The following is a 56642-nucleotide window of genomic DNA, read 5'->3' as shown; positions in this document are numbered from 1 at the left end:
GACGGTCAGTATGAACTGACCTTCGAAGGCGCGTGGCCGGAGGTGATGCTGTGGGAGATCCCGGCGCTCGCCGTGCTGATGGAACTGCGCTCCCGCGCGGTGCTGGAGACGATGGGCCGCTTCGAACTTCAGGTGCTCTACGCCCGCGCGATGACCAAGATCTGGGAAAAGATCGAGCGGCTTCGCGGTGTGCCAAGCCTTCGCATCGCGGATTTCGGCACACGGCGGCGGCATTCCTTCCTCTGGCAGGACTGGTGCGTGCAGGCGATGAGGGAGGGCCTTGGCCAGACCTTCACCGGCACCTCCAACTGCCTGATCGCGATGCGGCGCGAGGTGGAGGCGATCGGGACGAACGCCCATGAACTTCCCATGGTCTATGCCGCGCTGGCCCGCGATGACGCCGAACTGGCGCAAGCGCCCTACAAGGTGCTGGCGGACTGGCATGAGGAGCATGACGGTAATCTGCGCATCATCCTGCCCGATACTTTCGGCACGAGGGGCTTTCTCGACCATGCGCCGGACTGGCTGGCAAGCTGGACCGGCATCCGCATCGATTCGGGCGATCCCGCGGAGGGGGCTGAAACCGCCATCGCCTGGTGGAAGTCGAGGGGCGAAGACCCGCGCCAGAAGCTGGTGATCTTCTCTGACGGGCTGGATGTGGACAAGATTCTGGAGCTTCATGCCCAGTTCGCGGGCCGGGTGAAGGTTAGCTTCGGCTGGGGCACTCTGCTCACCAATGATTTCCGTGGTCTGGTGCCCGGCGATGCGCTTGCGCCCTTCAGCCTCGTTTGCAAGGCTGTCTCCGCCAATGGCTATCCGACGGTAAAATTGTCGGACAACCCGAACAAGGCCATGGGGCCCGAAGACGAGATCGCGCGCTACAAGCGGGTGTTCGGCGTTGGCGCACAGACCCCGCTGGAAGTGATCGTGTGAACGTCAGACAAGGCTCGCGAGCCGCGTGAGAGCATAAATAAGCCCCGCAAAGGCGGCGCAGAGCGGGACGGTAACGATCCAGGCCGCGAGGATCGTCAGCACGTGAGACCGGCGGACCAGCCGCCGCCTCCGGGCGACCTCCGGCGGCGCTGCGGCCGCATCGCGCGGCGGACCGGCCCGGCGCGCCTGCCATTCCCGGTAAAATCCGACGCCGAAGACACCGCCCACGGCGATATGGGTGGAACTGACCGGAAGCCCCGCGGCGGAGGCCATGAGCACCGTCATCGCCGTGGAAAGCGCCACGCACCACGACCTGACGGGATTGAGACGGGTGATCTCGCTTCCCACAATGCGGATGAGACGGGCACCGAAGAGCACGAGCCCCACGGACAGCCCCGCCGCGCCGAGCAGGATCGTCCAGGCCGGACCACCCGCATGCGCCCGCCCCTGCCCCAACGCCTCCACGATCGCCACCAGCGGACCGATGGCGTTCGACACATCGTTGGAGCCATGTGCAAAACACAGCAGGAGCGATGCCATGACGAGCGAGGGGCCAAACAACCGTCGCAGCGACCGGCGCCGGTTCTCCAGCCCGATGGCCGCTCTCCTGACCACAGGCCGGGCGATGAGCCAGGCGAGGCCCCCCAGGACAAGGGAGATCCCCGGCAAAAACACCGCTGGCACGGAGAGCGCAGGCAGCGCACGAACGAAGACGTAAACACCGAACACGGCGACCATCACGCCGATCAGCACCGGCAGCCAGCGTTGCGCTGCGGCGATCTTGTCCTCCCGGTCGGCGATGAGCGCATTCACCAGCGCGAGAAACCCGGCAGAAAGCCCCCCGCCCAGCAGCGGTGACAGCACCCAGCCTCCGGCGATCACGCCGATCTGCGGCCAGTTGACGGCCCCCGGTCCCACCGCGCTGACCCCGGCACCCGCAACGGCACCGACGATGGCATGGGTAGTGGAGACCGGGGCGCGAAGCCATCCCGCGAGGTTGATCCAGAGAGAGGCCGCCGCCAATGCCGCGATCATCACGGGGATGATCTGCCGGGGATCGGACAGCCCTTCCAACGGGATGAGCCTGCCGGAGATCGTCGCCACCACTTCACGACCAGAGATCAGTGCGCCCGCGGCCTCTGCAACGGCCGCGGCGAACAGCGCAGCGCCAAGGCCGATCGCCCGCGCACCGACCGCCGGCCCCATGGTATTGCCGATATCGTTGGCCCCGATGTTGAGCGCCATGTAACCGGCCAGCACCGCCGCGACGGCCAGAACGGCGATGTCCGACCGCCCTCCCACAGCGACGGCGGCCCCCCCGGCCAGCAGCACGAAAACCAGAGCGATCGCGCCTGCGACCAGGGGACGGGAAACATAGGCGGAGGCCACCTCCAGACGACCGAGGCGCTTCAGATCACGGTCGAGCGTGCGCCAGCGATTCGGCGGCTCCGGCGGGCCGTAAGGTCCGGTCATGCATCCTCCCCCGAGACGCCCGTCAGACCGTCGCGATCAGCCTTTTGAGATCGGGCTCCCCCAACAGGGACATTGCCTCCTCCCGCGTGGCCCAGCGACGGTCACGCCTGCGCTTTTCCGGGTAGCTGTCGGCAAGTTCCGTCACTTCGATCGGGAAGACCCGCACTTCGCAGCGCACAGGCAGGCCCGTGCCGGTCAGCTTGTCATAGACATAGCTGCCGATCGGCTGCTCGCTCAAGGCCCCGCGGACGCCGGCCTCCTCCCACGCCTCGATGGAAGCGGCCTCCGCCAGAGAGCGGCCCTTCATCGGCCAGCCCTTCGGCACGATCCAGCGCCGGGTGTTGAGGGTATTGACCAGAAGAAATTCCCGCCTCCCCGCCTGCTCACGCCAGCAAAGCGCGCCCACCTGCAATTCGGCGGGACGGGAAAGACCGGGGCCGATGGCCCCCTTCAACGCATCGATTAGACCGAAGGGACGCATGGGTTTCTTCTTTTTCTGCTCGATCCCGATACTGAAAGCTCGGCGCGGTTAGGGAAAGCTCCACTTTCTCAAGTAAGGCGAAACAAAGATAACAACAGGCATTCGCCCATAATATGGGCTGTTGTGCGCAGGGATGCCAGATGCTCAATCTTCGGCATCGGGGCTGTTGCGGAGCGACTTCACGGTGCTGCGGTGCGCCTTGCCCTCCAGACGCCGCCGCTGACTGCCGAGTGTCGGGCGCGTGGCGATCCGGCGCTTGCGGGGCACCAGGGCCGCGCGAATCAGTTCCGCCAGACGCTCCCGCGCGATTTCCCGGTTGCGCGCCTGGCTCCGCGTCTCCTCCGCCCGGATGAGCACGGCGCCATCCGCCGTCCAGCGCCGCCCCGCAAGCCTGCGGAGCCGCGCCTTCACCTCCGGCGAAAGATGCGGACTGCGCTCCGCCTCGAAGCGGAGATCGACGGCGGTGGAGACCTTGTTGACATTCTGCCCGCCCGGGCCGGAGGCACGGGAGAAGGTCTCGGTCATCTCCCAGTCGGCGAGGACGATATGATCGGTGATGCGAAGCATTTTTCGATAAACTGACAGGGGCCACCCGAAAAGGGCGGCCCCAGCGAGATCTACGGAGATGGGCCAGTTAGGACCGAACCCAATCAGGGATTACAACCTGAAGGGTTGCCTTCAGATCACGGCCCCCCTGACTGTCCCGACACCTCTCTCCAATATCACTCTAGACACTGGACCACCTCCTTTCGCTGTTGCCGTTGAAGATCAACGTGGCACAGCCGGAAAATTTGTCCACAGAAATCATGCAGTCCCTGCAGCGTAGCGGCGGACGATTGCCCGAAAAGGCATCAGTACGATCAAAGAAAGGGCAATTTTTACAAGCCAATCGGCGAAACCGAGCGAAACCCACAACGGAACCATCGGGCCAACCCCCAGAAGCGGCAGGATTTCGCTGGCCCAGCTCACGTCGTTGGAGGGTTCGATCGCGACGAACCAACCCGAAAAGGCGATGGAGAAGAACAGCAGCGTGTCCAGCGAAGAGGCGAGCAGGGAGGAGACGAACGGTGGCCGCCACCATGCCTGATGCCGCATCCGGTCAAAGATCTTTGCATCCAGAAGTTGTCCGCACAGAAAGGCCACCGCAGAACCGATGGCCACGCGGAGCGTGACGAGCGGGCCGAACTCCCCGGGGATTTGCGTGCCGATGAAGGAACAGAGAATGCCCGTCACCAGCCCCCAGAACACGACCTTGCGGGCGGCGGTCAGCCCCTGAAGCCGGTTGACCACTTCGTTGACGAAAAACGCCAGCGGATAGGTGAAGGCGCCCCAGGTCAGCCACTGGCCGAACAGGAACTGAACGAGGATATTGGAGGCCACGACGACGGTGGCCATGGCAATGATGCCAGGAAGCAGCGAGGAGCGCATGTCGGGTTTCCGTTTTGGCAAGGTAGCGGAGACTTGGCCCGCAACCTTGCGGACGCCTGCCCTTACTCCCTTGAGGCGTGGCGATCAAGCGCCTCGCGCGAGCGGTATTCCACGATGTCCGTATGCAGCAGCAACGGCAGGAAGTTGTCGTCGGAAATCATCGTGAAGACGAGATAGCCCTCTCCGTCCTCCCAGACCGACAGCCCCTCCAGATTGCCGTATTGGCGGAACGGCGTCTGCAACAGCACCTGTTCGTCCCCGGCGGAGATGTCGGTGATGGCGAAGGACCGGATGCGGGAGCGGAAACCGGAAAGCCGCCCGAAGCCGCGCTCCAGCAGGTAGAGCCGCCCGTCCGGGCCGAAATCGGCCCCGACGGCCAGCCATTCCGGGTCGTGGCGGAGCGTGTAAGGGATGGTCCACTTGCCGTCCTTGAAGCGATAGACGGGGAGTTCGCTGTCACTCTGCGGATTTTCCGGGAAGGTGTAGAGCGCGCCCTTCCCGTCCATCGCCAGCCCCTCGAAGCTCTGGTTGCGGATGAGCTTCTCGCTCCCCGGAACCGGCGGCAACGGCACAAGCTCCTGCCCCGGCGTGGGGGAGCCATAGACCCGGTGGCGGGTTTCCTCCGATATCCACAAAGCACCATCCGGGCTAAGCGCCAGCCCCTCCGCATCCAGCTCCGCGGGCTTGCCGCCCTTCAGGGTGAGCGGCTTCGCCGGGCCGGAGGCGATGGCGGTGATCCGCCCCCTCTCGTCCCGCACGAACCGCCCCTCCACGAGCGAGGACCGGTCGGAGAGCGCGTAAAACCCCAGTCCGTCGTCCTTCACCTCGATGGCGGAGAAGCCGCCGAAAGCCGGATCCTCCACCCGCCAGCGGAAGCTGCCGACAAAATCCAACCGGCTGGTGACCGATTCAGCCAGCACGGAAGGAGCGATGAGAAGCGCTGCGATCAGCGCGATGCCAGAACGTTTGAGCATTGGGCGGGGAGGTCTGCCATTGTGAAATCACGGGGACCGCGCGGACGCGAGGCGGGCTTTTCGCCCGGTTTGGGCTTTGGCGGGTTCAGGTAGTCCGTCACCCACCATGCCAACGTCTCGTCGCAGCCGCTCCCCCCCTTGGACAGCTCGTCGACCGTTGGCGTCTGCGTCACGCAGGCGCGCGACCCACGCGGGCATTTCAGCCGCACGTGGAAATGCGTGTTGTGTCCGGCGATGGGCCGGATCTTCTGGAGCCATGCCGCATCCGACCGTTTCGCGGTGCGGCACATCTCGATCTTCACCGCCGCCGCGACAAAGACCCGGTCCACCCGCGGGTCGGACGCCGCCGCGCGCAGCAGCGCCGCATGGGCGGGCGTGAAATTCCCGTTCACCCGCTTCTGATCCTCCGTGCGGACGGAAATCGAACTGATCTTCTCCCGCTCCGTCTGGCTCAGCGTCAGGCGGGAGGGCGGCAGCATCCAGATGTCGGCATCCAGACCGATCTGATGCGAGGCGTGACCAGAGGTCATAGGCCCGCCCCTTGGCTGGCTGATGTCGCCGATATAGAGGCCGGCCCAGCCCACCTGCGTCGCCGCGGCAGACAACTCCTGCAAGAAGCGGATCATCTCCGGCTGGCCCCAGTAGCGGTTCCGGGAAAGCCGCATCGCCTGCCATGTCGGCCCGGTTTCCGGCAGCGGCACCAGCCCCGCCGCACAACCCTTGGCATAGCTGCCGATCGGCGTCGGCACCTGCGCGGAAGGGCGCGCCGCAGCCCCGAAAAACTGGTAAGCTTTCTGTTCCGCAACGGCAGGCGAAGCCGCAAGGGCCGCCAGCACGCAAAACACCAAGGCTCTGATCGTGGATTTCAAACCGTCTGCTCACCTTCGGGATCGACCCAGAGTAGCAGCAGAAATCCCATCAGGAAAAGCACGATAACGGGAAGGATGCCGATCTGCTGGCTTCCGCTCATCGCCGTGACGATTCCGATGGCAAGCGGCGCAATAAACGCCGTTGCCTTGCCGGTGAGCGCGTAAAGCCCGAAGGCTTCGGTCATCCGCCCCGTCTCCGCCTGCCGGACCATCATGGTGCGACTGGCCGATTGCAGCGCGCCGCCCGCCGCACCGATGATGCAGCCGACAAGGAAGAAGGCCATGTCCGGCACGGAAGACCCCGGCCCCACGCTCAGGCCCAGCACGCTTTTCCGCGAAATGCTCATCACCGCCATCCCGACCACGATCAGCAGGAGGAGAGCAACCACGATCACAGGCTTTGGCCCGTAACGGCTGTCCGCAAGCCCACCGGCCCATGCAAAGACCGCACCGAAGATCGCGGCGAGGATGCCGAAAATCCCCACGAACTGCACCGGCCAGCCCAGCACGCCCACCGCATAGACCCCGCCGAAGACGTAAAAGCCGTTCAGCGCGTCGCGGTAGAACATGGAGGACAGCAGGAAGGCCAGCATGCCCCGGCGCTCCGGCAAGCGGCGAAGCGTGCGGCGCAGATCGCCCACCGCCTCTGTCAACGTCCCGCTGAAACCCGGGCCCGGAGCGCGCGTCGGCTCCCGCACCCAGAGGAAGAACGGCACCATGAAGATCACATACCACAGCGCCGTGAAGGGGCCGACGAAGCGCGTCCCCTCCCGCATCACGGGATCCAGCCCAAGGGCGGGCGGAAGGCCGATGAGGGTTCTGCCCTCCTCACCCTCCGCGAAGAAGGCGAGCATCAGGATCAGCGCGAAAACCCCGCCGACATAGCCGAATGCCCAGCCCGAGCCGGAGAGCCGCCCGATCTGCTCCCGCGTACCGAGGTCGGGCAGCATGGCATTGGTAAAGATCGTGGCCAGCTCCATCCCGATCAGACCGAGGCCAAAGGACATCAGCACGAAGGTCAGATGCGGGGCCCCCGGCGCCGCGAACCACAGGCCCGCCGCTCCCAGCACATAAAGGACCGAGAACGCCGCGACCCAGCCGATCCGCCGCCCGCCCCTGTCAGCAACCGCACCGAGCACGGGCGCCAGCAGCGCGATGACCACCCCGGCCAAGCCCACGCCGAACCCCCAGACCGCCTGCGCCTGCGTTCCGTCACCCAGCAGCGACGCGATATAGGGTGCGAAGATGAAGGTCAGCAGCAGCGTCGCGTAGGGCTGGCTTGCCCAGTCGAAGAAGAACCAGCCCCAGATGCGCCGCTTGGCCGCCGCATCGTCTGTGATTTTCGGCAAATTCCGCTCCCGTCGCCCGATGGTCCGCTCGAAAGGAACGAGCCCGCGGCATTAGACCCGGCCCCCGCAGGATCGCAAGGCCGGAGACCTTGCAGGGCAGTCCGAGAAGATGCGGGGGCGCGGTGCTTTCGGCGCGGACACCGGACATCAGACCCGGAGCGGCTACCATGCCGACCGGGCGGTCATGGGCATTTCGCCACGTCCGAGGGCAAAACCCGCCGGTCAGCCTTTGGCAGGCTACCGAAAAGTCGGCCCCCTGCCCGGGCTTGCGCTGAACGCCGGAAAATCGGCCCGGCCCCGAGCCAACTCGCGGTTTGCGGTGGTCTTCAACGGTGTGGGGAGATCGCCGCCCCAGGGCAACCCCGGAATGCTTTTCCAGCAGGCTGCGAAATCAGCCGGTCGGACGAGCGGCCGGGCAGTGCCTATGACAGATGAGGGGCAAACGGCCGGACAAAGGATCGGGCAGACGACCATTGCAATCGTGATGAGGATGCCTTGCGCCGCCGCGGCCTCCAGCCGAGCGATAAAACGGGCAGCCGCCTCATTCGTGAACGCAGGGGCACGGACGACACCCTCAAAAGGAGCCGGAAAGGCGATGGGATTACAGGAGGGACTACAGGACGGGACTCCAGAACACTGGGCCGGCCTGTCAGGCCCCCCTTTCTGCGATCAGGGCAGCCACCGCGGGACTGGCCGCTTCCGGCGAAACCGCCCGCTCACCTCTCCGAAGGGCGGGGCGGCAAGCGCCGCTGGCAGGAGAGATCAGATCTGCGGCGGCCAAGGCCGCGTGGCATCCGCCTTGCCCCAGGCCAGCACCCAGTCGGGCAGCGGCGGCGGTGCGGGCCAGCCGGTTTCAGCGATGAACGACGCGGGCGGGAGCAGCTTGCCGCCCCCCAGCAGCGCGCCACGGATCAGCACGCCGCTGGTGCAGTCGCCCTCGCGCCACATGCTCTGCTCGATGTAGAAGAACCGCTCGTCCCAGCCGAGGAACCTGCTCCGCATCTCCACCTTCTGGAATACGGTCACGCGGCGACGGTAGCGCGTCGTGCTGCCCGCAACGGTGATCCCCCAGCGGTTCCGGCGCAGCACGTCGAGCATTCCCGTCCGCTGCGCCAGCGATATGCGCCCGATATCGTAAAGCGTCAGCGTCCGCCCGTTGTTCAGCTCCCGCCACGGGTCCATGTCCCAGGGCATGAGCCGCAGGTCGCAGACATGCGTGTCATAGGGAGCAAGCCGGGGCTGGCGGCGGGCGCGGAGCAGTTCGCAGGTGAAGCGGCGGAGCGGATACATGGCGCAGGCTTGCCCGGGGCAGGTCGTCGCGGTCAAGCGAAACGTCGCGGAAGCGGTTGCGCGCAGGGGGCTGGCGCTTTACCTCTGGTCTCTCACGCCACAACCCGGTTTCCCGATGGTTTCGCTTCTCCAGATCCTGCTCCTGATCCTCGACATCGTCTGGTTCATCGTCATCGCTCACGTGATCATGAGCTGGCTCATCAATTTTCAGGTGCTGAACCTGCGCCAGCCGCTGGTCGCCTCCATCTGGGACGGGTTGAACCGGTTGCTGGAGCCCGTCTATTCGCGGGTGCGCTCCATCCTGCCCGCGATGGGCGGGCTCGATCTCGCGCCGCTGGTGGTGCTGGTGGCGATCTATGCGCTCAGGATCATCCTGCTGAACAACGCCTCCGCCTTCTACTGAGATGACCGGACCCGCGCCCTCACCGGAGGCGGTTCTCGCCTCCGTCTTCGGATTCCCGAGCTTCCGCCCCGGGCAGGCGGAGATCGTGGCGGCGGTGCTGGCCGGGCGCAACACGCTCGCCATCATGCCGACGGGCGGGGGCAAATCGCTCTGCTTTCAGCTTCCCGCGCTCTGCCGGGAGGGGGTGACGGTCGTCATCTCGCCGCTCATCGCGCTGATGAGGGATCAGGTCCGCGCGCTCCGGGCCGCGGGGGTAGAGGCGGGCGCGCTCACCTCCGGCAATACGGAGGAGGAGACGGAGGAGGTCTTTGCCGCGCTGGACGAGGGACGGCTGAAGCTGCTCTACATGGCGCCGGAACGGCTGGCCTCCAGCAATACCTTCGCGCTGCTCCAGCGGATCGGCACCCGGCTCATCGCGGTGGACGAGGCGCATTGCGTGAGCCAGTGGGGCCACGATTTCCGCCCCGATTACCTGCGGATCGGAGAGTTGCGGCGCAGGCTCGGCGTGCCGCTCGCCGCCTTCACCGCGACGGCGGATGAGGAGACGCGGGAGGAGATCGTCACCCGCCTGTTCGACGGCGAGCGCCCGGAGACATTCCTGCGGGGCTTCGACCGTCCGAACATCCATCTCGCCTTCCAGCCCAAGGACCAGCCGCGCCGCCAGATCCTCGCCTTTGCCGAGGCACGGCGGGGCCTGTCGGGGATCGTCTATTGCGGCACACGCGCCAAGACGGAAACTCTGGCCGCCGCGCTGCGCGAGGCGGGCCACCCCGCCTACCACTACCACGGCGGGATGGAGGCGGAGGACCGGCGCGAGGTGGAGACGCGCTTTCAGCAGGAGGACGGGCTGATCGTCGTGGCGACGGTCGCCTTCGGCATGGGGATCGACAAGCCCGACATCCGCTGGGTCGCCCATGCCGACCTGCCCAAGTCCGTTGAGGGGTACTATCAGGAGATCGGGCGCGCGGGCCGCGACGGCGCCCCGGCAGAGACGCTGACCCTTTTCGGACAGGACGACATCCGCTTCCGCCGCACGCAGATCGACGAGGGCGTCGCCCCGGATGACCGCAAGGCCGCCGATCATGCCCGGCTGAACGCGCTTCTCGGGCTGGCGGAGGCGCTCGGCTGCCGCCGGCAGGTGCTGCTCGGTTATTTCGGTGAGGACGCGGAACCCTGCGGCAACTGCGACCTGTGCGAAACCCCGCCCGAGGTGTTCGACGGCACGGAGCCGGTCCGCAAGGCCCTCTCCGCCATCCTGCGCACCGGTGAGTGGTTCGGCGTGGGCCATCTGACCGACATCCTGACAGGCCGCGCCACCCCCAAGGTCAGGGAGCGCGGGCATGACGCCCTGCCGACCTTCGGCGTCGGGCGGGAGTTCGACACGGCGGGCTGGGGGGCGGTCTTTCGCCAGATGATGGGCCGGGATCTGGTGCGCCCCGATCCGTCCCGCCATGGTGCGCTGCGCCTGACGGAGATCGCCCGCCCCGTGCTGCGGGGAGAGGCACCGGTGATGCTCCGCCGCGACCTTCTGCGCCGCGCAAGGCCGCAGAGCGTGGCCAAGGCGCTGGTCGCGGAGGAGGACGCGCCGCTCCTCTCCGCACTCAAGGCCAAGCGGCGGGCACTGGCGGAGGCGCAGGGCGTGCCTGCCTATGTCGTCTTCACGGACAAGACGCTGATCGAGATGGTCGAACGCCGTCCCCGCACGCTGGATCAGATGGCGGGCGTGAGCGGGGTCGGCGCGAAGAAGCTCGAAAGCTATGGCCCTGCCTTTCTGGCCGTGCTGAACGATGAACGCGCGGAGCCGGTGCATCCCCAGCGGCGCAGGCTGGCCGGAACCGGGGCGGCGGATGTCTTCGACCGGCTGGCGGAGGTGCAACGCACGCTTGGCCGGGGCGAGGACGGGACGGAGAAGCCGCTCAGCCTGACCGCCAGCGCACTCCGCCGCATAGCGGAGGCGCGGCCCCGCACGCTCCGCGATCTGGATGCGGTGGGTCATCTCGGCCCGCAGAAGCTCGACCGGTTCGGAGCGGCCTTCCTGGAAATACTGGAAGAGAGCGGAGCGGGTTGAACTCCCCGGCGGGGAACCCCATGCTCTCTCTTCTGCGTTACTCCAACCGCAGAAGGAGACCTCCCAATGTCCGAACCGAAGCTGTTCACCCCGATCAAGGTCGGGGATATCACCCTGCCGAACCGCATCGCGATGGCCCCCCTCACCCGCAACCGCGCGCTGCCCGAAGGCGATATCCCACGCGAGATGAACGCGGAGTACTATGCCCAGCGCGCCACCGCCGGCCTCATCATCAGCGAGGGCACGCAGATCTCGCCGCAGGGCAAGGGCTATGCCTTCACCCCCGGCATCTACAGCGCCGCGCAGGTGGAGGGCTGGAAGCGCGTGACCGAAGCCGTCCATGCGAAGGGCGGCCACATCGCCGCGCAGCTCTGGCATGTCGGGCGCGTGTCCATTCCTGCCCTGCAACCCGACGGCCAGGATCCGGTCGGACCTTCCGACATTCCCTCCGGCTCGCGCACCTTTGACGGGCAGGGCTTCGTGCCGACGAGCACGCCCCGCCCCCTGCGGACCGATGAAATCCCCGGCATCGTGGCCGATTACGTGAAGGCCGCCCGCAACGCCCGCGCCGCGGGCTTCGACATGGTCGAGATCCATGCCGCGAACGGCTACCTGATCGACCAGTTCCTCCGGGATGCCGTCAATACCCGCACCGACGCCTATGGCGGCAGCGCGGAGAATCGTGTGCGCCTCCTCGACGAAGTTGTCGGGGCCGTGGTGGCGGAGATCGGTGCGGGCCGGGTCGGCGTCCGGCTCAGCCCCTGGGCCAAGGCGAACAACGCCCCGCTCGACAGCGATGTGCCGGGCACCTACGGGCTGGCGGTGGATGCGCTGAACCGTCACGGCGTCGCCTTCCTGCATGTGGTCGAAGGCATGACCGGCGGCGCCCGGGACGATGCGCCCGCCGCTCAGGTCACGGCGCTGCGCGAACGGTTCAGCGGCGTCTATATGGCCAACAACGGGTATGACCGGCAGACGGCGATCGACGCCGTGGACAGCGGTCGCGCGGATATGGTGAGCTTCGGCAAGCTCTTCATCGCGAACCCGGACCTGGTCGAACGGTTGAAGAGCGATGCCCCTCTGAACGTCGGCGATCAGAAGACGTTCTACGGCGGCGGTCGTGAGGGCTATACCGACTACCCGTTCCTCGAAACCACCGGAGTCGCCTGACCTCAGATGGCAAGGAGGGCGCGTGTCAGCGCGCTCTCCGGCTTCTCCAACGCGTCGAGCACGTTGAAATGGTGCCTGTCCGGGACCACGTGATTGGCCGTGCCGATGCCAAATCCCGTCCATATGTTCGACAGCAGCGCGGACTGGCGCAGAAACTCCGACCGTTCCGCCCCTCCTACCCATGTGGCAAGGGTGAACCGCCCCCGCGGCGCGAGCAGCGCGGGACTTTCCGCCGCCGCCTCCGCCGCATCCAGGCGCAGCGTCGCATTCATCTGCGTCGCAAGCAGCGGTCGCAGGTCATGCAGCCCTGAGATGGACAGGACGGAAGAGACCCGTCCGGCAACCGCCTCCGGCAGGGGCGATCCTTCGGACATCAGCCGGGTAACGGCATGGCCGCCTGCGGAATGGCCCGACAGATGGATCGGTCCCTCCACCAGCGCCGCCGCATGGGAGATCGCTTCCGCCACCTGACGGGAGATGGCAGAGACGCTGACCTCGGGGCAGAGAACGTATCCGGGCATCGCCACCGCATAGCCCCGCGCCACGGCTCCTTCCGCCAGATGCGACCAGAAGGAGGGGTCGAGGCTCATCCAGTAGCCACCATGCACGAAAACGGTCAGACCGCGCGGCGTCCCCTCCGGAAGGAACAGGTCGTAGCGGTTGCGCTGATGCGGGCCATAGGCCTCCTTTCGGAGGGTGAACCGCTCGCCCGCCTTTTCACGCCAGGATGCCGCCCGCTCGGCCCAGAGCGCAGGATAACGGTCGCCGCCCGCGATGTATTTCGTATTGGCATAGGCATCCGTGAAATCGGCGATGCGGTGATGGATCATGGCGGCTTCCTCCCGGCGATTGCCGCGACACCCTGCCTCCTGCAGCAGGAAGGGTCCAGAGCCTCCCGTTGCAAGGGAAGGGCCGATCCCCTTATCCTTCGGGACAGACCGGAGGAGAATGATGACCGATTTCAGCCAGACCCGCGCCGCCTTCGACCTGCCGGAGGGCGTGATCTACCTTGACGGCAACTCCCTCGGCCCCCTGCCCCGCAGCGCGGCGGAGAGGGTCGCGCGGATGATGACGCAGGAGTGGGGACGCCTGCTGATCCGCGGCTGGAACGAGGCGGGCTGGTATGTCCAGCCCCGCCGCGTGGGTGACCGGATCGCCCCGCTGATCGGCGCGGAGCCGGGCAGCGTCGTGATGGGCGACACTCTTTCCGTAAAGGTGTTTCAGGCCCTCTCCGCCGCCGTGGAGATGCGCCCGGAGCGGCGGGTCATCCTCTCCGACAGCGGCAACTTCCCCTCGGACCTCTATGTGGCGCAGGAGCTTGTCGCGGCGCTGGACCGGGGGGCGGATCGCGGGGTGGATCGGGGGGTGGATCGGGAGCCGGATCTGGGACTGGAGCTTCGCATCGTCGCGCCGGAGGAGGTGGAGGCAGCGATAGACGACAGCATCGCCGTGACCCTGCTGACGGAGGTGGATTACCGCACCGGGCGGCTTCATGACATGGCGGCGCTGACGGCCAGAGCCCATGCGGCAGGCGCGCTCACCATCTGGGATCTGGCGCATTCGGCGGGTGCCCTTCCCGTCCGTCTGGCAGAGGCCGGGGCGGATTTCGCCGTGGGCTGCACCTACAAATACCTCAATGGCGGCCCCGGCGCGCCCGCGTTCATCTATGTGGACCCACGCCATGCCGATGCGGCGCGCCCGGCACTGGCGGGATGGATGGGGCATGCCGCGCCCTTTGCCTTCGACCCGCACTGGACACCTGCCTCCGGTATAGAGCGGATGCGTGTCGGCACACCTCCCGTTCTGGCTCTGACCGCGCTGGAAGCGGCGCTGGACATCTGGGAAGGTGTCTCGCTCGACGCGTTGCGGCAGGAGTCGATCCGGCTCTCGGAAGCTTTCATCGCGGCGGTTGCAGCGCGCCTGCCCGGCCTGCCCCTTGCCTCGCCGAGGGAGCCGGAGCGCCGGGGAAGCCAGGTCTCCTTCCGCCACCCCGACGCCTATGCCATCGTTCAGGCTCTCATCGCGCGAGGGGTGATCGGCGACTTCCGCGCGCCGGACATCATGCGCTTCGGCTTCACGCCGCTTTACCTGACGCTGGTGGAGACGGAGAAAGCGGCGGACCTGCTGGCGGACGTGGTGCTGACGGAGGCGTGGAACCAGCCGGAGTACCGCATCAGGGCGCAGGTGACGTAGTCAGTCTTCCGCGCCTTTTGGGTCCAGCGCCCGCTCCGCCCGCTCCAGCGCCGCGCGCCTCATCTCCGCTTCCGCCTTTTCCGCCTGATGGCGGTAGAGAACGGCCCGGCCAAGCAGCATCAGCGTGACAGGCGTGGTGATCATGATGAAGATGGCGATCAGCAATTCGTGGATGATCGGCCGGCCGGTCACCACGGTGGAGACGATCATCGAGCAGATCGCGATGCCGGCGACACCCCAGCTTGTCCCCAGCGTCGGGGCGTGGAGGCGCTCGAAGAACGTGGGAATACGCGCCAGCCCGAAGGAGCCGATCAGCGCCAGCGTCGCGCCGATCACCAGAAAGACCGCGGCCGGAATGGCTGCCCAGAGCGGGAGGTCGATCGCCGGGTTCATTCGATCACCTCGCCGCGCATCAGGAACTTCGCGAGCGCCACTGTCGCCACGAAACCGAGCATCCCGATGACCAGCGCCGCCTCGAAGAAGAACACGTTGCCGGAGCGGATGCCGACGGTCAGCAGGAACAGCATCCCGTTCACATAGAGCGTATCGAGTCCGAGAATCCTGTCCTGCGCCCGCGGACCGCCCAGAATGCGCCATGTGGCGAAGCACATGGCAAGCACCAGGGCCACCTGCGCATAGAGAACGGCCGCTGTCATGATCGTATGGCTCATTCGAACACCTCCATCAGCATCGCCTCATAGCGGTTCTTTACCACGCGCCTCCAGTATCCCTCCTCCTCCTCGTCGAAGACATGGAGAAGAAGCCGCCCATCCTGCGTCCGGTATTCCACCCAGGCCGTACCGGGCGTCGCGGTGATGGTGATGGCGAGAAGGGCCAGCGCCGTCGGATCACGCATCTCCAGCGGGATCTCCACCAGGCGCGGGTTGCGCTTCTTGTTGGACACGATGGCCCAGGCAACGCTCCAGTTCGACTTGATGATGTCCCAGCCCAGGATGGCGAACATCTTCGGGATCACGCTCCAGCGCCGGATACGGGGCTTCGAGGGTTGCAGGCGCACCATCACCTGACTGGCCACCAGCGCCACGGCCATCCCGAGGATCAGATTGCCCAGCGAGAACCGCGTGAGGATCAGCCACATGAGCGTCAGCATCAGTGCGAGCAGCGGATAGGGAATGTAGCGGCGGATCATTGCGTCACCCCCCCGGCGGAAGCGCGGCCATTGCCGGTTTCAGAGAGCGGGATGCCCGTGGAAGGCTTTTCCGCCGTCACCGCATGAATGTAGATCCCGGGATTTTCCAGCATCGCCCCGGTCTGGCCCAGATACCGCATGACAGGCCGCGCCTCCACCGTCAGCAGCAGGGCGAAACCGATCAGCATCACGATGGGCACCAGCTCCGCCACGCGGATGCGGGGAGCGATCTCCTCCATCGGCGCCCAGAAGGTGTGGATGCCGATACGGACCAGCACCACGAGCGTTGCGAAGCCCGACAGGATCAGGAGCGCGATATACGCCCAAACAAGGGGGGGCACCGGCTGCGACGCCGGTCCGGCCAGCGCTCCGGTGATCAGCCCCACCTTGCCCAGAAAGCCGGCGAGCGGCGGCATCCCGGCAAGGATCAGTGTGATCACCGCAAACGAAAGGGCGAGGATGGTGTGAGTGGCGGTCAGGAACAGCCCGCCTTCCGCCTGATCGGGCTCATCCTCCGGGTCCTGATCTCCGAAACCATAGGCATCCGCCGTGACGGCCAGAATCGTGGCGATGGCGCCCTGCTCCCGTTCCATGAGTTCGGAAATGAGGAAAAGCGCGCTCGCCGCGAGAGTGGAGGCCATCATGTAGTAAAGCGCGGAGGCGTACATCTGCGGCCCGGAGAACACGCCAAGCCCGACAGCCGACAGGATCGTGCCGGCCGAGATCAGCACGCTGAAGCTCGCAACCCGCGGCAGGCCCTGCGCCGCCATGAGGCCGATCATCCCGTAGAACATCGTCGCAAGCCCCCCGAGCAGAACGGCATAGGCGCCGAAGCCCGCGGCCACCGTCGCATCCGCCCCGAAAAGCAGTGTGGACAGCCGCAGGATCACGTAAAGACCGACCTTGGTCATCACCGCGAACATGGCGCCCACCGGTGCCGCCGCCGACATATAGGCCCCCGGCAGCCAGAAGGAGAGCGGCCACATGCCCGCCTTCACCGCGAAGACCACCCCCAGGATCGCCCCCGCCGCGAGGACGAGCGGCCGGTCCTCGACCGGAAGGACGGACAGTTTCAGCGCCAGATCGGCCATGTTGAGCGTGCCGGTCACGCCGTAGATCAGGCTCACCCCCACCAGGAAGAACAGCGACGCGACAAGGTTGACCGCAATGTAATGCAGCCCCGACCGGACCCGCGCGCGCCCCGAACCGTGCAGAAGCAGGCCGTAGGAGGCCGCCAGCAGCACCTCGAAGAACACGAACAGGTTGAACAGGTCGCCCGTCAGGAAGGCGCCGTTCAGGCCCATCAGCAGGAACTGGAACAGGCTGTGGAAATGCTGGCCCTGCCTGTCCCATCCGGCTGAGGCGAACAGCAGGGCGGGAAGCGCGAGGCAGGCGGTGAGCAGCAGCATAAGCGCCGAAAGCCGGTCCAGCACCAGAACGATCGTGAAGGGCGGCGGCCAGTTGCCGAGCAGATAGACGCCGACGTCGTTGCCGCCCGTGTTGTTGGAGCCCTCGCTCTGCGCCAGAAGCATGCCCGCGACGATCAGCAGCGAGACGGTGGAGATGAGGCTGATGACGAGCCGCGCCGCGCGGGCGCGATCGTCGTAGAACAGCATCAGCGCGCCCGCGACGAAGGGAATCAGGATCGGCGCGATGATCAGGTGGTCGGGAAGCGTGCCGTTCATCAGTCGCGCTCCTGCCCGTCCACATGGTCCGTGCCGGTGAACCCGCGGGACGCCATGAGAACCACAAGGAACAGCGCCGTCGTGGCGAAGCTGATGACGATGGCCGTCAGCACCAGCGCCTGCGGAACCGGATCGGTATAGAGCGACGGGTCAACGGTGCCGCTTTTCTGCAGGATCGCCGGGGCGCCGGGCCGCAGCCCGCCCATGGAGAAGATGAACAGGTTCACCCCATAGGACAGCAGGCACAGCCCGATGATCACCTGATAGGTCCGGGGCCGCAGGATCAGCCAGATCCCCGATGCGCAGAGCACCCCGATGGCGAGGGAGAGAACGATTTCCATCAGGCGGCCTCTTTCGGGTCTTTGTCTTCCGGCTCGCGCTGCTTGCGGCTTGAGCGGATGGACTGGTGGGCGATGGCGATGAGTATCAGCAGCGTCGCGCCGACGACGACAGAGAACACGCCGAGGTCGAAAAGCAGCGCCGTGGCCGCCGGCACATCGCCGATCCAGGGTACGTGCACGTAGCGGGCATGCGCCGTCAGGAACGGATAGCCGAAGAGCCAGGCCCCCACCCCCGTCGCCACCGCGATCAGCATGCCGGTCGCGATCCAGCGGACGGGAAGCACGGTGAGCTGATCTTCCACCCAGCGCGCATTGGCGGCCAGATACTGGAGCAGGAAGCCGATCGCCATGACGACACCGCCCGCAAACCCGCCACCCGGCAGGTCATGCCCGCGCAGGAACAGGTAGATCGACAGCACGATGATCGGCGGGAACATCCAGTGCATGATGACGGAGGGCACATAGAGATAGTCGCGGATCGTCTGCTCCTCCTCCCGCTCCTCGCTGTCACGGTCGATGCGGGACTGGAAGCGCTGCTGCTCCGGCAGTTCGACGCTTTCCTGCGACGGACGGAAGCGGCGGAGCAGCGCAAAGACCGTCAGCCCCACGACACCCAGCACGGTGATCTCCCCGAAGGTATCGAAGGCCCGGAAGTCCACGAGAATGACGTTGACCACATTGGTGCCGCCGCCTTCGGAATAGGCGTGCTCAAGGAACCAGTCGGCGATGGGTCGATCTGTTCCGGCCGTCATGATCGTGTAGGCGATGGCCGCGATACCAGCACCGCAGATCACCGCCAGCGCGAAGTCCCGCCAGCGGCGTGCACGGTCCGTCACGCTTACATCGACACGGATGTCCTGCTGGCGCTTCGGCAGCCAGCGGAGACCGAGGAGCAGGAGCACCGTTGTCACGATCTCCACCACCAGCTGCGTCACGGCCAGATCGGGCGCGGCGAGCCAGGCGAAGGTCATGCAGGTCACCACCCCCGCGCCGCCAAGCAGGACAAGCGCTGCGAATCGGTGATACTTCGCCTGATGAGCCGCAGCGATGGCGCAGGCGCCGCCCACGACCCAGATCATCGCGAAGGCGAGGCTCGGCGGCTCTGCCGGCAGTTGCGGCGCGAACTGGAACCTGCGCCAGAGCGTCAGCCCGACCAGCCCCAGCGCGATCCCCACCAGCCAGCGAAGCTGCGGCTGGAGCCGTTCCGTCCCGATATAGCGGATGACGATGCGCGGCCATTTCCAGGTGAGCGCGAGCACGGCCCGGTCGAACATGTCCTCTCCCGACAGGCGATGGAAGAAGGGAGCGCCCTCCGGCCCCTCGGGCAGCCTGCGGGCGAGAACCGCATAGATCGCGACACCGACGACGATGGCCAGAATGCTCATCACCAGCGGCAGATTGAAACCGTGCCACAGCGAGAGGCTGTAATAGGGCAGATCGCGCCCCAGCACCGATACGGCGGCGGAATAGAGATAGGGGCCGATGGTCGCGGCCGGGAAGATGCCGACCACGACACAGATCAGCACCAGAAGCTCCACCGGCCGCCGCATGAGTGCGGGAGGCTCGTGCGGCACTTTCGGAAGGTCGATCGGCGCGGGTCCGAAGAACACCGCATGGATGAACCGCAGCGAATAGGCGACGGCAAAGGCACCGGCGAGCGTGGCGATATAGGGCATCGCATAGTCCAGCACCGAGCCGTTGTGCCATTCGGCAGCCTCGGCGAAGAACATCTCCTTGGACAGGAAGCCGTTCAGCAAGGGGACGCCCGCCATAGCCGCGGCGGCCACGATGGCCAGCGTCCCGGTAATGGGCATGAGCTTGTAGAGCCCCGACAGGCGGCGCATGTCGCGCGTGCCCGTCTCATGGTCGATGATGCCCGCAGCCATGAAGAGCGATGCCTTGAACACCGCGTGGTTGCCGATGTGAAAGATCGCCGCAACAATGGCGAGCGGGCTTCCGATCCCCGCCAGCGCGGTGATCAGTCCGAGATGGCTGATGGTGGAATAGGCCAGAAGACCCTTCAGATCATGCCGGAAGAGCGCCGTGACCGCACCGATCAGCAGCGTGATCATGCCCACGCCGCCGACGATCCAGAACCACTCCGGCGTGCCGCCCAGAACGGGCGAGAACCGGATGAGCAGGAAGACGCCCGCCTTCACCATCGTCGCGGAGTGCAGGTAGGAGGACACCGGCGTGGGTGCCGCCATCGCATTCGGCAGCCAGAAATGGAACGGGAACTGCGCCGATTTGGTAAAGGCGCCGATCAGGACAAGGATCAGCACCACCCGGTAGAGCGGATGGGCCCGCACCAGATCGCCGGAGGCAAGAACCCAGTCCAGATCGTAGGAGCCGACGATATGGCCAAGGATCAGCACCCCGACCAGCAGGCACAGACCACCACCACCCGTGACGATGAGTGCCATCCGCGCCCCGTCCCGTGCCGTCGCATTGTGATACCAGAACCCGATGAGCAGGAAGGAGAAGACGCTGGTAAGCTCCCAGAACACCACCAGCATGATGAGGTTGCCCGACACCAGCATCCCCGTCATCGCGCCCGTGAAGGCAAGGAGATAGCTGAAGAACCGCGGCACCGGATCCTTGGTCGTCAGGTAGTAGCGGGCATAGATGACGACCAGCAGCCCGATCCCGAACACCAGAAGCAGCATGAACCAGGCGAACCCGTCCAGCCGGAGCGTGAAATCCAGGCCGAGCTCCGGCAGCCAGCGGATGCGGTTTCTGAGAATCACCCCGTCCAGCACATAGGGTCTGAGCACGTAGAGGATCACAACCCCCAGCGCATTCACCGCAGCAGACACCCATGTCACGGCATCCCTTGCCCGCGGACTGAGCGTGAGCACCGCGAGACTGCCGATAAAAGGTAAGCAGACGAGAAGGAGCAGGAGGTTCTGTTCTATTTTGGTCTCTCCTTTTCAATCACGTCATCCCGGCCGGGACCGACCGTATAGAGGGTCTGCTTCGCCTTCGCGGTAAAATGTCCACGTCGGCGTCATGTTGGCTGGATGTTGAGCCATCCATACGGAAACTTGGCGCGGCCCGCAAACACGTCACGCCCAAATTTGCGGCTAAATTACAGATTTCCAGCCTGTTGCGACAGTCAGACGCGGGCGATCCGGCGGCCTGCGAAAAACATCGGCAGCGAGATGGCCAGCAGCAACAGCCCGAGCGGCATTGCGAAAACGAATCCGAACCTGCCGAACCCTACCGCGCCCGCGATTCCGCCCGCCAGAAACGCGCCGAGAATCCGCAGCAGCATCCGCAGGTTCACCCCGTTCACCCGGACGCCGCTCCCGGGCGCGATCAGGCGATAGGCGGCGCGGCCCGCCTCGATCCCCACATCGGTGATCATCCCCGTCGCATGGGTGGTGCGGATGCGGGCGCCGGAGATCTTGGTGATCGTCGCGTTCTGCAGGCCCATGACAAAGCAGAGCATCAGCATCGCCGCCAGAAGACCCGGCTCCCCCGCTTCCCGCGCGGCGCCGCTGCCGAAGGTGGCGAAAAGCAGAAGGAGGACACCCTCTACCGTCAGCGGCAGGGCATATTGCCGCCGCCGCTGGCGGTGCCGCTCCCGCGCCCAGTTGATGAGCACGGCACTCGTCGCCGCGCCCAGCATGAAGCAGAGGATGGCCCCGAGGCTTATGCCGAGCATCCTGAGGTTCATCAGCACCAGGCCATCGGCGACCTGCGACAGGTAACCCGTCATATGCGAGGTATATTGCCCGACGGCAAAGAACCCGCCCGCATTGGCGCATCCCGCGATGCCGGCCAGAAAGGTGGCGAGCGCCAGATCCGCCCCCCGCGAACGCCGGTGGCTTACCAGAGCGCGTGCCGCCTCCACCGGATGGCGAAGGTGGCGGTTTCGCAACGGTCGTGTGCCCATCATCCGACCCCGGTTATCTCTCTCCCGCCGACGATAGGCAGGGCGGGCCGCGGTGAACAGACCCCTTTAGAACCGGCGAAGGCGCGCGTGGCGGTTCACGTCCTTGTAGAGCAGATAGCGGAACGGACGGTCGCCCGCCGCATAACAGGCCTGCGGGCAGAAGGCGCGGAGCCACATGAAGTCCCCCGGCTCCACCTCCACCCAGTCGGTGTTCAGCTTGTAAACCGCCTGCCCTTCCAGCACGTAGAGGCCGTGCTCCATGACATGCGTCTCCTCGAACGGGATCCGCGCGCCGGGGCGCAGTGTCACGATGTTCACATGCATGTCGTGACGGATGTCGGAGGGCGGCACGAACCGCGTGGTGCCCCAGCGTTCGCCCGTGTCGGGCATCCAGTTGACCTCGATTTCCCGCTCGTTGGTCACGAAGGCTTCGGGACTGTCCACGCCGGGGGCCGTTTCGTAGAGCTTTCGCACCCAGTGGAAGCGCGCGGGCCCGTGCCCCGGATTGCGCAACGTCCACTTCAGCCCCGGCGGCAGATAGGCATAGCCGCCCGCCGACATCGCATGGGTCATCCCGCCGTAGGTGAGCGCGAGTTCCCCCTCCACGATGAAGATCACCCCTTCCGCACCCGCGTCCGGCTCCGGCGCGTCGGAGCCGCCGCCCGGCCTCACTTCCATGATGTATTGCGAGAAGGTCTCCGAGAACCCGCTCATGGGCCGCGCGATCATCCAGCCGCGCGTCTTGTCCCAGCCGGGAAAGAGGCTGGTCACGATATCGCTCATTACCCCCTTGGGGATGAAACAATAGGCCTCGGTGAAGATGGCCCGCCCCGTCATCAGCCTGTCCTGCGGGGGCAGCCCGCCCATCCCGGCGTAATATCCACTCACGGCAGCATGTCCTTCAATCGGAGTTCGGCGATCCGCTCCACCTGCCGGCAGGCGGTCTCGATCTCGGTCGGGGTGTGATTCTCGATCCGCGCCTCGAAGGCGGCGAGGATCTGGTCTTTCGTGTGGTCGCGCACCGCGATGATGAAGGGGAAGGCGTGCTTCTCCACATAGGCGGTGTTGAGCCGGGTGAAGCGCTCCCGCTCCTCGTCGGTCAGCGCGTCGAGCCCGGCGGAGGCTTGCTCCGCCGTCGATTCGGCCGTCAGCCGCCTGGCGGCTGCCAGCTTGCCCGCCAGATCGGGGTGAGCGCGCAACACTCCCAGACGCTCCGCCTCCGTCGCCCTGCGGAAGATGCGGGTCAGCGCGGAATGCATCCCGATCGCACAATCATGCTCCGGCCCGAGTTCAAGCTCCCAGGCGCGTTGGGCGATCCAGGGAGAATGCTCATAGACGCTGCCGAACCGGGCCACGAAAGCGTCCTGCGGCAAAAGCGTCGGGCGGTCGCGGCGGGTCGGCGCGGGATGGGTGCGGTGCCAGTGTTCCGCGATATCCACGCGGCGGGCGAACCAGACCCCCTCCTTCTGCCGCGCATATTGCAGGAACTTCTTCAGCCCGGCGAGCTTGCCCGGACGCCCGATCAGACGGCAGTGCAGCCCGACGGAGAACATCTTGGGCGCACCCTCAACCCCCTCCTCATAGAGCGTGTCGAACGTGTCCTTCAGATAGGTGTAGAACTGCTCCCCGGTGATATAGCCGGGCGCGGTGGCGAAGCGCATGTCGTTCGCCTCCAGCGTATAGGGGATGACGAGCTGCTCATGCCCCTCCACATCAAGCCAATAGGGCAGATCGTCGTCATAGGTATCGGAGACATAGTCGAAGCGCCGCGTTTCGGCCGTCAGCCGCACGGTATTGGCGGAGGACCGGCCCGTGTACCAGCCGCGTGGAGCCTCTCCCGTCACCTCGGTATGCAGCCGGATCGCCTCGGCGATCTGGCGGCGCTCCTCATCCTCCGGCATGTCCTTGTGCTCGACCCATTTCAGCCCGTGGGAGGCGATCTCCCAGCCTGCCTCCTGCATGGCGCGCACTTGCACCGGGCTCCGGGCAAGCGCCGTCGCCACCCCATAGATCGTCACGGGAATGTCCATGGCCGTGAACAGCCGGTGCAGCCGCCAGAACCCGGCCCGCGCCCCGTATTCATAGATCGATTCCATGTTCCAGTGCCGCTGGCCCGGCCACATCGCCGCGCCCGCGATGTCGGACAGGAACGCCTCGGAGGCCGCGTCGCCATGCAGGACGGAGTTCTCGCCCCCCTCCTCATAGTTCAGGACGATCTGCACGGCGACCTTCGCGCCGCCCGGCCATTTCGGATCGGGCGGGTTGGCTCCGTAGCCCAGCATGTTGCGCGGATAACGGTTCATTTTCATTCCCTCTTCTCGGTCGTTTCTACTCCGGGGCGCGGCATCGGATTATCAGAAAATCGCGAAAGCACCTGTTCGGGCGAAAGACGGTCGCTTTCCATGGCGATCGCAGGCATGAAATGCCGAATGCAGATGAGGAGGCAAGAGATGGCGGCGGGATATCTGACCACCCATGTTCTGGATACCGCGCAAGGCGTGCCCGCGGCGGGGATGACCGTGGTTCTCTACCGGCTGGCGGATGGCGGGCGGCAGGAATTGCGGCGGCTGGTCACCAATGCGGACGGACGCACCGACGGGGCGATCCTGCCTACCGAGACCTTCGTCACCGGGGATTACGAGCTGGAATTCCATGTCGGCCCCTACCTGCGTGCGCAGGGAACGGAGCCGCGCTTTCTCGACATCGTGCCGATCCGCTTCCGCATGGCGGAAGACAGCCATTACCACGTGCCCCTGCTGGTCTCCCCCTACAGCTACTCCACCTATCGGGGGAGCTGACGCGGGCCCGTCCCCGCTGCGCGGTGCACTGCCGGGCCCGCTGGTCGCGGAGATCGCCGAAGTAACATGATGCGGCCGCATCAGGCTCAGGCTCAGGCTCAGGCTCAGGCTCAGGCTCAGGCTCAGGCTCAGGCTCAGGCTCAGGCTCAGGCTCAGGCTCAGGCTCAGGCTCAGGCTCAGGCTCAGGCTCAGGCTCAGGCTCAGGCTCAGGCTCAGGCTCAGGCTCAGGCTCAGGCTCAGGCTCAGGCTCAGGCTCAGGCTCAGAGTGGGCTTTGTCGCGGCCTGCGCCAGCGATAATGTTCGTCAAAAGAACGGATTCCGCGCTTTTTCGCAAATCCTGACCCTCAGGCCGTAACTGAACCTCTCCGTTCACTCGCAGCTTTGCTTTGCTTTGCTTTGCTTTGCGTTGCTTTGAAACAAGGTCGGGGCGCTCACGCGAATTCACCAGTCGCATTTTGCAGACCTTTTGCCCGATCCGAGCATGGGATCCGGGCAAAACTCTTCGCGGCAGCGGCGCATATTCCGCTGGCCCTTCCGACCTCATACGCCGGACAATCTGTCCCGCACCCAAGGCCACCCGGCATCTGAGGCAGAGCCCTGCAAGAGCATGACCGCGAGAAAAGTCGGGCGGAAAAATGAAAACGCCCGGAGCAGGCTCCGGGCGTTTTCGCATTCTGGAGTGTCGATCAGGCGAGCGTGCGCTCGACTTCCTCGCGCTCGAAAATCTCGATGATATCGCCAGGGCGGATATCTTCGTAATTCTCGAAGGCCATGCCGCATTCCTGACCGGAAATGACTTCCTTGACCTCGTCCTTGAAGCGCTTGAGCGTCTTGAGCGTACCTTCGTGGATGACCACGTTGTCACGCAGAAGCCGCACACCGGCGGAACGCCGCGCCACACCTTCGGTAACGAGACAGCCCGCGACCTTGCCGACGTTGGAGACCTTGAAGACCTCCCGGATCTCGGCATAGCCGATGAAGTGTTCGCGCACTTCGGCCTTGAGGAGACCGGAGGCAGCGGCTTTCACGTCATCGACCAGATCGTAGATCACCGAATAGTAGCGGATCTCCACACCCTTCTGGTTCGCCGAAGCCCGTGCGGGGGCATTCGCCCGCACGTTGAAGCCGATGACCGGCGCGCCGGAGGCTTCCGCCAGACCGATGTCGCTTTCGGTGATCGCGCCGACGCCCGAATGCAGCACCCGAACGCGGACTTCGTCGTTGCCGACCTTCTCCAGCGCCTGGGTGATCGCCTCGGCAGAACCCTGCACGTCGGACTTCACCACCACCGGCAGCTCCGCGACGTTCTTGTCGGCCTTGGCCTTCGCCATAAGCTGTTCAAGGGTCGTCGCCGCACCTGCCGCCGCGCGTTTGTCCTTCGCCGCCTGCTCACGGTAATCCGCGATCTCGCGGGCCTGCGCCTCGGTCTCCACGACGTTCAGCACGTCGCCGGCCTCGGGCGTGCCGTTCAGACCCAGCACCTCGACCGGAACCGACGGACCAGCTTCGTCCACCCGCTCGCCCTTGTCGTTGATGAGCGCGCGGACCTTGCCCCACTGCTCACCCACAACGAAGATATCGCCGCGTTTCAAAGTGCCGTTCTGCACCAGAACCGTCGCGACCGGACCCCGGCCCACGTCGAGCTTGGCCTCGATCACCGCCCCCATGGCAGACCGATTCGGGTTTGCCCTGAGGTCGAGAATCTCCGCCTGAAGCGCGATGTTCTCCAGCAGGGTATCAAGCCCCTGGCCGGTCACGGCGGACACTTCGACGTCGAGTACGTCGCCACCCATCTCCTCCACGACAACTTCGTGCTGGAGCAGGTCCGTGCGGACCTTGTTCGGGTTGGCGGAGGGTTTGTCGATCTTGTTGATCGCCACGATCATCGGCACACCGGCGGCCTTGGCGTGGTTGAGCGCCTCCACCGTCTGCGGCATCACCGCGTCATCGGCAGCCACCACCAGCACGACGATGTCCGTCACCTGCGCGCCACGGGCCCGCATGGAGGTGAAGGCCGCGTGGCCGGGCGTGTCGAGGAAGGTCAGGAGCGCACCCGATTCCGTCCGCACCTGATAGGCGCCGATGTGCTGGGTGATCCCGCCCGCCTCGCCCGAGACGACGGAAGTCTTGCGGAGAGCATCGAGCAGCGAGGTCTTGCCGTGGTCGACGTGGCCCATGATGGTCACGATCGGGGGGCGGGCCTCCAGATCCTCGGCCTTGTCCTCGACCGTATAGATCACCTGCTCCACGTCGGCGTCGGAGACGCGCACCGCATTGTGGCCGAATTCCTCGATGATGAGTTCCGCGGTATCGGCGTCGAGCGTCTGGTTCATACTGACCATCATGCCCATCTTCATCAGCGCCTTAACCACGTCCGCGGCCCGTTCGGCCATGCGGTTGGCAAGCTCCTGCACCACGATCGTCTCGGGAAGCTGCACGTCACGCGCCTGCTTCTCGCCCGTGTTGCGGCCCATCGTCTTCTGACGCGCCTTTTCCTGCTTGCGCTTCATCGCGGCAAGCGACCGCTGCCGGCCGCCCGCATCAGACAGGGCTTCCGTCAGGGTAAGCTTGCCCGAACGCCGGCCGTCGCCGCCCTTGTTGCGGGATGTCCTGTCGCTCTCGCGCTCACGGTCGCGGTCGGTCTTGCGGGGCCCGGGGGCCGCCTTGGACGTGCCGCGCTGGGTCGGCGGCTCTTCGGCCGGCTTGGGCTGCTGGGCCGCGGCGGAAGCGGCAGGCTTGCGGGCCTCGCGCTCTTTCTCGCGGCGGGCCTTTTCCTCGGCCTCGGCCTTGGCGCGTGCTTCTTCCTCGGCCTTCAGACGGAGGGCTTCTTCCCGCGCGCGCTCCTCGCGCTCCTTGGCCTCGATCTCGTCGCGGCGCCGCTGGCGCTCTTCCTCGCGCTCCCGCTCTTCGCGTTGGCGCTGCTCGGCCTCATCGGCCTCGCGGGCCTTGGCGGCCTGCACGGCACGGAGCCGGCGCTCCATCTCCGCGTCGGTGATCCCGGCGGGACGCTTGGACGGGTCGCCCAGATGCGGCGAGCCGCCGGCCTTGGCCGAACCTGCACCCGGCTTGGGAACCACCACGCGTTTGCGTTTGGTTTCGACGACGACATTCTTCGTCCGGCCGTGGCTGAAGCTCTGCTTCACCTGACCCGGACGCGAACCGCCACCACCCAGCCCGAGGGGCTTTTTACCGTCTGTTTCGCTCATGCGTCTTTCGTATCCTTCCCGACGGCCCGGCCGCCGATCTGCCCGCGCAATCCGGCGAGCTTTGCGGCTTCCTCTACAACACGGGTTGCGAGTCCGCCAGCCGCAAGCGCGCCGTGTATCGCATGTTCCCGCCCGAAAGCCAAACCCAATTCCGATGCCGTCAGGCACCCAATGAACGTATTCGTTCCACCCGGCGGGTGGAGCTTCGTCTTGCCCCGTTCAGACCCGTCGGAGGCCTGTATCAGGACGGCGGCCCGGTCTTTGTCGAGCCAGTCTTTCACCTTCTCGAACCCCGCTACCGCCTCTCCCGCCTTGCGGGCCAGCGATACGAGATCCACGACACGCCGCGCCACCATCCCCTCCACCTCGTCGGCGAGGTCCGGGGGAACGGTGACGGCGCGGCGGGCGGCGCGGGAAAAGAGGCCCTTGCGGGCCGCCTTGTCCACCGCCGCCCTGTCGGCCGCGACCCATATGCCGCGACCGGGCAGCTTGCCCGTAACGTCGGGGAATATCCGGTCTTCCGGCCCCACGACGAAACGGATCAGCCCCTGCCGGGGCTGAACCTCTCCGGTGACGATGCAGCGCCGCTCGGGCTCTTCGCGCACCTTTTCACGACCTCCACGCGTCAACCGCAACCCGGACGCCGATCAGACGTCCGCCTCCTCTTCCGCTTCTTCCTCGACCTCGTCGGCGGCCTTTTCAAGCTCCGACGGATCAACCCAGCCCAGAAGGACACGCGCGGTCATGACGAGCCGCTGCGCCTCTTCGAGGCTCATGTCGAACTTCTCGAGCAGGCCCTGATCCTTCACACGCTCGCCATTGACCGTTGTCCAGCCGCCGGCAAGTTCCCAGTCGGCGCAGGTCGCGAAATCCTCGAGCGTCTTGACGCCATCCTTCGCCAGCGTCTCCACCATCTGGGGAGTGAGGCCCTCGAATTCAATCAGGCTGTCCTCGGCACCGAGCGTACGGGCATTTTCCAGCGCCTTGCGGCTGACTTCCTCGAGCTGATCGCGGGCACGGGCCTGAAGCTCCTCCGCGGTCGATTCGTCGAAGCCGTCGATGGACAGAAGCTCCTCCAGATCGACATAGGCCACCTCTTCGAGGTTGGTGAAGCCCTCTGCGACCAGAAGCTGCGCCAACGTCTCGTCCACGTCCAGCGCCTCCATGAAGAGGCCCGTCCGCTGGGCGAACTCCGCCTGACGGCGCTGGCTCTCCTCCGCCTCGGTCATGATGTCGATATCGAGCGCGGTGAGCTGGCTGGCCAGACGCACGTTCTGCCCCCGCCGCCCGATGGCGAGCGAAAGCTGCTCGTCCGGCACCACGACCTCGATCCGGCCACCGTCCTCGTCGATCACGACTTTCGACACTTCCGCCGGTTGCAGCGCGTTCACGAGGAACGTCGCCTGATCCTGATTCCACGGGATGATGTCGATCTTCTCACCCTGAAGCTCGTTCACCACCGCCTGCACGCGGGAGCCGCGCATACCCACGCACGCCCCCACCGGGTCGATGGAGTTGTCATAGGAGATCACGGCGATCTTCGCGCGGGAGCCGGGATCGCGGGCGACGGCCTTGATCTCGATGATGCCGTCATAGATCTCCGGCACTTCCATCTTGAACAGTTCGGCCATGAACTGCGGATCGGTACGGGACAGGAAGATTTGCGGGCCGCGGGCCTCGCGGCGCACGTCCTTCACGTAGCAGCGGATACGGTCGCCGATGCGGTAGGACTCACGGCCGATCTTCTCGTTCCGGCGCAGGATGCCTTCGCCCCGGCCGATATCCACGATGACGTTGCCATATTCCTCGCGCTTGACCTGACCGTTGATGATCGTGCCCTTGCGGTCCTTGAATTCCTCGTACTGGCGATCACGCTCGGCCTCGCGGACCTTCTGCAGGATGACCTGCTTGGCCGATTGCGCGGCGATCCGGCCAAGGTCCACCGGGGGAACCTCGTCCACGATCTCATCGCCGATCTGCGGGTCGGCGAGATACTGCTTCGCCTGCTTGACGGTCAGTTGCGCCTGATAGTTCTCGACTTCCTCGTCCGGTGTGACGGTGCGCACACGGGTAAAGGTCGCGCGACCGGTCTTGCGGTCGATCTTCACGCGAATGTCCATCTCGGCGCCGTAGCGCGACTTCGCGGCGCGGGCGAGGCTTTCCTCCATCGCCTCGATGACGAGGCCGGGGTCGATCATCTTCTCGCGCGCCACCGCTTCGGCGGTCTGCAGCAGTTCGAGCTGGTTGGCAGAGGTGATTGCCATGTCAGGCCTCCTCGTTGTCGGTATCGGTGTCGGGTTCGTCTTCGATGTCGTCGTAGCGGCTTTCGTCGATCACGCCCGCGTCCTTGCGCTGGCGGAGCATCTCCGCGATCAGTTCGTCGGTCAGGATCAGCTTGGCGTCGGAGAGCCAGTCGAACTGCAACCCGATGGTCACGTCCTCGCCCGGCTCCTCCAGTTCGATCAGGATCTCATCGCCTTCGGTGCCCCGCAGCAGGCCCTTGAAGCGGCGCCGCCCGTCGATCAGCTCCGTCGTCTCCACGCGGGCCTCATAGCCTTCCCACATGTCAAAATCCTTCAGCCGCGTCAGCGGCCGGTCGATACCGGGGGAAGAAACCTCCAGCGTGTAGGGGTCCTCCAGCGGATCCTCCACGTCCAGTACGGCGGACACGGCGGTGGAGATCCTGGCGCAGTCCTCCACCTCGATGCCGCCCTCCGGGCGGTCGGCCATGATCTGAAGGGTGCGCGTCTTGCCGCCCATGAGACGGATTCGCACAAGCTCGAAGCCCAGACCCTCAATGGTCGGCGCCACGATCTCGGCCAAGCGCCGGTCGATGGCTGTCTTTGCGATAAGGTCGGTCACGGGGATGCTCCCAGGCGGCAGGCGGAAAAGAAAAAACGGGCGCGCGGCCCGTCGAATGTCTCCGGTGGGTCCGGGGGTGGAGGCCGGACGCCGCTGCTTGCAGGCGATATAGGCTTTTCGCCGGGGGAAAGCAAGGGCCGCGGCGCCAGTGGAAAAGGGGCGGGAGCGCTCCCGCCTGTTCAGAGCGGCAAAGCCGCCCTTGCCGGTTAGGCCCGGCGCCGCATTCCGCGGCGCGGTCGTGCAAGGGGGAGCCCCTTCGCGTCAGGGCGCGGACAGAAGCGCCACAAGCCGCCGCCGCGCCTCCGGCAGCGGGCGGCCCACCAGCTCCTCCGCCAGCCAGCGCTCCATGAAATGACCCGTGGTCAGAAGCCCCGCCGCCAGACCGGCGGCATCCGCCGGACCGGCAACCAATGCCTCGGGCCGCGGGAGCAGGCGATCCGCCCATTCCCCCGCTGCCGCGCGTGTCACCGCCCGCCCCGTCCGCGGGCTGACATAGGCAAGCCCCTCCGACTCCCCCGTCACCGCACAGCGCCCCAGATCGAGGCCGAAGCCCATCTCCGCCAGCAGCGTCACCTCCCACCGAAGATAGTCCGCTTCCCAGCCGGTCCCGGAGAGCCGGTCGAACAGCGTCTCCGTCGCGGCATAGAGGGCCGGATGCGGCTCCCGCTCGGGCAGGGCATAGACAAGCAGCGCGGAGACCGAGGCGAGCGCCGCAAGCGCCGCACGGTCCCCGAACAGCGCGCCGGCCCGCTCCCGCAGAGGTTCCACCGCAAAACTGCCAAGATGCTGGTCGAGTCGTGCCCGCCAGTGCAGCACAAGCTGCGCCCCGGGTTGCAGCACCGGCGCCATCCGGCGAGAGCCGCCGCCATGCACGACTCCTGCATGCAGCCCGCGTCCGGCGGTCAGCACCTGAATGATGGCGGCGCTTTCGCCATGGGGGCGAATCGCGAGGAGGATGCCCTCGTCCTGCCAATCCATCACGCCTGCCCCCGGTGCGGCCGGTCCGGGTATTGCTCCTCCGGCTCCGGCTTTCCCCCGTCTGGCTTTCCCCCGTCTGGCTTTCCGGGATCCGGCTTTTCTGGATCCGGCGCGCAAGTCCCGCCCAGCACGCGGTGCACAAAGGCGGCGCGCTCGGCGATGGAGGCGCGGGGAAGCTCGACCAGCCGGTAGCCGGCTTCGGTATAGGTGTGTCTCATGGCCTCGGCAGTCGCGCGGGCCTCGGCGGCGTCCTGCCGCCTTTCGCTGTCGGGGCCGAAGATCTCCGGCCAGTAGGGGGCGAGAAACACCGGATCATCGTAACGGAACCGTTCCATCGCGCGCTGAACATGGGAAGGAACCGGACGGCCGATGGTTCGCAGATAGCCTGCGACATCCGGCACGCCGCGATCGAAGATCACCGGACCGGAAAGGTCGTTCGCTGCCGCATGGGAGCGGATTTCCCACGCCAGCATGGTCTCTGCGAATAGCGCCGGATCGCGCCAGGGAAGGGCCGGTCCGTCGATCGCCTGCCCCGCCCGGATGAGCGCGCGTCCGGCCTCCGGCATGACGGCCAACCCCTCGTCCGCGAGTGCCATGATGAGAGATGTCTTGCCCGATCCCGGACCCCCGGTGATGACAATGCGTCGCGGCATGAGCCCCTCCCTTGCCGATCAGCCCAGCCCCGCTTCGCCCAGCAGCGTCCGGCCCTGACGATCCTCTATCTCGATGACCCAGAGGTCGGGGTCGTAGCGGCGCTGGCGGGCGATGGCGGCATCCACCTCCGGCTCCGGTCCTTCGGCCAGCACCTCCCAGCGGCGTGTGTCCGCCATGGGGTCCCAGATCCGGTGAGCGGCCCGGGCGGTTCCGTCAAGCAACGCCACCTTCACCAGCACGGCACCGGCAGTCGGATCACCCTTCGCCGTCACATAGGCCGGGATGTCGTTCAGCCCCAGCCTGCGCAGATAGGCGGAAACCCAGAAATCGGCGGTAAGCCGCGCTTCAGGCATCGCCGTCGCGGAAGTCGAGACCCATTTCGCTGTAGCGCTCGCGCTCCTCCAACCAGTTCTCGCGCACGCGGACCTGAAGGAAAAGATGCGCCGGACGCCCGAGGAATTCCGTGATATCGACCCGCGCGGCCTGCCCAATGGCCTTCACCGTCTCGCCCTTGTGGCCCAGCACGATGCCCTTGTGACCGTCGCGGGCGACATAGATCACCTGGTCGATACGGACGGAGCCATCCGGCCGCTCCTCCCACTTCTCCGTTTCCACGGTGAGATTGTAGGGAAGTTCCTCATGCAGGCGGAGGGTGAGCTTTTCCCGCGTGATCTCGGCCGCGATCATGCGCATCGGCAGGTCGGCGATCTGGTCCTCCGGGTAGAGCCACGGCCCCTCCGGCACCTCACCCGCCAGCCATTCGCGCAGGTCTTTAACGCCGTAACCCTTCTCGGCGGAAATCATGAAGGTCCGCGCGAACGGATAGGCTTCGTTCATCTGGGCGGACAGCGCGAGCAGCACCTCCGCCTTCACGCGGTCGATCTTGTTGATGGCGAGTGCCACGGGCCGGTTCTGCACCCGCTCCTTCAGCGCGTCGATGATGGCGCGGGTGCCGTCGGTCAGGCCGCGGTGCGCCTCGATCAGCAGGACCACGACATCGGCATCGGCAGCCCCGCCCCAGGCGGCGGCGACCATCGCCCTGTCCAGCCTCCGCCGCGGACGGAACAGCCCCGGCGTATCGACGAAGACGAGTTGCGACTGCCCCTCCATCACGATGCCGCGGATGCGGGCGCGCGTCGTCTGGACCTTGTGGGTGACGATGGAGACCTTGGCCCCCACCATACGGTTCATGAGCGTCGACTTGCCGGCATTCGGCTCGCCGATCAGAGCGACGAAACCAGCGCGGGTCGTCTCGGTCATGCGATTTCTCCTGAAAAGCCCGGAATCGGGCCGGAATGGAAGGGACAGCTCCTATCCCAAGGTCGGCAGCGCGCCCAGATGTTTCAAGCGTGGTGGCGGATTTACCGTGCCGCAAGGGGGGATTTGCCCGATATGCGGTAACTCCCCCGGGGCAGATCAAGCGGGGCGGGTCAACCGGGGCGGTCAGCCCTCGCCAGCTTCCAGCCGGTCGAGAAGCATGCGCGCCGCAGCTTGCTCGGCCTGCCGCTTGGCCCCCGCCTTCGCGGTTTCCGTCTCCCCGTTGTCAAGCTGCACCTCGATGGTGAAGACGGGCGCATGATCGGGGCCGGAGCGGCCCTTCTCCACGTAGCGGGGCGGCGACAGGCCCCGCGCCTGCGCCCATTCCTGAAGCTGGGTCTTGGCATCGCGGGCATCGGCATCGACGCGGTCGATCCGGTCCCCCCAAAGCGAGAGCACGATGGAGCGCGTCGCCTCCAGCCCGGCATCGAGATAGAGCGCGGCGATCACCGCCTCCATCGCATCGCCAAGCAGCGCCTCCTTGCGCCGCCCGCCGGACATCATCTCCGACCGGCCGAGCTTCAGCACGTCGCCCAGCCCGATCTGGCGGGCCACATCGGCGCAGGTCTCCTTGCGGACCAGTGCATTGAAGCGCGGCGCCACCTGCCCCTCGCTCGCCCCCGAATCGGCGGACAGCAACGCATCCGCGATGATGAGGCCCAGCACCCGGTCTCCCAGAAACTCCAACCGCTGGTTGTCGGGCCGCGTGGCCGAACCGATGGAGGCATGGGTCAGCGCGCGCACCAGAAGCGCCGGGTCATCGAAGTCATGCCCCAGCCTGCCGGAGAATGCCTGAAGTTCCTGCGAGACTTTCACTCGATCGCCTTGAAGAACCTGTCGGACCGCCAAGTCCAGAAATACAGCATGGAGCGCCCGGCGGAGGAGAACATCACCCGGTCGGCCCGGCCGATCAGGTTCTCGAAGGGCACCATGCCGACGCCGCCCACCGCCTGCGAGAAGCGGCTGTCCTGGCTGTTGTCACGGTTGTCGCCCATGAAGAAGAAATGCCCCTCCGGCACCGTGAACAGCGGCGTGTTGTCCGCATAGCTCATGTCGATGTCGAGGATGTCATGCGTCCGCCCCTCGGGCAGGGTCTCGGTCAGGCGATGCTTGATGCAGGTGCCGCCCTCGCCCACGGGCGCATTGGCGCAGCGCGGGTAGCTGCCCATCGGGCCCTGCGGCTCGTAGGTTTCGGAGAAATCGCCCGCGGGCACCTGCGGCACTTCCTGACCGTTGATGAACAGAACGCCGTTCCTGACCTGCACGGTGTCGCCGGGCAGCCCGATCAGCCGCTTGATGAAGTCGGACCCATCGACCGGATGGCGGAACACCACCACATCGCCCCGTTCGGGCATGGTGGCGAAAAGCCGGCCCGAGATCGGGCAGAGGCCGAAGGGGCAGGAATACTGGGAATAGCCATAGGCCATCTTGTTCACGAACAGGAAGTCGCCGACCAGCAGCGTATCCTTCATCGATTCGGACGGGATCCAGAAGGGCTGAAAGAACAGCGTGCGGAACACGCCTGCGATCAGCAGCGCCCAGAAGATGGTCTTGATCGTCTCGACGATGCCGCCGCTTTTCGCCGTTGCCTTGCTCGCCATTCTGTCCGTCCTGCCGTTTTCGAGCCCGTTCATGCGGGCGGGGAGTGGGGGAAGTCAAGTTGCCTTGCCGGAGTCGGCGGCAAGCGGCCGGGCCTCGATCACCACGAAGGCCTGAGCCCAGGGATGATCGTCGGTCAGCGTCACATGGATGATAGCCTCATGCCCGGCGGGCGTCATGCGGTTGAGACGCTCCGCCGCCCAACCCGTGAGCCTCATCACCGGCTGTCCGGTTTCCAGATTGGAGACCGACATGTCCTTCCACGCGATGCCCATGCGCAGGCCGGTGCCGAGCGCCTTGGAACAGGCCTCCTTCGCGGCCCAGCGTTTGGCGTAGGTGCCCGCGCTGTCGGCCCGCCGGTCGGCCTTCCGCTGCTCCACCTCGGTAAAGACTCGGTTGCGGAAGCGGTCGCCGAAACGCTCCAGCGTGGCCGCGATCCGCTCGATATTAGCCAGATCCGTGCCGATGCCGAGGATCACATCACCGCTCCGCCGAAGGCCGCGATGCGGGCCGCGTCCATCCGCTGGCGCATCCCCTCGATGGCGGGGCCGAGACCGGTGAAAATCGCCTCTCCAATGAGGAAGTGGCCGATATTCAGCTCCATCACCTCCGGGAAGGCCGCGACCGGCGCCACCGTCTCGAACGAAAGCCCGTGCCCGGCATGGACCTCCAGCCCCAGACCATGCGCCCGCGCGGCCCCTTCGCGGAGCGACGCCAGTTCCGCGTCCCGCTCCGCCAGGCGGCCCTCCGCATGGAAGTCGCAATAGGCCCCGGTGTGCAGCTCCACCACGGCCGCACCCACGGCGGCCGCCGCTTCGATCTGTCGCGCCTCATGGCCGATGAACAGCGACACGCGGATGCCGGCCTCCGCCAGCCCGCCCACGTAATCGGTCAGCCGCGCCGCGTCGCCCGCCACGTCCAGACCGCCCTCCGTCGTCCGCTCCTCCCGCCGCTCGGGCACGAGGCAGCAGGCATGGGGACGAAGGCGGAGCGCGATGGCCCGCATCTCCTCCGTCGCGGCCATTTCAAAGTTCAGCGGCACGCCCAGGTCGCGGGCCAGGCGCTCCATGTCGGCATCGCGGATATGGCGGCGATCCTCGCGCAGATGGGCGGTGATGCCGTCCGCACCCGCCTCCTCCGCCAGCTTCGCCGCGCGGACCGGATCGGGCCAGTCGCCGCCACGCGCGTTCCTGACCGTCGCGACGTGGTCGATATTGACCCCGAGGCGGAGCTTTCCGAGCGGTCTGGTGGCGGGCATTTGGGGCTTCCTTCGTGGGGGCCTACGCGGGGCTTCGTGGCGGAAAGATGATTTGCGGGCGACCCTAGCGGTTTGACGCGTCCTCGTCAGCCGTCTCACTGTATTTTGCCCGCGCCCGCTGCAACCGCTCCTCCATCCTGCGAAGGCGCGCGCGGTGATAGGTCCGCAGCAGCGGCAGCAGAAGCACATAGGCCGCGACCCCAGCGGCTATTCCGGTAAGCATCCCGCCCACCAGATAGGGCAGGAAGATGTCCTGCCAGAACCGCGAGAGAAAGCCCCAGTGCATCTCTCCCTGCCCGAACAGCGCGCGGATGTTGCGCCAAAGCTCACCGGAGGCCTGGGAGAACTCTACGGGAAGCCGGTAGATCGGCACATGCGCGTCATGCGGCGTGAACAGATACCCCACCTCGAGCGAGGCGGTGGCGATCAGCGGGAAGGTCAGCGGATTGCCGAGGAAAGTCGCGATGAGCGCTGCCGGAATATTGCCGCGGATCGCCCAGGCGATCAGGGCCGCGCCAAGGAAATGCAGCCCGAAAAACGGTGTGAAGGAGATGAACACCCCCGCCGCAATTCCCCGCGCCACCCGGCCCGGATCGTCCGGCAGCCGGCGCAGGCGGTGCCAGACATAGCTCGATGCCCTGAGCCAGCCGCCGGAGGGATAGAGGAACTCCCGCACGGAGCGCCAGCGTGACCGGGGAGTGCGGCGCCTGAACACTGGAGCCTCCCGCCGCGCTTCAGGGCTTGCGGTTTGGATCGCGGACCCGGTCGAGCTGGGTCAGCTCACTCTCCGCCTCGAGCGCCGTCATCAGCTTGTGCAGATGCTCGGCATCCCGCAGATCTGCCTCCACCGCGATGGTGTGATAGTCGGGCTTGCGGTCGAGGAAGTGGAGATCGACGATATTCGCCTTCTGCTCGCCAAAGACGGTGCAGATGCGGCCCAGAACGCCCACCCCGTTCAGGATGGTCAGGCGGAAGGAGACGGTGTGGATCGGAGGATGCCGTCCGGGTGTCCAGTGCAGATCGACCCATCGTTCCGGCTGGCTCTCGAACTCCGCCAGCACAGGGCAGTCGATGCCGTGGGCCACGACACCCTTGCCGCGATAGGTGATGCCGACGATCCGCTCCCCCGGCACCGGCTGACAGCACATGGCGCGACGGAAGGGCTGATCGGGCGCCAGGCCCAGCACCGGCCGCTGCACGTCCACCTCGTCCGCCCGCTCCGCGACCAGCTCGGGATAGAGCGTCTCCACCACGTGGCGGGCGGCGATCTCGGCAGAACCCACGCGCGCCAGCAGCTCATCCGCATCCGGCAGGCCGAGCATCCGCGCGACGGTGCGCAGCGCCTTGTCCGTCGGCTTCCGGCCAAGCTGCTCGAAGGCCACGCGGATCAGCTCCTGCCCCAGACGGATGAACCGGCCACGGTCCTCCTCGCGGAGCGAGCGGCGGATCGCGGCCTTGGCGCGGCCGGTCTTGACGATGTCGATCCAGGTGGTCTGCGGGCGCTGACCTTCGGCGGTAATGATCTCCACCGACTGACCGTTCTTCAGCCTTGTCCAGAGCGGCACGCGGATGCCGTCCACCTTGGCCGAAACGGTGGAATTGCCGATCCGCGTGTGGATGGCATAGGCAAAGTCCAGAGGCGTCGCGCCGCGGGGAAGCTGGATGACCTCTCCCTTCGGGGTGAAGCAGAACACCTGATCGGAATACATCTCGAGCTTCACATGCTCGAGGAACTCGTCGTAATCCTCCGAATCGTAGCGTTCGGTGAGGGTGGCGAGCCATTTCGTCGGATCGACGGCGAACGGGTTCTGCGAACGGACCCCGTCGCGATAGGACCAGTGGGCGGCGACCCCGGCCTCCGCCACCTCATGCATCTGGCGGGTGCGGATCTGCACCTCCACACGCTTGCCGTCGCGCGCAGCGACTGTGGTGTGGATGGAGCGGTAGCCGTTCAGTTTCGGCTGGCTGATGTAGTCCTTGAAACGCTCCGGCACCGCGCGCCAGCGGGTATGGATCACGCCGAGGGTGCGGTAGCAGTCCGGCTCCGTCCGCGTAATGATGCGGAAGCCGTAGATATCCGACAGGCGGGAGAAGGAAAGCTGCTTCTCCGTCATCTTGCGCCAGATGGAATAGGGCTTCTTGGCCCGGCCATAGACATCGGCCTCCACTCCCGCCTTCTCCAGCTCGATGCGGATGTCGGCGGTGATGCGATGCACCACATCCCCCGTCTCCCGCTGGAGGGTCAGGAACCGGCGGATGATGGAATTGCGGGCCTCCGGGTTCAGCACGCGGAAGGCCAGATCCTCCAGCTCCTCCCGCATCCACTGCATCCCCATGCGGCCGGCGAGCGGGGCGAAGATGTCCATCGTCTCGCGCGCCTTCTGCACCTGCTTCTCGGGGCGCATGGACTTGATCGTCCGCATGTTGTGGAGGCGGTCGGCCAGCTTGACGAGGATCACGCGCAGATCCTTCGACATGGCCATGAGCAGCTTGCGGAAGTTCTCCGCCTGCTTCGATTCGACGGAGGACAGCTGAAGGTTGGTGAGCTTCGTCACGCCCTCGACCAGCTCGGCGATATCGCGGCCGAAAAGCTGTTCGAGCTCCTCGAAGGTGGCGCGTGTATCCTCCAGCGTGTCGTGGAGCAGCGCGGTCACGATCGTCGCATCATCCAGCCGCTGTTCTGTCAGAATGGCGGCGACGGCGACGGGATGGGTGAAGTATTCCTCGCCCGACTGGCGATACTGGCCCCGATGCATCTCCCGCCCGAAACCGTAGGCGAGCCGGATGAGATCGGCGTTGCACCGGGGATTGTAGTTGCGCACCAGCGCGATGAGGTCTTCGACGTCGATCATCGCCTGGCGCGTCGTTCTTGTATCGGAGAGTGCGTCGTTGAGGGCGACCGTCTCAGTGTTCCCCTTGGGCTTCCATGAGGGCGCGGAGCATCCGCTCCTCGCTCATGTCGTCCTGCGCCGGACGGTCGAGTTCCGCCCCCATGAGGAGCGCCATCTCGTCGTCCTCGGGCTCATCGACCTCGATCTGGGTCTGGTTCGAGGCGATCAGCCGCTCACGCAGATCATCGGCGGACTGGGTTTCCTCCGCCACTTCGCGGAGCGCGACGACGGGGTTCTTGTCGTTGTCCCGATCGACCGTCAGCACGCTGCCCGACGCGATTTCACGCGCCCGGTGCGCCGCGAGCAAAACGAGCTCGAAGCGGTTCGGAACCTTGTCGACGCAATCTTCTACCGTCACGCGGGCCATGGCTGCTCCAATCGGGTAAACCTGTGGAAGCGCCTATCTATGCCCTGCGATCCGGCTTGACAACCCGTGAAACGCACCAACCCGCCGCACGGACCTCTAGGTCTGGCGGGTGGCTGTCGCGGAAACCTTCACGACAGCGCGAGACGCACGCCTTGTTACTCCCCTATGTCCGCCAAGGAAAGAGCAGTCGGATCAAAGCCGCCACTCCTCCGGCGGCGCGGCGAGCGGCACGACCCCCCGCCGTTCGGCTTCGGGCAGGCTTGCCAGCATCTCGGCGACCGAAAGGCCGGTGACGGGATGGCGCCAGTCGCCAGCGACATCGGCCATCGGCACAAGGACGAAGGCTCGATCCTGCAAGCGGGGATGCGGCAGAACAAGGGTGTCCGGCGCCTCCTGCTGCTGGCGCGCCGGGGAAAGCTCTCGCCATCGCCGCCACGTGGCCTCCTCCGGCAATACCGCACCCCCTATCGCCACGAGATCAAGATCGGCCGTCCGCGCGCCCCAGCGGACAGACCGCTCCCGACCGAGCGCGCTCTCCACCATATGAAGTCGGGACAAGACCTCAGCCGGCAACAAATCGCCAACGTCGACAGCGATCACGGCATTGACAAAATCAGGGCCGGAACCCGCCGGAAAGGCAGGCGTTCTGTAAAGGAAGCTGAGAGAGGTCGGAACGACCTCCTTCAGACGCAGAAGTTTCAAGGCAGTCGAAAGTATCATCGCCGGAGCGGTATTCCGCGACGTTAGGTTACTTCCAAGGGCAACAAAGGCTTGGGTCATCGAGCTATCAACTTTTAGGGCGCGCGGACAACTGGGGCTTGCGATTGTGGGACGATTATTCCAGATTCCCATACTTGGCAGGTCGTTCTGTTTTTCTTCCGCCTCACTCCCGGAAAAGTGATTCTCGGCTCGGCCTGCATTCGAAAGGGGATTAAATGTTTTACAAGGACGAAAGGCTGGCGCTCTTTATAGACGGCTCCAACCTTTATGCCGCTGCCAAGGCCTTGGGCTTTGACATCGACTACAAATTGCTGCGGCAGGAATTCATGCGTCGCGGCAAGCTCCTGCGGGCCTTCTATTATACCGCCCTGCTGGAGAATGACGAATACTCGCCTATCCGTCCGCTGGTTGACTGGCTGCACTACAACGGCTTCGCAATGGTGACCAAGCCCGCGAAAGAATACACCGACAGCCAGGGTCGTCGCAAGGTCAAGGGCAACATGGATATCGAACTGACCGTCGATGCCATGGAACTCGCGCCCCGTGTCGATCATATCGTGCTCTTCTCCGGTGACGGTGACTTCAAGCCGCTGGTCGAAAGCCTTCAGCGGCAAGGCGTGCGTGTCTCCGTCGTTTCAACCATCCGGTCGCAGCCACCCATGATCGCCGACGAACTGCGTCGCCAGGCCGACAACTTCATCGAACTGGACGAACTGCGTGACGTGATCGGACGCCCCCCGCGCGAGCCTCGCGACGTGCGGGAAGACAACGAAGCGACAACCCCGGTCTGATATATGTGATCCCCGCTGGCGCATCACGCCGCCTGCGGGGATCTTGCGCGCCCGACTGGATCCCCCGACTGGATCCGGGGCGTCTAACAGGTTAGATATGGCCTTCGCCTTTACAGACGGGCCAGATATGACGCGACCTTCTCTCCACCTCTATCTCGCCGCCCCGCGTGGCTTCTGTGCCGGCGTGGACCGGGCCATCCGCATCGTGGAAATGGCCATCGAGAAATGGGGGGCTCCCGTCTATGTCCGCCATGAGATCGTCCACAACAAATACGTGGTGGACGAACTTCGCGCCAAGGGCGCCGTTTTCGTGGAGGAGCTGGACGACTGTCCCGACGACCGCCCCGTCGTCTTTTCCGCGCATGGGGTGCCGAAGGCCGTCCCTGCGGAAGCCGAGCGGCGTAATCTCATCCATGTCGATGCCACCTGCCCCTTGGTGACGAAGGTCCATAACGAGGCCGCACGCCACAACAGCGTCGGGCGGCAGCTCATCATGGTGGGCCATGCCGGGCACCCGGAGACGCTGGGCACCATGGGCCAGCTCCCCGAAGGCGAGGTCATCCTCGTGGAGACGGAGGCGGATGTGGCGCGGATCGCCGTCCGCGACCCCTCCCAGCTCGCCGTCATCACCCAGACCACGCTCTCCGTCGATGATACCGCGGGCATCGTCGCGGCCCTCCGCCGCCGCTTCCCCGAAATCATGATCCCCGCGCATGAGGACATCTGCTACGCCACCACCAACCGTCAGGCGGCGGTGAAGGCGATTGCGCCGAAGATCGCCGCGCTCTTCGTGCTGGGATCGCCCAATTCGTCGAACTCCCGGCGGCTGGTGGAAGTCGGGCGCGCGGCGGGCTGCGACTATGCCCAGCTTGTGCAGCGGGCCGCCGATATCGACTGGCGGGCGCTCGGAACACCCGCTGCCATCGGCGTGACCGCGGGCGCCTCCGCGCCTGAGGTTCTGGTGGAGGAGGTGCTCGACGCCTTCCGCGCCCGGTTCGACGTGACCGTCGATATCGTGGAGACCGCCGTCGAGGACATCGAGTTCAAGGTGCCCCGCGTGCTCCGCATCCCGGCGTGAGGGGCTTGCGGGCCGCACGTGCTGCCGCTACCTCGTCCCGATGACCGACCTCTTTGCCTATACCGACGGAGCCTGCTCCGGCAATCCCGGCCCGGGTGGCTGGGGCGTCCTGATGATCGCCCGCGACGGAGAGGCCGTGCTGAAGGAACGCACGCTTTCCGGCGGCGAGGCGCTGACCACCAACAACCGCATGGAGCTGATGGCCGCGATCTCCGCGCTTGAGGCCCTCTCCCGCCCGTCCAGCATCACGGTGGTGACCGATTCGGCCTATGTGAAGAACGGCGTGTCCGAATGGATCCACGGCTGGAAACGGAACGGCTGGAAGACCTCCACCAACAAGCCGGTGAAAAACAGCGACCTGTGGCAGCGGCTGGATGCTGCACGCAGCCCGCACAAGGTGACGTGGCAGTGGATCAAGGGCCATGCCGGCCATGCGGAGAACGAGCGCGCCGATGAACTCGCGCGGCATGCCATGGCCCCCTACAAGCCGGGCAAGAGCTGAACATGGGTTCCGGGGCGTGGCTGGACGCGGCTTCGGTGTTCGTCTTCGCGCTCACCGGGGCACTGGCGGCGAGCCGGGCGCAGCTTGACCCGATCGGCTTTCTGTTCCTTGCCTGCCTGACTGCGGTGGGCGGCGGCACGGTGCGGGATGTGCTGCTGCAACGGGATCCGGTGTTCTGGATCGGCCGCCCCGGGATGCTGCTTGTTGCCGCTGTGGCGGCCACTCTGGTGTTCTTCCTGGCGCCCAGGCTGGAAAGCCGTGCCCGCGCGATCCTGTGGTGCGATGCCGTGGCCCTTGCCATCGCCGTGCCCGCGGGCGTGAACATCGCGGCGGGCATGGGCCAGCCCTGGTCCATCTGCATCATCATGGGGGTCATCACCGGCTGTCTTGGCGGGCTGATGCGGGATGTGGTGAGCAATGAAGTGCCGCTGGTTCTCCGGCAGGGGGAACTCTATGTCACCGCGGCGGCGGGAGGGGCGCTCGCCGTCTCCCTCGCCCTGAACCTGTCGGAAAGCGGGCCGACAGCGGCGCTGATCGGCGGGATCGTCACCTTCGGCCTGCGCGCCGGAAGCCTGCTCTTCGGCTGGCGCCTGCCAAGCTACAAGCCGCGCCCGCCCCGTCGGTAGCGCCGCCCGCCGGTTTCAGCCGAGCACGTCGGGCAGACGGAACCCGCGCAGCAGATCCTCCGGCACCATCGGGCGCTTTCCCTCCCGCTGGGCCAGCGTGATTTCCACCGCGCCCGCCCCACATGCCACCGTGAACGTCCCGATGACCTGCCCCGGCGCGCCTGTGCCCGCCACGGGCCGCGAGCGGAGAAGCTTCAGCCGTTCCGTCTCCGCAAGGCACCATGCACCGGGAAAGGGGGAGAGCCCGCGGATCAGCCGGTCGACCTCCTCCGCGGGGCGGGTCCAGTCGATCCGCGCCTCGGCCTTGTCGATCTTCGCGGCATAGGTGACGCCATCCTCCGCCTGCGGGACGGGGCTCAGCGCGTCCAGCCGGTCCAGCGCCTCGACAATGGCCGCTGCCCCGAGGGCAGAGAGCCGGTCGTGCAGCTCCCCCGTCGTCTCTTCCGCCGCGATGGGGGTTGTCCGGCGAAGCAGCACCGGCCCGGTGTCCAGCCCCTCCTCCATCCTCATGATGCAGACCCCCGTTTCCGCATCGCCGGCAAGGATGGCACGGTGGATCGGCGCGGCCCCCCGCCAGCGCGGCAGAAGCGAGGCATGGATATTGAGACACCCCTGCGCCGGCGCATCAAGAACAGGTTTGGGCAGAATGAGGCCATAGGCCACCACCACGGCGATCTCCGCCTGCAACGCCGCGAACTCGGCCTGCGCCTCGGGGGTCCGCAAGCTCCGGGGATGACGCACCGTCAGCCCCAGCGTCTCCGCCCGCGACTGGACGGGGCTTGGCCGTTCACGCTTGCCCCGGCCCGCCGGGCGTGGCGGCTGGCAATAGACGGCCGCGACCTCATGGCCCGCGGCCACGAGCGCATCCAGCACGGGGACGGAGAAATCCGGCGTTCCCATGAAGATCAGTCGCATGTCACGTGTCCTTGTTCCAATGCCAGGCCGCTTCGCCCTGCCGCGGCGGCGGCCACCGACGGCAGGTGCCTCGCCCTCTCAGGCGCGCCGGGTGAGTTTTTCCGCCTTCGCCAGCAGCATCCGCCGCTTCAGGGGAGACAGCCGGTCGAAATACATGCGCCCGTCGAGATGGTCGATCTGATGCTGCACGGAGGTGGCCCACAGACCGACGAAATCCCTCTGCTCAAGCTCCCCCTGCTCGTTCAGGAACCGGACGGTCACGGCACGGGGCCGCTCGATAGGGGCAAAGACACCGGGCAGGTTGGGGCTGGCTTCCTCATGCATCCGCAACTGCCCCGAGGCATGCAGTATCTCCGGGTTCGCCAGGCGCACGGCCTGCCCCCGCGCCTCCGAGCAATCCACCACCGCCAGCCGCTGCATCACGCCGACCTGCGGCCCCGCCAGCCCGTAACCCGGCATGGCGTCCATGGTTTCGATCATGTCGTTCCAGATGGTCCGCGTCTCCTCCGTCACTTCCGTGACGGGTGCTGCCGGGGTGCGGAGCCTGCGGTCAGGCCAGGGCAGAAAGGGGCGGATCATGCGGAAGTCTCCAGCAGGCGGAGCGCCGGGGCGATCATCGCCCGTGCCTCCTCACCGATAAGGTCGATGCAGAGCTGCCCATCGAGATGATCCTGCTCATGCTGCACGCAGGCGGCGGCAAAGCCCCGGTAGCTTTCCTCCCGCATTCCGCCGCACAATGTCTGCCAGCGCAGCCTGACCTCTGCCGGACGCGCGACCGCCACCACGATACCGGGAAGCGACAGGCAGCCCTCGTCGCAGAGCGCGGTCTCCGGCGCAGACCAGACGATCTCCGGGTTCAGCATGATGACGGGATTGGCAGGGCCGGTCTTCCATTCCGCATCCATCACGAAAACGCGGTGCATCGCGCCGATCTGGGTCGCGGCGAGACCGCGGCCGGGGGCGGCGTACATCGTGTCGAGCAGATCGGCGGCCAGATCGCGGATTTCCGCGGTGATCTCCTCCACCGGCGCGGCGACGCGGCGGAGCGCCGGGTCCGGCCAGCAAAGGATGCGGCGGCGGCTCATGCCCGCGCCCGCTCCCGCTTCAGCTTTTCCATTTTCCGGGTGATCATCTGCCGGCGCAGCGGTTTGAGATAGTCGATGAACAGCCTGCCATCGAGATGGTCGATCTCGTGCTGGACGCAGGTGGCCCAAAGCCCCGCGAAACGCTCCTGCTGAACCAGCCCCTCCCGGTCGAGCCAGCGCACCTCCACCTCGGCGGGGCGCTCCACTTCGGCATACTGGTCGGGAATGGAGAGGCAGCCTTCCTCATAGACGCTGCGATCCTCTGAACTCCAGAGGATTTCGGGGTTGAACATGGCGATGGGGCGCGGCTCGCTCTCCGCCTCCTTCACGCAGTCCAGCACGATCAGCCGCTTCGATATGCCGATCTGCGGCGCGGCGAGACCGATGCCCGGCGCGTCATACATCGTGGCGAGCATGTCATCCGCAAGCTCTGCCAGTTCGGGCGTGATGTCCGTCACCGGTTCCGCAACCTTGCGGAGCCTCGGATCGGGGTGAATGAGGATCAGTCTGCGTGCCATGATCGGGATTTAGGCGATGACCGCCCGCTGTGCAACGGGATTGCCGCGCCGTCAGGCCCGCCCGGTGACGAAAGGCACGGCATCGAGAAGCGACCGCCCGCCGTCAAGGGTCAGCACCTCCCCCGTCATGAAGGACGCCGCTTCGGAGGCCAGGAACTGCACGGCCTCCACGACCTCGCGCGCGCCGGCGATCCGGCCCGCCGGTGTACGGGAGATGACCTCGTCACGGTAGGCCGGCGTCTCGCGGATGGCGCTTTGCAGGGTTTCCGTCATCACGCTGCCAAGGGCGAGCGCATTGACCCTGATCCGTTTCGGCGCGAGCGCCAGCGCCAGAGAGCGCGTCACCTGCTCCACGCCGGAGGCGGCGATGGAGGCCGCCAGCATTTCCGGCCGCGTGCGGCGGGCGGCGATAGAGGAGAGGGTGATGATCGACCCCGCCTCCCCCTCGGCCAGCGCATCTGCCTCCGCCTGCGCGATCATGCGGCGGGCGACCTGCTGGGAAAGCCGGAGCGCCGGAAGCACGTTCGTCTGCCACAGTTCCTCAACCCCGTCGCAGTCCGGGTCCAGCACGTCTTCCGATGGCTGCATGAAGAACCCGGCGTTCACCAGGATGTCCACCCGCTCGAACGCGTCATAGGTTGCGGAAATGAGGTTGGTCACCGCCAGCTTGCGCCGCGTATCCGCCACGAAGAAACGCAGCGGGCCGCTGTCGGCATCGACCTCGTTGCCCACGCGCGACAGAAGCCGCTGCTCATCGGCCTCTGCGAACATGACATTCGCGCCGCGTTCCACGAAGTGACGGGCGATGGCGAGGCCCAGCCCCGTGGCGGTTCCGGTGACGATGGCCGTCTTTCCCGCGATGGAAAAGCTCATCTCGCGGGCCGTCGGCGCTGGACGGCCGCGCCTGACCGACCGGGAGCGGGGCGTGTGGCGACTGCCGCGCGGCTCGCACGGAAAATCTTGAAGGCTCCGGTGCCGGCAACCTCCTCCACCTCGCGAAAGGCGTCGCGAAGGGTCGCCTCATAGGGGAGGTGCCGGTTCGCCACCATCCAGAACGCTCCCGACGGGGTCAGCATCCGCGCGGCCGCCCGGATGAACGCGGCGCCAAGCGCCGGATCGGCGGCCCGGCCGGTGTGGAACGGCGGGTTGGACAGGATGAAGTCATAGCGGTGCGCCGGTTGATAGCGTGTCGCGTCGGCCCAGACGAAGGCGGCGCGGGGATCGCTCACGTTCCGGCGCGCACAGTCCAGCGCCGCATGCTCCGCTTCGATCAGATCGAGCTGACTGACGCCGGGCCGCGTCAGAACCGCCTTTGCCAGATAGCCCCAGCCTGCCCCCAGATCGGCGCCCACCCCGACAAGCTTCTCCGGCAGGCTCGCCGCCAGCAGCGCCGACCCCGGATCCGGCCCATCGGCAGAGAACATCCCCGGCAGCGTCACCGATCCGTCTGCAAGCACGGTAGGCCGCGCCTGCCAGTCGGCAAAGACGGAAACCTCCGGCGCGGCAAAGGCGAAGATCTTGCCATGCGCCTTGGAAATCACTTCTCCCACCGCCACGCGCGCACGGAGTTCGCGGAGAATGCCTTCCACACCGTCGGTCCGCGCCCCGTCGATGGCGACAGGCGCGCCCGCGGGCAGGCTGGCCACGGCGGCGGCGATGAGGGCGCGGCCCTCAACCCGGGACCGGGGCAGAACGACGACCGCCGCGCCATGCTGTCCCTCCGGTTCCGGGGTGACGGCATAACCGGCAGCGGCGAAGGCATCGTAATCGGGACGGAAGCCCTGCACGATCCGTACCCGCTCCTTCGGCAGCGCCGAAAGATCCGCGCCGGCGTGGGGCCGCAGCATGAGGATGGTGCCCGTTTCGGGCACGGCAAAGACGCCTGCCTCGATGGCGAGCGAAAGTCTGATGTCTGTCATTCTTCGGTGGAATGACGGAAGTTGCCCCGCGTCATTCCTTCTCCATGGTGCATTGCAGGGGGTGCTGGTGACGGCGGGCGAAATCCATCACCTGCGCGACCTTCGTCTCCGCGACCTCATGGCTGAACACGCCCACGACGGCGAGGCCTTTCTTGTGCACTGTCAGCATGATCTCGAAAGCCTGCGAATGGGACAGGCCGAAGAACCGCTCCAGCACATGCACGACGAATTCCATCGGCGTATAATCGTCGTTCAGCAGCATCACCTTGTAAAGCGGTGGCCGCTGCGTCTTGGGCTTGGTCTTGGTGATGACCGAGGCATCACTGTCAGGACTGTCCTTGCGCGAGGACATCGTGAAGGGAGCACGGATCATGGGCAGGCTCAACGGACTGTCTCCGAAGCGGAGGGAAGGATGAAGGGTGTCGGCAAAGATATAGCGCGAAAGGCCGCGGGAAAAAAGGGCACGCCATGTTGCAGGTGATCGGCTTCGACGCAGATGACACGCTCTGGCAGAACGAGACCTTCTTCCGGCTGACGCAGGATCGCTTCGCGGCGTTGCTTGCGGACTACGTGGCGCAGGAGGAACTGCATCGGCGCCTGATCGCGGCGGAGCGGCGCAACCTCGGCTCCTATGGCTTTGGCATCAAGGGTTTCGTGCTGTCGATGATCGAAACGGCCATCGAGGTGACGGAGGAGCGCGTCCCCGCCCGTGTGATCCGCGAGCTGATCGAAGCCGGTCAGGACATGCTCCGCCATCCCATCGACCTGCTGCCCCATGCGGAGGAGGTGGTGACGCAGCTCGCCGGGCGCTATCGGCTCGTGCTCATCACCAAGGGCGACCTGCTGGATCAGGAGCGAAAGCTCGCCCAGTCGGGGCTGGGGCCGCATTTCGACGCGGTCGAGATCGTCTCCGACAAGACGGCGGATATCTACCGCGCGCTCTTTGCCCGGCATGGCGCGCGGGAGGGCGAAGCGATGATGATCGGCAATTCGCTCCGCTCCGACGTGATTCCCGCGCTTGCTGCGGGGGGATGGGGCGTGCATGTGCCCCACGATCTGACGTGGGAGCTGGAACATAATGATGCGCCGGAGCAACAGTCGCGCTTCCGTGTGATTCCCCATCTCGGCGTATTGGAGGGCCTGATCGCCGAAATCACAGAGGCGTGACGGCAGGAAACCGCCTTCGGTGGGGGCGTATCGGCGGAACCGCCACGAAATATGGGGGGCGGTTAAGGAATTGGCGACAACTCACCGATAAACATAGGGTTTCCCAAAGGAGGAAGCCCATGTTACCGTCCCTCCATATCAACGAGACCTCGCGACGAACGACGGGGTCCGCGGCAGAACGAGGACGAGCAGTGATCCGTAAGCTGGGGCTTTCGGCCCGTCATGGGCTGTTCCTGGCGGGCATGGCCTGCCTAATGACGCTTCTCCCACTCATGGGACGCGCCGCGCCTTTCGCGGCCTATGTCATCGACGCCCGTTCGGGTGAGGTGCTTTACGAGCAGAACGCCACGACCCGGCTCCACCCGGCGTCGCTGACGAAGATGATGACACTCTACATCACCTTCCAGGCGATCGAACGGGGAGAGATATCGCTCGACACCCGCGCGACGGTCACCCGCAACGCGGCGGCGGAGCCGCCTTCGCGACTCGGCCTGAAACCCGGCCAGAAGATCGCGGTGCGCTATCTGATCCGCGCGGCGGCGCTGCGGTCCGCAAACGATGCGGCAACGACACTGGGCGAACTGATCGGCGGGAGCGAGACCGCCTTTGCCGAGCGGATGAACCGAACTGCCAAGCAGATCGGCATGACCAATACCACGTTCCAGAATGCCAACGGTCTGACCACGGCGGGACACATGTCCACCGCGCGTGACATGACCATTCTGGGGCGGCGGCTGTTCTACGATTTTCCGCAATATTACAATATCTTCTCTCGCCGTGCATCCGATGCCGGCATCGCGCAGGTGGCCAATACCAACCGCCGCTTCCTTGACGCCTACAAGGGCGCGGACGGAATCAAGACCGGCTTCACGAACGCCGCAGGCTTCAACCTGACCGCCTCGGCGGAGCGGGGAGGCAAGCGGATCATCGCCACGGTCTTTGGCGCGGCGTCTACGCCTGCGCGGAATGCCAAGATGGCGGAATTGCTGGACATCGGCTTCAAGAAGGCACCAACGCGTGCCCCGGTGAGCGAGGCGCTGATCGCACAGGCGGACCCGGAACCCGTTCCGGCACCCCTCTCCCGTGCCTCTGCCATGCCGAACATAGATGCCTCGCGCGCGATTCAGGTGGCCCTCGCGGCGCCGCAAGTCAGCGCAATGGCCCCCCCCTCCAGCACCCGCCCCGCCAAACGGCCCGAGCGTGCGCCCGATCCGGCGCTTATTGCCGCAATCCGGGAAAATATCTCGAGCGTGGTAGCAGAGGTTCACGATGCGCCGGAGCGGCGGGCCTCCGCTTCGCTTGTCATGGCATCGGTGGCGCCCGACGCCCGACCCGCCCTGCCCTTTGCCAGCGAGGGCGAGGATGAGGCTGCCATCGAGGAGGAGGGCGATTCCTCCATCGATACGGTTGCCGCCCCCGCCCCTGCAACTCCTGCGCGCGAGATGGTCCTGGCAGCGGCCATTCCCGCACCGCCCTCACGGCCCGTCCTCGCGGCGGCTGCGGTCCACAAGCAGCCGACGGCCAAGCCGCAAGCCGCGGCGCTGGCCCCTGCCCCTCCCGAAGGACCGGAAGTCGTCACGCGGCTTTCTACGTCCGGCGGTCGGTTCTGGGGTGTGAATCTCGGGCGCTTCAACTCCCGCTACGAGGCGGAGAAGGTTCTGCTGCGCACCGCGCTGAGCGAAATGGGGACGTTGAGCGATGGGCTGCGCAAGGTCGTTCAACGCCCGACCGGCTTTGACGCGACCTTCATGGGGCTGACCCAGGACACTGCCGATCTGGCGTGCCGCAGGCTGCAGGCACGCAATATCCAGTGCTTCACCGTCGGTCCTTCCTGACGGCCGCGCAAACTGGCCGCGACGTTCCTCCGTCTGCCAAAACGCCGCCCGTCTGACCGGGCGGCGTTTTGCGTCGGAACCCTATCCTCAAGGATTTAAACGCTGGAGCCACAAGTCGTGGAATGGCGCGGACAGCCCTCCATCGGAAGCTTCCCTTGAAGCGTCGGTGCAAAGGCGCAACCGCTTCACCCCAAGGTTTGCGCTGCATCCCATGCCGCGGGCAGGACGGCTCCCGGCGCGATTCGCTGGGGATGGGATCAGTCCGTCCGGTCGGGCGCGAAGGCATAGATCGCGCATCCCGCCACGATGCTGAGAGCCAGAAAGCTGAAGATGGCAGAATAGGCCGCCGCTTCGCCTGCCGGCCGGACAGCGGCGAAGATACGGCCCGAAAGCATCTGGAAAAGCCCCACCGCGCCCACGGAAAACAGGTTCAGCACGGCCACGCCCCGCCCCGTCAGATGCGGCGGAAAGAAGGCCCGGCCATGTGCCATCTGCAACCCGTAGCTCATGCCCAATAGCCCGGCGAGCAGCAGCAGGATCACGTCGCGGATCAGATGGGGACTGCTTTCCATGGCGAGCAGCGCGAAACAGGCCGCCGTGCCGAGCGCCCCGCCCAGCACCACCCATTTGCGCGTGCCGAGAATGCGGTCGAGCGGCCCGTAGGCAAACGTCCCCGCCGCCATCGCCATGGCCATTCCGCTGGTCACAAGCCCGATCCCGGCGGAGTCGAGATGATGGATCGCCTCCAGATAGGGACCGACCCAGAGCCCCCGTACCGCGGCGACCGGCGCATATCCCACGACCAGTATCGCCATCACCAGCCAGAGCGGACCGGGCCGCAGCACCCGGAGAAGCCCCTGTGAATCACCGGTCGCGGGCGCCAGTCGCGCGGGATCGCGCACGAAGATCAGCACCGCGACGGCGACCGCGACAGTGAGGACAGCCACCCCGGCCATCGTCGCCCGCCAGCCGAAGGCCGCCGTGGACCAGGCAAGCGGCAACGAGGCGCCGAGATCGCCCATCATGCCCAGACCGACCATGGCGCTGGCCATTGTCGCGAACAGGCGCGGCGGAAACTCTCGTGCGATGATGTAGTAGCCTGCCACCAGAATCGGCGCGCATCCCACCCCGATCAGCGCCATTCCGAGATCGAGTTCCCCGCTTCCCCGCGCATTCGCCACGATCAGCGCCCCGCCGCCGCCGCAGAGCCCGAGCAGAATGCCGGAGGTCAGCCGCGGCCCGACCCTGTCCAGCGCCCAGCCGATGGGAAGTTGGCAGGCGGCGAAGGCAAGGAACCAGAAGCCGGAGGCCCGCGCCAGCACCTCCGGCGTAGCCCCGATATCCTGTGCGAGCACGGGCGCCAGCACGGCCAGAAACGAGCGGTAGAACTGGCTGAGCAGATAGCCCGCCACGAGGCAGATCAGTCCCGGATGCATTGGTCCCTCCCGGCGCCTCTCCCCAGCGCCGCGCGCAACCGTGCCGCGCAGCCCCGAAAAGAGCAAGCCGCAGGCAAAGACGCGGTTCGCATGTGGTTGCGGGGTGACTATGTTAGGGCGTAACAGGAACGATCCGCCCCTTGCCCCAGATTTTACGGGAGGTCGCCATGACCCGTGCCGCAAAACCGCTCCGCTCCCCCGTCTTCGACGCGCTCACCGCCGCCGCACGGGAGCGTATCCTGATCCTCGACGGGGCGATGGGCACGCAAATTCAGGGGCTGGGCCTGTCGGAGGAGGATTTTCACGGCCACGGCGCCGGTTGCGGATGCGGCTGCCACAGCGTGAACGGCGAGAAGCCGCAGAAGGGCAACAACGACCTGCTGATCCTGACCCAGCCCAAGGCGATCGAGGAAATCCACTACCGCTACGCCAAGGCGGGCGCGGATATCGTGGAGACGAACACCTTCTCCTCCACCACAATCGCACAGGCCGATTACGGCATGGAGCATCTCGTCCGCGATCTGAACCGGGAGGGCGCGCGCATCGCCCGCCGCGCGATGGACCGGGCGACGGCGGAGGACGGGCGGCCTCGCTGGGTCGCGGGCGCGGTGGGGCCGACGAACCGCACCGCCTCCATCAGCCCGGATGTGAACGATCCGGGCTTCCGCGCCGTGACATTCGATGATCTGCGCATCGCCTATGGCGAGCAGATCCGGGGATTGGCGGAAGGCGGGGCCGACCTGATCCTGATCGAGACGATCTTTGACACGCTGAACGCCAAGGCGGCGATCTTTGCCTGCGAGGAGGTCTTTGCGGAAACCGGCCTCCGCCTGCCGGTGATGATCTCGGGCACGATCACCGACCTGTCCGGGCGCACGCTCTCCGGCCAGACGCCGACCGCGTTCTGGAACTCCGTCCGTCATGCGCGGCCCTTCACGGTGGGGCTGAACTGCGCGCTTGGCGCCCGCGCCATGCGGCCGCACCTGGCGGAACTGTCGGGCGTGGCCGAGACGTTCATCTGCGCCTATCCGAACGCGGGCCTGCCGAACGAGATGGGCGCCTATGACGAAACGCCCGACCAGATGGCCGCCCAGATCGCCGATTTCGCGCGCGACGGGCTCATCAACGTGGTGGGGGGCTGCTGCGGCTCGACGCCCGAGCATATCGCCGCCATCGCGGAGACAGTGGCGGCGGAGGCGCCCCGTGCCCTGCCGAATGTGCCGGTCAGGATGCGGCTTTCGGGGCTGGAGCCCTTCGTCCTGACCCCTGACATTCCCTTCGTGAACGTGGGGGAGCGGACGAATGTCACCGGGTCCGCGCGCTTCCGCAAGCTCATCACCAACGGCGATTACGCCGCCGCGCTGGACGTGGCCCGCGATCAGGTGGAGAACGGCGCCCAGATCATCGACATCAACATGGACGAGGGGCTCATCGACTCGCAGAAGGCGATGACCACCTACCTCAATCTCATCGCGGCGGAGCCGGACATCGCCCGCGTGCCGGTGATGATCGACAGCTCCAAATGGGAGGTGATCGAGGCCGGGCTGAAGTGCGTGCAGGGCAAGCCGGTGGTGAACTCCATCTCGCTGAAGGAAGGCGAGGAGGCTTTCCTGCACCACGCGCGTCTTTGCCGGGCCTATGGCGCGGCGGTGGTCGTGATGGCCTTCGACGAGACGGGGCAGGCGGATACCGAAACGCGGAAGGTAGAGATCTGCACCCGCGCCTACCGGATCCTCACCGAGGAAGTCGATTTCCCGCCGGAGGACATCATCTTCGACCCGAACATCTTCGCGGTGGCGACCGGCATCGAGGAGCATGACAACTACGGCGTCGATTTCATCGAGGCCACGCGCAAGATCCGGGCAACGCTGCCCCATGCCCATATCTCCGGGGGCGTGTCCAACCTCTCCTTCTCCTTCCGCGGCAACGAGCCGGTGCGGGAAGCGATGCATGCCGTGTTCCTCTACCACGCCATTCAGGCGGGGATGGACATGGGCATCGTCAATGCGGGCCAGCTCGCCGTCTATGACCAGATCGACCCGGACCTGCGCGAAGCCTGCGAGGACGTGGTGCTGAACCGTGTGCCGAAAGCCGGCGGCACGGCGACGGAGCGGATGCTGGAGATCGCCGAGCGCTTCCGCGGCACCGGCGCGAAGGAAGCGAAGGAGCGCGACCTCGGCTGGCGCGAATGGCCGGTGGAGAAGCGGCTGGAGCATGCGCTGGTCAACGGCATCACAGAATTCATCGACGCGGATACGGAGGAGGCGCGGCTGGCGGCCGACCGGCCGCTCCATGTCATCGAAGGGCCGCTGATGGCCGGGATGAACGTGGTGGGTGACCTGTTCGGCGCGGGCAAGATGTTCCTGCCGCAGGTGGTGAAATCCGCCCGCGTCATGAAACAGGCGGTGGCGGTCCTGTTGCCCTACATGGAGGCAGAGAAGGGCGAGGGGCGGCAAACCGCGGGCAAGGTTCTGATGGCCACGGTGAAGGGTGATGTCCACGACATCGGCAAGAACATCGTCGGTGTCGTGCTGGCCTGCAACAATTACGAGATCATCGACCTCGGCGTCATGGTTCCGGCGGAGAAGATCCTCGCGACCGCAAGGGAGAAGGGCGTGGATGTGATCGGTCTCTCCGGCCTCATCACACCGTCGCTGGACGAGATGGCGCATGTCGCCGCCGAGATGGAGCGGGACGGCTTCGACATCCCGCTGCTGATCGGGGGGGCCACCACGTCGCGCGTGCACACGGCGGTGAAAATCCACCCGAACTATACCGCTGGTCAGGCCGTCTATGTGACGGATGCCAGCCGCGCCGTTGGCGTAGTCTCCGGCCTGCTGTCCGACAACCGGGACGCCTATGTGGAAACGGTGCGTGCCGAATACCGCAATGTGGCCGAGGCCCATGCCCGGTCGGAGCGCGAGAAACAGCGCCTGCCGCTGGCCAAGGCGCGCGAGAATGCATTCCGCGCGGACTGGTCCGCCTACCAGCCGCCGAAGCCCAGCTTCCTTGGCACGCGGGTCTATGACCACTGGAGCCTTGAGGAACTGGCGCGCTACATCGACTGGACGCCCTTCTTCCAGACATGGGAGATGAAGGGCCGATTCCCCGCCATTCTGGAGGATGAGAAACAGGGCGTCGCCGCCCGCGCGCTCTGGGATGATGCACAGGCGATGCTGGCACGGATCATCGCAGTGAAATGGTTCTCCCCCAAGGCAGTGGTCGGCTTCTGGCCCGCGCAGGCCGTGGGTGACGACATCCGGCTGTTCACGGATGACGGGCGGAGCGCGGATCTGGCGACGTTCTTCACCCTTCGCCAGCAGACATGGAAGCGGGAGGGGCGGCCCAACACCGCGCTGGCCGATTTCGTTTCCCCCTCCACGCCCGACTATGTCGGCGGCTTCGTCGTCACCGCCGGGGTGGAGGAGCAGGAGATTGCCCATCGCTTCGAGCGGGCGAACGACGACTACTCCGCCATTCTCGTCAAGGCGCTGGCCGACCGCTTCGCCGAAGCCTTTGCCGAACGGATGCACGAACATGTCCGCAAGGAGTTGTGGGGTTATGCGCCCGATGAGACCTATGCGCCGACAGATCTGATCGGAGAGCCGTATCGCGGCATCCGCCCCGCCCCCGGCTATCCCGCCCAGCCCGATCATACGGAAAAGCTCACGCTGTTCCGCCTGCTGGATGCGGAGGCCCGGATTGGCGTCCGGCTGACGGAAAGCTACGCCATGTGGCCCGGCTCCTCCGTCTCCGGGCTTTATCTCGCCCATCCCGACGCGCACTATTTCGGCGTGGCGCGGGTGGAGGCGGATCAGGTGGCCGACTACGCCAGCCGGAAGGGAATTGATCTGGCGGAAGCGGAACGCTGGCTGGCCCCGATCCTCAACTACACGCCCGCGCGCCGCGCGGCTGCGGAATGATCAGTTGAGCCAGACGATGCCCAGGTTCAGCGCCGTCGCGTAGCTAAGCCAGAGCAGATAGATCACCATCATCCAGGCCGTTGGCGGGTCCGCCTGCCAGCGGTCGCGGATGAACACGGCGACGGCAAGCCACAGGGCCACCACCACCACTGCCGCAAGCACCGTCATTTGCGCCCCGAAGAAAATGGGCGTCCAGATGAAGGTCAGCGCGGGAATGATGATCCAGAGCCAGAAGGGCCGCTCTGTCCGCTCCCGAAGCCAGGTGCGAGCTCCCGCAACCGCGATCAGCAGATACATCACCCCCCAGACCGGGCCGAAGACGCTGTTCGGCGGCGTGAAGGAGGGTTTGACCAGCGACTCATACCAACCGCCCGGCTCCACCGTCATGCCCGTGCCGAAGCCGATGACCAGGACCACGATGATGAACATCGCATAGACTGCAATCCGGCCCATCCCGTCCTCACCGCATTCAACCCACATTTCCCAAGTAAG

General features: G+C 66.2%; 56 protein-coding genes (1 of these 56 running past the window's edge). 13 read left to right on the top strand and 43 right to left on the bottom strand.

The annotated features are described in order from the left end of the window. On the top strand, positions 1–933 hold the 3' portion of the coding sequence (gene pncB, locus CDV49_RS17205; RefSeq protein ID WP_088216625.1) for a nicotinate phosphoribosyltransferase. Its footprint begins 360 nt before the window's first position; the window shows 933 of its 1293 coding nt (coding positions 361–1293); the start codon falls outside the window, past its left edge; it ends in the stop codon at positions 931–933. A gap of 3 nt (positions 934–936) precedes the next feature. Here pncB and CDV49_RS17200 read toward each other — a convergent pair whose 3' ends face one another. The 8 genes from CDV49_RS17200 to CDV49_RS17165 all read right to left on the bottom strand — a co-directional run bounded on the left by CDV49_RS17200 (position 937) and on the right by CDV49_RS17165 (position 8797). Beyond that, complete coding sequence (locus CDV49_RS17200) at positions 937–2406, bottom strand: inorganic phosphate transporter (protein WP_088216624.1); 1470 nt, start codon at positions 2404–2406, stop codon at positions 937–939. Positions 2407–2428: 22 nt separating this feature from the next. Further along, positions 2429–2887: an NUDIX hydrolase gene (locus tag CDV49_RS17195; protein WP_088216623.1), complete on the bottom strand. Its 459-nt coding sequence runs from the start codon at positions 2885–2887 to the stop codon at positions 2429–2431. A 144-nt stretch (positions 2888–3031) separates the two neighbouring features. Then, positions 3032–3454, bottom strand: a complete 423-nt coding sequence (gene arfB / locus CDV49_RS17190) for an alternative ribosome rescue aminoacyl-tRNA hydrolase ArfB (protein ID WP_088216622.1) — start codon at positions 3452–3454, stop codon at positions 3032–3034. A 237-nt stretch (positions 3455–3691) separates the two neighbouring features. Beyond that, a complete protein-coding gene (locus CDV49_RS17185) occupies positions 3692–4315 on the bottom strand; it encodes a queuosine precursor transporter (protein ID WP_088216621.1) in 624 nt (207 codons plus the stop codon). A 62-nt stretch (positions 4316–4377) separates the two neighbouring features. Continuing rightward, positions 4378–5289: an esterase-like activity of phytase family protein gene (locus CDV49_RS17180; RefSeq protein WP_088216620.1), complete on the bottom strand. Its 912-nt coding sequence runs from the start codon at positions 5287–5289 to the stop codon at positions 4378–4380. Beyond that, positions 5262–6134: a penicillin-insensitive murein endopeptidase gene (gene mepA, locus CDV49_RS17175; protein ID WP_373447813.1), complete on the bottom strand. Its 873-nt coding sequence runs from the start codon at positions 6132–6134 to the stop codon at positions 5262–5264. The genes CDV49_RS17180 and mepA overlap by 28 nt, the downstream gene beginning before the upstream one ends. Before the next feature lie 20 nt (positions 6135–6154). After that, positions 6155–7507, bottom strand: coding sequence for an MFS transporter (locus CDV49_RS17170; protein WP_256947387.1), 1353 nt, complete (start codon positions 7505–7507; stop codon positions 6155–6157). A gap of 762 nt (positions 7508–8269) precedes the next feature. Further along, complete coding sequence (locus CDV49_RS17165; protein ID WP_088216619.1) at positions 8270–8797, bottom strand: acyl-CoA thioesterase; 528 nt, start codon at positions 8795–8797, stop codon at positions 8270–8272. Between the two features lie 115 nt (positions 8798–8912). On the opposite strand from CDV49_RS17165, the gene CDV49_RS17160 reads away from it, so the two are divergent. From CDV49_RS17160 to CDV49_RS17150, 3 genes are all read left to right on the top strand, one after another. Next, positions 8913–9200 (top strand): YggT family protein, encoded by a 288-nt coding sequence (locus tag CDV49_RS17160; protein WP_088216645.1) that lies wholly within the window; start codon positions 8913–8915, stop codon positions 9198–9200. Between the two features lies 1 nt (position 9201). Further along, a complete protein-coding gene (gene recQ / locus CDV49_RS17155) occupies positions 9202–11268 on the top strand; it encodes a DNA helicase RecQ (protein WP_088216618.1) in 2067 nt (688 codons plus the stop codon). 66 nt (positions 11269–11334) lie between these two features. Next, the gene (locus CDV49_RS17150) at positions 11335–12438 is read left to right on the top strand and encodes an alkene reductase (protein ID WP_088216617.1); all 1104 of its coding nucleotides are present in this window, start codon (positions 11335–11337) and stop codon (positions 12436–12438) included. A 2-nt stretch (positions 12439–12440) separates the two neighbouring features. Here the strand turns inward: CDV49_RS17150 and CDV49_RS17145 are convergent, their stop codons facing one another. After that, positions 12441–13268: an alpha/beta hydrolase gene (locus CDV49_RS17145; RefSeq protein ID WP_088216616.1), complete on the bottom strand. Its 828-nt coding sequence runs from the start codon at positions 13266–13268 to the stop codon at positions 12441–12443. A 121-nt stretch (positions 13269–13389) separates the two neighbouring features. Between CDV49_RS17145 and kynU the strand changes: the two genes are divergently transcribed. Beyond that, positions 13390–14631 carry a kynureninase gene (gene kynU, locus CDV49_RS17140; RefSeq protein ID WP_088216615.1) on the top strand — a complete coding sequence of 414 codons (1242 nt, stop codon included), beginning with the start codon at positions 13390–13392 and terminating at the stop codon, positions 14629–14631. Here the strand turns inward: kynU and mnhG are convergent, their stop codons facing one another. From mnhG to puuE, 9 genes are all read right to left on the bottom strand, one after another. Next, on the bottom strand, positions 14632–15024 hold the full coding sequence (gene mnhG, locus CDV49_RS17135) for a monovalent cation/H(+) antiporter subunit G (RefSeq protein ID WP_088216614.1): 393 nt from the start codon (positions 15022–15024) through the stop codon (positions 14632–14634). Further along, positions 15021–15302 (bottom strand): K+/H+ antiporter subunit F, encoded by a 282-nt coding sequence (locus tag CDV49_RS17130; RefSeq protein WP_088216613.1) that lies wholly within the window; start codon positions 15300–15302, stop codon positions 15021–15023. Before CDV49_RS17130 ends, mnhG begins: the two co-directional genes overlap by 4 nt. Beyond that, positions 15299–15781, bottom strand: coding sequence for a Na+/H+ antiporter subunit E (locus CDV49_RS17125; RefSeq protein ID WP_256947386.1), 483 nt, complete (start codon positions 15779–15781; stop codon positions 15299–15301). The genes CDV49_RS17130 and CDV49_RS17125 overlap by 4 nt, the downstream gene beginning before the upstream one ends. Further along, on the bottom strand, positions 15778–17466 hold the full coding sequence (locus CDV49_RS17120) for a monovalent cation/H+ antiporter subunit D (protein ID WP_088216612.1): 1689 nt from the start codon (positions 17464–17466) through the stop codon (positions 15778–15780). The genes CDV49_RS17125 and CDV49_RS17120 overlap by 4 nt, the downstream gene beginning before the upstream one ends. Then, complete coding sequence (locus tag CDV49_RS17115; RefSeq protein WP_035707316.1) at positions 17466–17807, bottom strand: Na+/H+ antiporter subunit C; 342 nt, start codon at positions 17805–17807, stop codon at positions 17466–17468. The genes CDV49_RS17120 and CDV49_RS17115 overlap by 1 nt, the downstream gene beginning before the upstream one ends. Next, positions 17807–20722: a monovalent cation/H+ antiporter subunit A gene (locus CDV49_RS17110; RefSeq protein ID WP_088216611.1), complete on the bottom strand. Its 2916-nt coding sequence runs from the start codon at positions 20720–20722 to the stop codon at positions 17807–17809. The genes CDV49_RS17115 and CDV49_RS17110 overlap by 1 nt, the downstream gene beginning before the upstream one ends. Positions 20723–20922: 200 nt before the next feature. Next, positions 20923–21705, bottom strand: a complete 783-nt coding sequence (locus tag CDV49_RS17105) for a YoaK family protein (protein ID WP_088216643.1) — start codon at positions 21703–21705, stop codon at positions 20923–20925. A gap of 66 nt (positions 21706–21771) precedes the next feature. Then, positions 21772–22593 carry a bifunctional allantoicase/(S)-ureidoglycine aminohydrolase gene (locus CDV49_RS17100; protein WP_088216610.1) on the bottom strand — a complete coding sequence of 274 codons (822 nt, stop codon included), beginning with the start codon at positions 22591–22593 and terminating at the stop codon, positions 21772–21774. Continuing rightward, positions 22590–24008: an allantoinase PuuE gene (gene puuE, locus CDV49_RS17095; RefSeq protein WP_088216642.1), complete on the bottom strand. Its 1419-nt coding sequence runs from the start codon at positions 24006–24008 to the stop codon at positions 22590–22592. The genes CDV49_RS17100 and puuE overlap by 4 nt, the downstream gene beginning before the upstream one ends. A gap of 147 nt (positions 24009–24155) precedes the next feature. Here puuE and uraH point away from each other — a divergent pair, with 147 nt between their 5' ends. Further along, positions 24156–24503 (top strand): hydroxyisourate hydrolase, encoded by a 348-nt coding sequence (gene uraH / locus CDV49_RS17090; protein WP_088216609.1) that lies wholly within the window; start codon positions 24156–24158, stop codon positions 24501–24503. A 686-nt stretch (positions 24504–25189) separates the two neighbouring features. Here the strand turns inward: uraH and infB are convergent. The 16 genes from infB to folK form a co-directional block, all read right to left on the bottom strand. Next, positions 25190–27709, bottom strand: a complete 2520-nt coding sequence (infB, locus tag CDV49_RS17080; protein WP_088216608.1) for a translation initiation factor IF-2 — start codon at positions 27707–27709, stop codon at positions 25190–25192. Then, positions 27706–28338, bottom strand: a complete 633-nt coding sequence (locus CDV49_RS17075) for an RNA-binding protein (RefSeq protein WP_373447812.1) — start codon at positions 28336–28338, stop codon at positions 27706–27708. The genes infB and CDV49_RS17075 overlap by 4 nt, the downstream gene beginning before the upstream one ends. An 18-nt stretch (positions 28339–28356) precedes the next feature. Continuing rightward, the gene (nusA, locus tag CDV49_RS17070; RefSeq protein WP_088216606.1) at positions 28357–29973 is read right to left on the bottom strand and encodes a transcription termination factor NusA; all 1617 of its coding nucleotides are present in this window, start codon (positions 29971–29973) and stop codon (positions 28357–28359) included. Between the two features lies 1 nt (position 29974). Next, the gene (rimP, locus tag CDV49_RS17065; RefSeq protein WP_088216605.1) at positions 29975–30571 is read right to left on the bottom strand and encodes a ribosome maturation factor RimP; all 597 of its coding nucleotides are present in this window, start codon (positions 30569–30571) and stop codon (positions 29975–29977) included. 261 nt (positions 30572–30832) lie between these two features. Beyond that, positions 30833–31552 carry a DNA repair protein RecO gene (gene recO, locus CDV49_RS17060; protein ID WP_179209249.1) on the bottom strand — a complete coding sequence of 240 codons (720 nt, stop codon included), beginning with the start codon at positions 31550–31552 and terminating at the stop codon, positions 30833–30835. Then, complete coding sequence (locus CDV49_RS17055) at positions 31549–32202, bottom strand: AAA family ATPase (protein ID WP_088216603.1); 654 nt, start codon at positions 32200–32202, stop codon at positions 31549–31551. The genes recO and CDV49_RS17055 overlap by 4 nt, the downstream gene beginning before the upstream one ends. Before the next feature lie 18 nt (positions 32203–32220). Then, the gene (locus CDV49_RS17050) at positions 32221–32556 is read right to left on the bottom strand and encodes a DUF1491 family protein (RefSeq protein ID WP_088216602.1); all 336 of its coding nucleotides are present in this window, start codon (positions 32554–32556) and stop codon (positions 32221–32223) included. Then, entirely contained in the window at positions 32549–33463 is a 915-nt protein-coding gene (gene era, locus CDV49_RS17045; protein ID WP_088216601.1) for a GTPase Era, read from the bottom strand. Before era ends, CDV49_RS17050 begins: the two co-directional genes overlap by 8 nt. A gap of 183 nt (positions 33464–33646) precedes the next feature. Then, positions 33647–34336 (bottom strand): ribonuclease III, encoded by a 690-nt coding sequence (rnc, locus tag CDV49_RS17040; RefSeq protein WP_088216600.1) that lies wholly within the window; start codon positions 34334–34336, stop codon positions 33647–33649. Next, positions 34333–35121: a signal peptidase I gene (gene lepB, locus CDV49_RS17035; RefSeq protein ID WP_088216599.1), complete on the bottom strand. Its 789-nt coding sequence runs from the start codon at positions 35119–35121 to the stop codon at positions 34333–34335. Before lepB ends, rnc begins: the two co-directional genes overlap by 4 nt. Positions 35122–35175: 54 nt before the next feature. Beyond that, entirely contained in the window at positions 35176–35598 is a 423-nt protein-coding gene (gene acpS, locus CDV49_RS17030; protein WP_035742343.1) for a holo-ACP synthase, read from the bottom strand. After that, complete coding sequence (locus CDV49_RS17025; protein ID WP_088216598.1) at positions 35595–36377, bottom strand: pyridoxine 5'-phosphate synthase; 783 nt, start codon at positions 36375–36377, stop codon at positions 35595–35597. The genes acpS and CDV49_RS17025 overlap by 4 nt, the downstream gene beginning before the upstream one ends. 64 nt (positions 36378–36441) lie before the next feature. Beyond that, positions 36442–37092 carry a DUF2062 domain-containing protein gene (locus CDV49_RS17020; RefSeq protein WP_088216597.1) on the bottom strand — a complete coding sequence of 217 codons (651 nt, stop codon included), beginning with the start codon at positions 37090–37092 and terminating at the stop codon, positions 36442–36444. A 19-nt stretch (positions 37093–37111) separates the two neighbouring features. Then, positions 37112–39229 (bottom strand): RelA/SpoT family protein, encoded by a 2118-nt coding sequence (locus CDV49_RS17015; RefSeq protein ID WP_088216596.1) that lies wholly within the window; start codon positions 39227–39229, stop codon positions 37112–37114. A 52-nt stretch (positions 39230–39281) separates the two neighbouring features. Then, positions 39282–39635 carry a DNA-directed RNA polymerase subunit omega gene (gene rpoZ / locus CDV49_RS17010; RefSeq protein WP_035707266.1) on the bottom strand — a complete coding sequence of 118 codons (354 nt, stop codon included), beginning with the start codon at positions 39633–39635 and terminating at the stop codon, positions 39282–39284. Between the two features lie 192 nt (positions 39636–39827). Beyond that, positions 39828–40415: a 2-amino-4-hydroxy-6-hydroxymethyldihydropteridine diphosphokinase gene (gene folK, locus CDV49_RS17005; protein WP_088216595.1), complete on the bottom strand. Its 588-nt coding sequence runs from the start codon at positions 40413–40415 to the stop codon at positions 39828–39830. 155 nt (positions 40416–40570) lie between these two features. Here folK and CDV49_RS17000 point away from each other — a divergent pair, with 155 nt between their 5' ends. The 4 genes from CDV49_RS17000 to CDV49_RS16985 all read left to right on the top strand — a co-directional run bounded on the left by CDV49_RS17000 (position 40571) and on the right by CDV49_RS16985 (position 43352). Next, entirely contained in the window at positions 40571–41146 is a 576-nt protein-coding gene (locus CDV49_RS17000; RefSeq protein WP_035742331.1) for a LabA-like NYN domain-containing protein, read from the top strand. A gap of 127 nt (positions 41147–41273) precedes the next feature. Next, a complete protein-coding gene (gene ispH / locus CDV49_RS16995; protein ID WP_088216641.1) occupies positions 41274–42224 on the top strand; it encodes a 4-hydroxy-3-methylbut-2-enyl diphosphate reductase in 951 nt (316 codons plus the stop codon). 40 nt (positions 42225–42264) lie between these two features. After that, complete coding sequence (gene rnhA / locus CDV49_RS16990; RefSeq protein ID WP_088216594.1) at positions 42265–42726, top strand: ribonuclease HI; 462 nt, start codon at positions 42265–42267, stop codon at positions 42724–42726. 2 nt (positions 42727–42728) lie between these two features. Further along, the gene (locus CDV49_RS16985) at positions 42729–43352 is read left to right on the top strand and encodes a trimeric intracellular cation channel family protein (protein ID WP_088216593.1); all 624 of its coding nucleotides are present in this window, start codon (positions 42729–42731) and stop codon (positions 43350–43352) included. A gap of 15 nt (positions 43353–43367) precedes the next feature. Here the strand turns inward: CDV49_RS16985 and fmt are convergent, their stop codons facing one another. The 7 genes from fmt to clpS all read right to left on the bottom strand — a co-directional run bounded on the left by fmt (position 43368) and on the right by clpS (position 48141). Beyond that, complete coding sequence (gene fmt / locus CDV49_RS16980; RefSeq protein WP_088216592.1) at positions 43368–44267, bottom strand: methionyl-tRNA formyltransferase; 900 nt, start codon at positions 44265–44267, stop codon at positions 43368–43370. 78 nt (positions 44268–44345) lie between these two features. After that, positions 44346–44846, bottom strand: a complete 501-nt coding sequence (gene def, locus CDV49_RS16975) for a peptide deformylase (RefSeq protein ID WP_088216591.1) — start codon at positions 44844–44846, stop codon at positions 44346–44348. Further along, positions 44843–45352, bottom strand: a complete 510-nt coding sequence (gene def / locus CDV49_RS16970; RefSeq protein ID WP_088216590.1) for a peptide deformylase — start codon at positions 45350–45352, stop codon at positions 44843–44845. Before def (CDV49_RS16970) ends, def (CDV49_RS16975) begins: the two co-directional genes overlap by 4 nt. Next, positions 45349–45870 carry a peptide deformylase gene (gene def, locus CDV49_RS16965; RefSeq protein WP_088216589.1) on the bottom strand — a complete coding sequence of 174 codons (522 nt, stop codon included), beginning with the start codon at positions 45868–45870 and terminating at the stop codon, positions 45349–45351. Before def (CDV49_RS16965) ends, def (CDV49_RS16970) begins: the two co-directional genes overlap by 4 nt. 51 nt (positions 45871–45921) lie before the next feature. After that, a complete protein-coding gene (locus tag CDV49_RS16960; RefSeq protein ID WP_088216588.1) occupies positions 45922–46743 on the bottom strand; it encodes an SDR family NAD(P)-dependent oxidoreductase in 822 nt (273 codons plus the stop codon). After that, the gene (locus tag CDV49_RS16955) at positions 46740–47789 is read right to left on the bottom strand and encodes a class I SAM-dependent methyltransferase (RefSeq protein WP_088216587.1); all 1050 of its coding nucleotides are present in this window, start codon (positions 47787–47789) and stop codon (positions 46740–46742) included. The genes CDV49_RS16960 and CDV49_RS16955 overlap by 4 nt, the downstream gene beginning before the upstream one ends. Before the next feature lie 31 nt (positions 47790–47820). Continuing rightward, positions 47821–48141: an ATP-dependent Clp protease adapter ClpS gene (clpS, locus tag CDV49_RS16950; RefSeq protein ID WP_088216640.1), complete on the bottom strand. Its 321-nt coding sequence runs from the start codon at positions 48139–48141 to the stop codon at positions 47821–47823. Positions 48142–48257: 116 nt separating this feature from the next. On the opposite strand from clpS, the gene CDV49_RS16945 reads away from it, so the two are divergent. Both CDV49_RS16945 and CDV49_RS16940 read left to right on the top strand, forming a co-directional pair. Continuing rightward, a complete protein-coding gene (locus CDV49_RS16945; protein ID WP_088216586.1) occupies positions 48258–48956 on the top strand; it encodes an HAD family hydrolase in 699 nt (232 codons plus the stop codon). Positions 48957–49198: 242 nt separating this feature from the next. Continuing rightward, entirely contained in the window at positions 49199–50791 is a 1593-nt protein-coding gene (locus tag CDV49_RS16940; protein ID WP_088216639.1) for a D-alanyl-D-alanine carboxypeptidase family protein, read from the top strand. Positions 50792–51048: 257 nt separating this feature from the next. Here CDV49_RS16940 and CDV49_RS16935 read toward each other — a convergent pair whose 3' ends face one another. Beyond that, positions 51049–52227 (bottom strand): MFS transporter, encoded by a 1179-nt coding sequence (locus tag CDV49_RS16935; protein WP_088216585.1) that lies wholly within the window; start codon positions 52225–52227, stop codon positions 51049–51051. A gap of 167 nt (positions 52228–52394) precedes the next feature. Between CDV49_RS16935 and metH the strand changes: the two genes are divergently transcribed. Next, positions 52395–56150 (top strand): methionine synthase, encoded by a 3756-nt coding sequence (gene metH / locus CDV49_RS16930; protein ID WP_088216584.1) that lies wholly within the window; start codon positions 52395–52397, stop codon positions 56148–56150. Here the strand turns inward: metH and CDV49_RS16925 are convergent. Further along, the coding region (locus CDV49_RS16925) for a TspO/MBR family protein (protein ID WP_143413193.1) at positions 56151–56642 on the bottom strand (492 nt) is incomplete at its 5' end.

Origin of the sequence: Haematobacter genomosp. 1, from assembly GCF_002196855.1 — a bacterium.
GTDB lineage: Bacteria > Pseudomonadota > Alphaproteobacteria > Rhodobacterales > Rhodobacteraceae > Haematobacter.
Note: the sequence above shows the minus strand (reverse complement) of the source record. Positions and strands in the feature narration are given on the sequence as shown.

Coding starts and splice junctions, on each gene's coding strand:
- CDV49_RS17200 (WP_088216624.1), bottom strand. CDS start 2,406: ATGACCGGACCTTACGGCCCGCCGGAGCCGCCGAATCGCTGGCGCACG.
- CDV49_RS17195 (WP_088216623.1), bottom strand. CDS start 2,887: ATGCGTCCCTTCGGTCTAATCGATGCGTTGAAGGGGGCCATCGGCCCC.
- arfB (WP_088216622.1), bottom strand. CDS start 3,454: ATGCTTCGCATCACCGATCATATCGTCCTCGCCGACTGGGAGATGACC.
- CDV49_RS17185 (WP_088216621.1), bottom strand. CDS start 4,315: ATGCGCTCCTCGCTGCTTCCTGGCATCATTGCCATGGCCACCGTCGTC.
- CDV49_RS17180 (WP_088216620.1), bottom strand. CDS start 5,289: ATGCTCAAACGTTCTGGCATCGCGCTGATCGCAGCGCTTCTCATCGCT.
- CDV49_RS17165 (WP_088216619.1), bottom strand. CDS start 8,797: ATGTATCCGCTCCGCCGCTTCACCTGCGAACTGCTCCGCGCCCGCCGC.
- CDV49_RS17160 (WP_088216645.1), top strand. CDS start 8,913: ATGGTTTCGCTTCTCCAGATCCTGCTCCTGATCCTCGACATCGTCTGG.
- recQ (WP_088216618.1), top strand. CDS start 9,202: ATGACCGGACCCGCGCCCTCACCGGAGGCGGTTCTCGCCTCCGTCTTC.
- CDV49_RS17150 (WP_088216617.1), top strand. CDS start 11,335: ATGTCCGAACCGAAGCTGTTCACCCCGATCAAGGTCGGGGATATCACC.
- CDV49_RS17145 (WP_088216616.1), bottom strand. CDS start 13,268: ATGATCCATCACCGCATCGCCGATTTCACGGATGCCTATGCCAATACG.
- kynU (WP_088216615.1), top strand. CDS start 13,390: ATGACCGATTTCAGCCAGACCCGCGCCGCCTTCGACCTGCCGGAGGGC.
- mnhG (WP_088216614.1), bottom strand. CDS start 15,024: ATGAACCCGGCGATCGACCTCCCGCTCTGGGCAGCCATTCCGGCCGCG.
- CDV49_RS17130 (WP_088216613.1), bottom strand. CDS start 15,302: ATGAGCCATACGATCATGACAGCGGCCGTTCTCTATGCGCAGGTGGCC.
- CDV49_RS17125 (WP_256947386.1), bottom strand. CDS start 15,781: ATGATCCGCCGCTACATTCCCTATCCGCTGCTCGCACTGATGCTGACG.
- CDV49_RS17120 (WP_088216612.1), bottom strand. CDS start 17,466: ATGAACGGCACGCTTCCCGACCACCTGATCATCGCGCCGATCCTGATT.
- CDV49_RS17115 (WP_035707316.1), bottom strand. CDS start 17,807: ATGGAAATCGTTCTCTCCCTCGCCATCGGGGTGCTCTGCGCATCGGGG.
- CDV49_RS17105 (WP_088216643.1), bottom strand. CDS start 21,705: ATGGGCACACGACCGTTGCGAAACCGCCACCTTCGCCATCCGGTGGAG.
- puuE (WP_088216642.1), bottom strand. CDS start 24,008: ATGAACCGTTATCCGCGCAACATGCTGGGCTACGGAGCCAACCCGCCC.
- uraH (WP_088216609.1), top strand. CDS start 24,156: ATGGCGGCGGGATATCTGACCACCCATGTTCTGGATACCGCGCAAGGC.
- infB (WP_088216608.1), bottom strand. CDS start 27,709: ATGAGCGAAACAGACGGTAAAAAGCCCCTCGGGCTGGGTGGTGGCGGT.
- nusA (WP_088216606.1), bottom strand. CDS start 29,973: ATGGCAATCACCTCTGCCAACCAGCTCGAACTGCTGCAGACCGCCGAA.
- CDV49_RS17055 (WP_088216603.1), bottom strand. CDS start 32,202: ATGCCGCGACGCATTGTCATCACCGGGGGTCCGGGATCGGGCAAGACA.
- CDV49_RS17050 (WP_088216602.1), bottom strand. CDS start 32,556: ATGCCTGAAGCGCGGCTTACCGCCGATTTCTGGGTTTCCGCCTATCTG.
- era (WP_088216601.1), bottom strand. CDS start 33,463: ATGACCGAGACGACCCGCGCTGGTTTCGTCGCTCTGATCGGCGAGCCG.
- lepB (WP_088216599.1), bottom strand. CDS start 35,121: ATGGCGAGCAAGGCAACGGCGAAAAGCGGCGGCATCGTCGAGACGATC.
- CDV49_RS17025 (WP_088216598.1), bottom strand. CDS start 36,377: ATGCCCGCCACCAGACCGCTCGGAAAGCTCCGCCTCGGGGTCAATATC.
- CDV49_RS17015 (WP_088216596.1), bottom strand. CDS start 39,229: ATGATCGACGTCGAAGACCTCATCGCGCTGGTGCGCAACTACAATCCC.
- rpoZ (WP_035707266.1), bottom strand. CDS start 39,635: ATGGCCCGCGTGACGGTAGAAGATTGCGTCGACAAGGTTCCGAACCGC.
- folK (WP_088216595.1), bottom strand. CDS start 40,415: ATGACCCAAGCCTTTGTTGCCCTTGGAAGTAACCTAACGTCGCGGAAT.
- CDV49_RS17000 (WP_035742331.1), top strand. CDS start 40,571: ATGTTTTACAAGGACGAAAGGCTGGCGCTCTTTATAGACGGCTCCAAC.
- ispH (WP_088216641.1), top strand. CDS start 41,274: ATGACGCGACCTTCTCTCCACCTCTATCTCGCCGCCCCGCGTGGCTTC.
- rnhA (WP_088216594.1), top strand. CDS start 42,265: ATGACCGACCTCTTTGCCTATACCGACGGAGCCTGCTCCGGCAATCCC.
- CDV49_RS16985 (WP_088216593.1), top strand. CDS start 42,729: ATGGGTTCCGGGGCGTGGCTGGACGCGGCTTCGGTGTTCGTCTTCGCG.
- fmt (WP_088216592.1), bottom strand. CDS start 44,267: ATGCGACTGATCTTCATGGGAACGCCGGATTTCTCCGTCCCCGTGCTG.
- def (WP_088216591.1), bottom strand. CDS start 44,846: ATGATCCGCCCCTTTCTGCCCTGGCCTGACCGCAGGCTCCGCACCCCG.
- def (WP_088216590.1), bottom strand. CDS start 45,352: ATGAGCCGCCGCCGCATCCTTTGCTGGCCGGACCCGGCGCTCCGCCGC.
- def (WP_088216589.1), bottom strand. CDS start 45,870: ATGGCACGCAGACTGATCCTCATTCACCCCGATCCGAGGCTCCGCAAG.
- CDV49_RS16960 (WP_088216588.1), bottom strand. CDS start 46,743: ATGAGCTTTTCCATCGCGGGAAAGACGGCCATCGTCACCGGAACCGCC.
- CDV49_RS16955 (WP_088216587.1), bottom strand. CDS start 47,789: ATGACAGACATCAGACTTTCGCTCGCCATCGAGGCAGGCGTCTTTGCC.
- clpS (WP_088216640.1), bottom strand. CDS start 48,141: ATGTCCTCGCGCAAGGACAGTCCTGACAGTGATGCCTCGGTCATCACC.
- CDV49_RS16945 (WP_088216586.1), top strand. CDS start 48,258: ATGTTGCAGGTGATCGGCTTCGACGCAGATGACACGCTCTGGCAGAAC.
- CDV49_RS16940 (WP_088216639.1), top strand. CDS start 49,199: ATGGCCTGCCTAATGACGCTTCTCCCACTCATGGGACGCGCCGCGCCT.
- CDV49_RS16935 (WP_088216585.1), bottom strand. CDS start 52,227: ATGCATCCGGGACTGATCTGCCTCGTGGCGGGCTATCTGCTCAGCCAG.
- metH (WP_088216584.1), top strand. CDS start 52,395: ATGACCCGTGCCGCAAAACCGCTCCGCTCCCCCGTCTTCGACGCGCTC.